Raw genomic sequence first — 57671 nt, forward strand, 5'->3', positions numbered from 1 at the left:
CGTTGCAGTAGAAGATTGCTCATTAGTAACATACAATTCAAAACTTTCGTTAGAAGCAGAGTTTAAGTCAAATGCATTATACATTGCGTCTATTCCGTACGAACTATTAATTGATAGATCCATTTTTTTAGAAAAAATCCAATCATCTTTTGTTGTTTCAGTTGCGCTTTGTGGAAAGACAACCATAAAACTATCATTCGTGCCATCTCCATTTAAATCATTTATGTCCGTGTTATATGACCATACAGGACTAATCATATCTACATCTTCAGTTTCCCAGCAATCTAATATAGTTCCATCTGTAAAACTCTCAGAATATGGAAACATTGCAGAATCCGAACAATCTCTCGCAGATCTAAAGCCAACTGGGCCAACCCAATCACTATCTCCATCAAAACCACCGCAATTAGTACGTATATAAAACTCGTAATTTGTATTAGCAGTCAATCCGGTAAACATATAATTTGGTGTTGTGATGTTTGAAGCGAGAACTCCAGTTCCTTGAGAAAAACCAACTGCTCCCCATTCTATTTCCCATGTTGGAGTACCTGTATTTGTATCAGACCAACCTAAATCAAATGTAGTAGGAGTAGAATTAGCAGTAGCTACAAAAGTCGAAGGAGCAATACATACAGCTATAGACTCCGTTAAAGTAAACTCAAAACCAAAAGAACTCCATCTATTATCCCAAACGATATAATAGGTAGTATTTGCAGTAGTATTAAAGGTAACTTCAGATAAATAATTACCGCCTGGGTAATCTACATCGTCGCTTCCTGAAATACATACCAACGCGCCACAAGTGCCTTCATAAATATGAACTCTAGTATCCCCGTTTAAGTTCGCTGGCAAAATATTGGAAGATACTGTTGCCGATCCAGAGGTTGTAGGGGTATAGGTATACCATTCAGCAGCAGGGCCAGTAGTTGAGCCTCCTGAGCAAATAACAGTTGTGCCTTCAGTTCCGTTTATATTTTGTACAGTGTATGTTCCGGCAGTAATAATTGATGCTCCGGCACAAGTGTCTTGAGCATTCACAAAAAAGGAAAAGGTTAAGAAACAAAAAAGTATTAAAGTAATTTTTTTCATAATATAAAATTTATTGATTAAGCATTACAATATAATATATTTATTTAATTTTATCCAGTAACTAGTGTAATTTAGATTTATGAAAAAAAATATAAGCCCATAAACTTTAATACTATTAAACTATAGTTTTTTACTCAAACTTAACCAACCTCCTCCATTAATTGTTTCAATACCATGCGCTTTTAAAATACTAGCAGCACTGCCAGATCGCATGCCACTCGCGCAACAAGTAATTACAGGTTTGTTTAGTTTTTCAATCTCCTTAATTTTACCCGAAATAATTTGTAAAGGAATGTTTTTTGAACCAGGAATTGCTCCTTGGCTATATTCACCTTTTGTTCTTACATCTAAAATGATGGCTCCTCTAGATTTAAAATCTTCAATTTTATCCTTATTATTCCCCAAAAAGAAACTTAATAATCCCATATTTTTTTGTTTTAGGCAAAGTACCAGCAAATTTTTCAAATTATAAGTAACAATAGTTACAGCAAATTTTCTTTATCTTCCTCCACAATATGAAAACAGAAACTAGAAAAAACGAAATAATTACAACCGCAGCTAAACTTTTTAAAGAAAAGGGTTTTAGTGCTGTTACTATGCGAGATATAGCAACAGAAATGGGCATTAAAGCGGCTAGCTTATATAATCACATAAATTCAAAACAAGAAATTCTAAAAGAAATTATTATTTCTTTAGCGGAAGAATTTACCCAAGGTATGGAACTGATTTATAATTCTAAATACAATAGTCTAGATAAATTAAGTCAAATTATAGCGCTTCACGTAACAATTACAAACAATAATACTCCAGGAATGGCATCTTTAAATAACGACTGGATGCATTTAGAAGAACATTTAAATTATTATTTAAAGTTAAGAAACAACTATGAAGCTACTTTTTTAAGCATAATAAAAGAAGGTGTTTCTTCTTCCGAAATCAAGAAAGTTAATCCCGAAATTGTTATGTTTACTATGCTTTCCACTTTGCGCTCCCTTTATCTTTGGATTCCTAAAAAAGAAGACCTCAACGCAAACGATTTAGCAAATAACCTAAGCACAATCCTAATTCAGGGAATTAACAAATAGTTTGCAATATATTTCTTAACTTTGTCAAACAAACTAACAAGTGTTAGTTTCTGTTTTATTCTTGTTGTAACAGGAATTTTTTAATGATTATTAGGATTTTAATTAAAGTAAATACGCTTAAGACGTATCACAATAATGGCACAATTTTATAAGCTTAAAATAAACGATATATATAAAGAAACAGAAGATACTTCTGTAGTTTCTTTTCATATCCCAACTACATTAGAAAAGGAATTTAAATTTCGTCAAGGACAACATTTAACTCTTAAAGCCGATATTAACGGAGAAGATATTCGTCGTTCCTATTCCCTTTGTTCTAGTCCTATAGATAACCAATGGAAAGTAGCTGTAAAACAAATTCCAGGAGGTATATTTTCAACCTACGTTAATGAAGTCTTACAAACAGGTGATACTCTAGAGGTTATGGCGCCAAGCGGAAACTTTGGAGTAGAAGTACAACCAGAAGCATCTAAAAACTATATATTCTTTGCTGCTGGAAGTGGTGTTACACCAGTTTTGTCTATGATAAAAACCCATTTATCTGCAGAACCTAATGCAACTTGTAAATTATTTTATGTCAATAAAACAGCAAAATCCATTATCTTTAAAGAAGAACTAGAACAACTTAGAAATACATACTTTGGTAGATTAGAAATATATTATTTCTTAACCAAAGAACGTAGAGATATCGAATTGTTCAACGGACGATTTGACGATGAAAAAATGCAAGTGCTAACCAAAACATTTATCGATATTCCAGATACAAACGAAGTCTTTCTTTGTGGTCCAGAAAAAATGGTAAACTACGTTAGTGAATATCTAATTCAAGCAGGATTACCAAAAGAACTCGTTCATTTCGAGCTTTTCGTAACCGGACTTTCAGATGAAGATATTAAAAGAGCAGAACGTTTAGCACAACAAAAAGTAGAAGGAACCGAAGTAATAATCGTAGATGGAGGAAAAGAATTTACTTTCACTATGACTAAAGAATATGATAATATTCTAGACGCAGCCTTAGGCGCAGGAGCAGATTTGCCATTCGCTTGCAAAGGAGGCGTTTGTAGCACCTGCAAATGTGAAGTCAAGGAAGGTACAGTCGAAATGAAAATAAATTATGCTTTAAGCGATAAAGAAGTATCTCAAAATTTGGTGCTAAGCTGTCAAGCAGTACCAACAACAGATAAAGTGATCGTTGATTTCGATGTGTAAAATTCCTGCGAAGGCAGGAATCTCAAATAAAAATGTCATTCAGAGCAATAGCGAAGAATCTCATTAAATAATAATTTGGGCGTTACCACAAGGGTCAGGCTTTCCGCTTAAATCTTTTTTGAGAAAAACAAAAAAGGATAACGCTGCAATCCTTAACGCACACACCAACTAAGAATCGTGAATATTCTTAAGTCTTGGTAAATATATAAAGTAATTAATGGCATTTCTGCATAGGCAGGAATCCACAAAAAACTAAAAAACTATTCACTAATAACTAATACAATGAGTGAAGAACAAATAAAAAACCTAGAAGCACAATTCGAAGCTCGAATCGCAAGAGACGAGAAAATCGAACCTAAAGATTGGATGCCAGAAAAATATCGCAAAACGCATATTAGACAAATGTCGCAACACGCACATTCCGAAATTGTTGGCATGCTTCCAGAAGGGAATTGGATTACAAGAGCGCCTTCCTTAAGACGAAAAGTAGCATTGTTAGCTAAAGTTCAAGACGAAGCTGGACATGGTTTGTATTTATATTCTGCTTGTGAAACCTTAGGTGTTTCTCGCGAAGAATTATACGAACAATTACATTCAGGTAAAGCAAAGTATTCTTCCATTTTTAATTATCCAACAATAACTTGGGCAGATATGGGAGCAATCGGTTGGCTAGTAGATGGCGCAGCAATTATAAATCAAGTGCCATTGTGTAATACTTCATATGGACCATATGCAAGAGCAATGGTTCGCGTGTGTAAAGAGGAAAGTTTTCACCAACGTCAAGGATATGAAATCATGATAAAACTGGCAAACGGAACTCCAGAGCAAAAAGAATTAGCGCAAGATGCTCTAAACCGTTGGTGGTGGCCAAGTTTAATGATGTTAGGTCCTACAGATGCAGAGTCCATCCATACAGAACAATCCATGAAATGGAAATTAAAACGTAAGTCTAACGACGATTTACGCCAACAATTTATAGATCAAACCGTACCGCAAGCCGAGTTAATCGGGTTAACCATTCCAGATGCCGATTTAAAATGGAATGATGAAAAAGGAGTATATGATTTTGGAGAGATTGATTGGGACGAGTTTTGGCAAGTAGTAAAAGGCCATGGACCAATGAATAAAGAACGAATGAAAGCAAGAGTTGACGCTTGGGAAGAGGGAGAATGGGTTCGTGACGCAGCAATGGCTTATGCAGAAAAGAAACATACCTCTTTGAAAAAAGAGGTCTCATAATCGATATTAATGAATTATTGGTATGTCTATATCATGACAAATAAACCTTATGGTGTAATTTATATTGGTGTAACCGATAATATTGAGGAAAGAGTTAAAGAACATAAACTAAAAGTGTATCCAAAATCATTCACAGCTAAATATAATTGTGATAAAATAGTTTATTTTGAAGAGTTCGAACAAGGTAATGAAGCAGAGAAACGAGAAAGACAATTCAAAAAATGGAAAAGAGATTGGAAAATTCAATTGATAGAGGAAATGAATCCTAATTGGACAGATATAAGTATTAATTGGAATCTGAACTATAATAAATTAAGAAAGTAAAATATAATTAACAAGATACCTGTTTTCACAGGCATTAAAATTATGTCAACAAAAAATTGGCCCTTATGGGAAGTCTTCGTAAGAAGTAAAAACGGATTAGAACATCGTCACTGTGGAAGTTTACACGCAGCAGATGAGGAAATGGCATTAGAAAACGCTAGAGATGTCTACACAAGAAGAAGCGAAGGCGTAAGTATTTGGGTGGTAGAATCTAAACACATCACAGCTTCAAATCCTGAGAATAATGGTGAAATGTTTGAACCTGCTCACGATAAAGTATATCGTCATCCAACATTTTATGATTTACCAGATGAGGTAAAGCACATGTAACAAATTCCTGCGAAGGCAGGAATCTCATTATTAATAAGAACTTCACTTCGAGTGATTTGTGAGGAACGAACAAATCGTATCGAGAAGTAATTAAAAAGATACCCACTTTCGTGGGCACTGAAGATGAAACAAAACCTATACAACTACATTCTAGGCATTGCAGACAACAGTTTAATCCTTGGTCAAAGACTAGGAGAGTTAACAGGTCATGGACCAAGTCTAGAAACAGATATTGCATGCACAAATATATCTTTAGATTTATTTGGGCAAGTACGTAGCTATTACCAATACGCTGCAAAAATTGCAGGAGATAAAAGAACCGAAGATGATATTGCAATGCTTCGTAAAGAACGTGAATATGTAAATGTTTTGTTGGTAGAACAACCCAATAGAGATTTTGCTTATACTATGGCACGTCAGTTTTTATTCGATGTGTATCATTTGCTTTTTTTACAAGAATTACAGAAAAGTAAAGACTTAACATTATCTGCTATATCTAACAAATCGATAAAAGAAGTGAGTTATCATTTGCGTTTTTCTACAGATTGGATAAAACGTTTAGGTGATGGTACAGCAGTGAGTCATCAAAAAATGCAAGATGCTATTGATGGTTTATGGACATACACAGACGAATTATTTCATCAAACCGAAGCAGATAAAGCTATGGTTTCAGAAGAGATTGGTGTAGATGTAACCAAACTAAAAGAAGCATACTACGAGAAAGTACAAGCGGTTTTAAAAGAAGCAACTTTAACTGTTCCAGAATCAAAATGGTTTCAAAAAGGAGGTAAGCAAGGCGTTCATACTGAACATTTAGGATATTTATTAAGCGATTTACAATACATGCAAAGAACGTATCCTAATATGGAATGGTAACACAAATTCCTGCGAAGGCAGGAATCTCATAATCGAAAAAGTAAAAGTTAGTCGGTTAAACATGACGTCACTTCGAGTGATTTGTTAAGAGTAAACAAATTAAAGCGATAAACAATAAAATAAGATTCCCGTTTTCACGGGAAGCGAATATGACAACAACAGAACAAAACATAGAGTCTATATTAATTCCAATACTGGAACAAGTTTCAGATCCTGAAATTCCAGTATTATCCATAATGGATATGGGAGTCGTACGTTCTGCTGTTTTCGAAAATAATGTGGTGAAAGTGCAAATTACACCAACCTATAGTGGTTGTCCTGCAATGGATGTGATTGGTGACGATATTAAAGCAGCTTTAAAAACCGCAGGGTATGATTCTGAAATAGAATTAATTTTAGCACCAGCTTGGACAACCGATTGGATAACACCAAGAGGACGTAAAGCATTAGAAGATTACGGGATAGCTGCACCTTTAAATGCCGAAGCAGATAAAGAGGTATTGTTAAACGGGAAACGATTGGTAAAATGTACTAATTGTGGTTCCACAAATACAAGATTAGTTAGTCAGTTTGGCTCCACAGCATGCAAAGCACAATTTCAGTGTGACGATTGCCAAGAGCCATTTGATTACTTCAAGTGTTTGAAATAATCAAATTCCTGCGAAAGCAGAAATCTCTTAATAGAAAGTATTAATAATACGTCAGTTCGAGTGAAATTGCTTTTTTGCAATTTTGAATCGAGAACATAAAAAAAATAGTGTTTTGTCATTCTTGCGAATGTAGGAATCCACAATAAAAGAAAAACATATGAGTAAAAGCATTCTTTTAAAAATAGAAAATAAAATAGCGTACATCACGCTAAATAGACCGGAAGTGTTTAATAGTATAAATAGAGAAATGGCATTTCTATTTCAAGATACTCTAGATGCTTGCGAAACAAATACTGGCGTCAGAGCCATTGTAATTACAGGAGCAGGAAAAGCATTTGGAGCTGGTCAAGATTTAAAAGAAGTTACAGATCCAGACTTAAATCCTGGTTTCAAAAAAATATTAGACGAGCACTACAATCCAATAATAACAAAAATCCGAGCGATTAAAAAACCAATTATCGCAGCAGTAAATGGCGTTGCAGCAGGAGCAGCAGCCAATATTGCATTGGCTTGTGATATTGTTGTTGCACATGAAAAAGTAAATTTTATTCAAGCATTTAGTTTAATAGGCTTAATTCCAGATAGTGCAGGAACGTATTTTTTACCAAGATTAATCGGATTTCAAAAAGCGCAAGCATTAGCCATGTTAGGTGATAAGATTGGAGCTGAAGAAGCAGAGAAAACGGGAATGATTTACAAAATGATTCCATTAGAAAATTTTGAAGATGAAGTAAACAAACTCGCTTTAAAATTAGCAAATATGCCAACTTTAGCACTCGGAAAAATTAAAGAAGCATTCAATGCGTCATTAACCAATACTTTAGAGCAACAACTGGCTTTAGAATCTAAATTACAAATAGAAGCAGCAAGTACTAACGATTATGCAGAAGGCGTTGCAGCGTTTATTGAAAAAAGAAAACCAAATTTTAAAGGAAATTAATTTCTCTTGCAAGGTTTTCAAAACCTTGTAGGTGTTTAATAGCGTAAAAGTTAGTTTTTTCAGTAAGGTTTTGAAAACCAAAAAGAGATTAAAATAGAATATTAATAAATAAGATTCCTGCCTTCGCAGGAAATAGATATGAACATAGGAATTATAGGTTCTGGAACCATGGGAAGTGGCATCGCACAAGTTGCAGCTACTGCTGGTTGTAAAGTGAAATTATACGATACCAATCAAGCTGCTTTAGATAAAGCTAAAGCAAGTTTAGAGAAAATACTATTGCGTCTTATTGAAAAAGGACGAATGGATTTGGATGAAAAAAACAGAATTCAATCTAATATTTCTTATGTAGATAGTCTTAAAGATTTAGCAGATGCCAACTTAACGATCGAAGCTATTATTGAAAACCTAGACATCAAGAAAAAAGTATTTTCAGAATTAGAAAGTTATGTTGCAGACGATTGTATAATCGCTTCAAACACATCCAGCTTATCTATAGCATCCATTGCAGCTTCACTACAAAAACCTGAGCGTTGTATCGGAATTCACTTTTTCAATCCAGCACCTTTAATGAAATTGGTGGAAGTTATTCCAGCTATTCAAACCTCAAAAGAAGTGCTTGAAAAAGCCATACAAACTATAAAAGATTGGAAAAAAGTAGTAGCAGTAGCTAAAGATACACCAGGTTTTATTGTAAACCGTGTGGCAAGACCTTTTTATGGAGAAGCGTTACGAATATATGAAGAAGGAATAGCCGATTTTGCAACTATAGATTATGCTTTAAAAAGCGTAGGTAATTTCAGAATGGGACCATTCGAGCTCATGGATTTCATAGGAAACGATGTTAATTATACAGTTACCGAAACGGTGTTTACAGCGTTCTATTTCGATCCAAGATACAAGCCAGCATTCACACAAAAACGTTTTGCTGAAGCAGGTTATTTAGGACGAAAATCTGGAAAAGGCTATTATGATTATTCTGAAGGAGCTGTAAAACCAGAACCAAAAGAAGATAAAGATATAGCAGAACAAATATGCAACAGAGTTTTAGTAATGTTAATCAATGAAGCAGCAGACGCACTATTTTTAAACATCGCATCTGCAGAAGATATAGACAATGCCATGACCAAGGGTGTTAATTATCCAAAAGGGTTATTGGCTTGGGCAGATGAAAAAGGTATCGATTGGTGTGTAACTAAGTTAGACGATTTATATAATGAGTACCATGAAGATAGATACCGTTGCAGTCCGTTATTACGTAAAATGAAGCAATCGGGTATGAGGTTTTATTAAAAAGGTTTGAGGTATGAGGAAATCGAAGTATCATTTTAAATTTGAAGATTTAGGAATTTACACTAAAGCCATAGAGTTTGGAGAGGTTGTAAGTAAATTAATTAAAAATTTTCCAAAAGAAGAACGATTTGAACTCACATCACAATTTAAAAGAGCTGCAGATTCTATCGCTTTAAACATAGCTGAGGGTTCGAGTGGAACAGATAAACAGTTTTATAATTATTTGGGAAATGCTTGGCATAGTGCTCATGAATGTGTTTCATGTAGTTCTAAAGCGCAAATGAGAAATAATATTTCTGCCGAAGAAGATGAAGAGAATCGAAAGTTGATTACAGAGTTATCTAAAATGATAACGTCTTTACGAACTAAAATTTCTAAAAGAATTAAATAAATTTCAATGGAATCCAAGAGTAAACCTATTGCCTCACACCTCATCCCTAAACGCATGTTATCCCAAGATGCCTACAGTACTTGGCTAGGGATAGAAATCCTAGAATGCGAAATAGGTCGCTGTAAAGTAGCAATGACTGTAAGAAAAGAAATGCTAAATAGCATGGGTAAAGCTCATGGTGGAATCAGTTATTCCTTAGCAGATACAGCATTCGGATTTGCAGCAAATACACATGGTAAATATGCCGTTTCTATCGAAACAAGTATCAACCATATAGAAGCCTTGGAAGAAGGAGATTATATTACAGCAGAATCAGTAATAGAAAACGTAAAAAATAAATTAGGCTTTAATATTATTGAAGTCAAAAGAGGAGAAGAATTAGTGGCACTTTTTAAAGGAGTTGTTTATAGAACTCAAAAAGATTGGGATTAATTCCTGCGAAGGCAGGAATCTCATAATAAAAGTAAATGAAACTTTGGTACGTCTACATAATGGCAAATAAGCCAAATGGAGTAATTTATATCGGAGTAACTAATAATTTAGGAGAAAGAGTTAAAGAGCATAAATTAAAAGTTTACCCAAAATCTTTTACAGCTAGATATAATTGTGAGAATCTAGTTTATTTTGAAGAATTCGTAAATGGTGAAAAAGCATCAATTAGAGAAATTCAATTTAAGAAATGGAAAAGAGATTGGAAGATTAAATTAATAGAAGAAATGAATCCGAGTTGGGCAGATTTAAGCCTAAACTGGAATCTAGGAAACAAGATATTTAGGAATAACAATTAATAAGATACCTGCTTTCGCAGGCATTAATTATGAAAGAAGCATACATAATAGACGGAATTAGAACACCAATAGGAAATTATAAAGGTACTTTATCTGCTGTTCGTACAGACGATTTAGGCGCTTTAGTAATAGAAGAAGTTGTAAAACGTAATCCAAGTATTCCAAAGGAAGCATACGACGATGTTATCATGGGTTGCGCAAATCAAGCAGGAGAAGACAATCGTAATGTAGCACGAATGGCTTCGCTTTTAGCAGGATTACCATATACCGTTCCTGGAGAAACCGTAAACCGACTTTGTAGTTCTGGCCTATCTGCAATTATTCACGCAAACAGAGCCATAAAAGCAGGCGATGGCGACGTGTTTATTTCTGGTGGAGTTGAAAACATGACACGCGGACCCTACGTCATGGCAAAACCATCATCCGCATTTGGAGGCGATTCTAAACTATACGATTCTACTTTCGGATGGCGATTTGTAAATCCGAAAATGCACGAAATGTATGGCACAGACGGCATGGGAATGACGGCAGAAAACTTAGTAGAAAAATATAATATCTCTCGCGAAGACCAAGATAAATTCGCACTTTGGAGTCAGCAAAAAGCAACCAAAGCACAAGAAAACGGACGACTAGCAAAAGAAATAGTTACTGTCGAAATTCCGCAACGTAAAAAAGATCCTATCCAATTTTCAAAAGATGAGTTTATAAAACCAAGCTCTTCCTTAGAAGTTTTAGGAAAGCTAAGAGCAGCATTTAAAAAAGAAGGAGGAAGCGTAACTGCAGGAAATTCTTCAGGATTAAATGATGGTGCAGCGGCAACCATTATTGCGAGTGAAGATGCAGTAAAAAAGTACAATCTTAAACCATTAGCAAAAATTGTAAGTTCTGCAGTGGTTGGCGTCGAACCTAGAATTATGGGCATTGGTCCTGTGCAAGCGTCTAATAAAGCATTAGAAAAAGCAGGTTTAACCATGGAGGATATCGATATCATAGAGCTTAACGAAGCCTTTGCGGCACAAGCTTTGGCATGCATTCGTGCTTGGGGATTGGCAGATAACGACCCAAGAATTAACCCAAATGGAGGCGCTATTGCTATCGGTCATCCGCTTGGCGTAACAGGAGCAAGAGTGGCCTATTCTGCGGCTTTAGAATTGCAGGAACAGAATAAAAAATATGCTTTAATTACGATGTGTATTGGTGTTGGTCAAGGGTATGCTTGCGTTATTGAAAACGTAAATGTCTAATATAGTTTGGGCGTTACCACAAGGGTCGCGCTTTCACTACTCGCTCTTTTTGAGAAAAACAAAAAGGAGCTCAAACAAACCGTTCAATCGCTAACGCAGCAATCCGCTAAGGTTAGTGATTTATTAAAGTTTTGTCATTCCTGCGAAGGCAGGAATCTCTTAGCAAATAGATAATAAATTTTGGCTAAGAAAGAACATAGCGATTAAGTGCGTTAGGGATAGAGGCATTTGTTGAAGCTCTTTTTTGTTTTTCACAAAAAAAGCGACTGCCGAAAGCCCGACCTTTAGGTAACGCCAAAAAAGAATAAAAGTCTAATTTAACAGATACCCACTTTCATGGGCATTAAGATGGAAAAGATAAAACATTACGTTCAAGGTTCTTGGACAACAGGAAAAGAAGAAGGAACACCAATCTTAGATGCAGTAACTGGTGAAGCATTTACTAGCGTTGCAATAGAAGGTTTAGACGTTCCCGAAATTTTAAACTACGGACGAACAAAAGGAGGAGAAGTACTTCGTAAAATGACCTTCCAAGAGCGTGGAAACATGCTTAAAAAGTTAGCATTATATCTTACCAAAAGAAAAGATGCTTTTTACGATTTAAGTTACAGAACAGGAGCAACTAAAGTAGATAGTTGGATAGATATTGAAGGTGGTTTTGGTAACCTGTTTGCAAACGCGTCGTTACGAAAATTGTTTCCTAATCAACCGTATCATGTAGAAGGCGATGCTATCGATTTGTCTCGTGGTGGTCGCTTTATGGCCCATCATATTATGGTACCTAAAAAAGGAGTTGCAGTGCATATTAATGCTTTTAACTTTCCGGTTTGGGGCATGTTAGAAAAATGTGCAGTCAACTGGATGGCTGGAGTTCCTGCTGTGGTATTACCTGCACCTTCGTCATCCTATTTAGCAGAAGCAGTTGCAAGAACCATTATAGATTCTGGAATATTGCCAGAAGGCGCATTACAAATCATAAACGGAACGGTTAAAAATATTCTAGATACTGTAGAATCTCAAGATGTAGTTACCTTTACAGGTTCTGCACAAACCGGACGATTACTAAAAGCGCATCCAAGATTAATTCAAGAATCTGTGCCTTTTACTATGGAAGCCGATTCTTTAAATGCGTCTATTTTAGGAGAAGATGCGGTTCCTGGAACACCAGAATTCGACTTGTTTATCAAAGAAGTTAGAAAGGAAATGACGGTTAAAGCTGGGCAAAAATGTACAGCGATTAGAAGAATCATTGTTCCTGAGAAATTAGTAGACGATGTGCAAATTGCATTAGCAAAACAACTAGATAAAATCACCATTGGAGACCCAAGATTAAAAGAGGTGAGAATGGGTTCTTTGGTTAGTCATCAACAAGTACAAGCGGTTCGAGATTCGGTAAACGATTTGTCAAAAGAAGCACAAATTGTTTATGGTAATTTAGATGCAATTAAGACCATTGGAGCAGATGCTAAAAAAGGCGCTTTTATTAGTCCGATTTTATTACGAGCAGATAAACCATTTCAAAATACTGTCATTCACGAGCGTGAAGCTTTCGGACCAGTAAGTACCATCATGCCGTATAAAAATTTAGAAGAAGCCATTACTTTGGCGCAAATGGGTAAAGGGTCGTTAGTGTCTTCTATTGCTACCAATGACGATAAAATTGCTAAAGAGTATGTGATACATGCAGCATCTCATCATGGTAGAATTTTAGTTTTAAATAGAGAAAGTGCGAAGCAAAGTACAGGTCATGGTTCGCCATTACCATATTTAGTACATGGAGGTCCAGGACGTGCTGGTGGAGGCGAAGAAATGGGAGGAATGCGTGGCATAAAACACTATTTACAGCGTACAGCCATTCAAGGTTCACCAACAACGATAACGGAAATTACAGGAATATATCAGCAAAATGCAAAATATAAGGAAGCAGAACTGCATCCATTTCAATACCATTGGGAAGATATTCAGCCTGGTATGTCCCTAAAAACACATAAGCGTACATTAACCGATAATGATATCCAGAATTTTGCCAATTTAACTTGGGATCACTTCTATGCTCATACAGATATTACATCTTTAGACGGAAGTATTTTCGAAAAGAGGACAGCGCATGGGTATTTCATTATTTCTGCAGCAGCAGGATTATTTGTATATCCAAATAAAGGTCCTGTAGCAGCTAATTATGGCTTAGATAGTATCCGTTTTTTACGACCATTATATCATAACGATACTATTTATGTGCGTTTAACTTGCAAAGAAAAAGTGGATAGAGATGTTGCTTCTGCAGAACACCCAAGTGGTATTGTAAAATGGCATGTGGAAGTTTTTGATGCTAATTTTGAAAACCGTCCCGAAAGTCAGAAAACAGAAAAAGATAGTCCGTTAGTAGCTGTTGCAACCATATTAACGATGGTAGAGAAAAAGCAAGAAAGCTTTGTAGAGATGACTTCGGAAAAAATAAATGTATGTCTTTCAAATTTAAAAGCAGATGCGAAACCTAAATGGGGAATTATGACACCTCAGCATATGATTGAGCATTTAGAATATACCTATAAAATTGCTTCAGGTGAAATTCAAGATTTTGAAATTGCTACACCTTCAATCATTTTAGAGAAAGTGCATCATAGTTTGTATAATTATAAAAAGTTTCCAAAAAACAGTCAGTTTCCACAGTTAGAAAAAGATACATTAGATGATTTAAAGCATGCAGATTTAGAAACAGCAATTGAAAAATTTAAAGAACAAAGAGAAAAGTATATAGAATTTTATAAAGAGAATCCAGAGGCGAAATTGAAGAATTTAGTCTTCGGAGAATTAAATAAATATGAAGCGTATCTTTTAGAACGCAAACATTTGAATCATCACTTTGAGCAATTTGGTCTCTTATAAAGTCACTGCGCACCTGTTGCGCAGTCGCATTAATGTTAACGGAAAACTTTAATGCAGTGGCATATATAACAACTAAATGTCCAAAAAATATTATACATACATTCTAACACACGAAAGAAATCACATCTTTTATGTTGGTGTAACAAATAATATGGAACGAAGAATGCATGAACATAAAGCAGCAACCTTTGGAACGCACGTTGGACATTATAATATTAAAAAATTAGTTTATTTTGAAGAGCACTCAGATATACGGATTGCTATTAGAAGAGAGAAGACTATTAAGAAATGGAAAAAAGCATGGAAGAAGAATCTAATAACAGAAAGGAATCCAGATTGGATGGATTTGAGTTTAGATTGGGATCTTTCCAAGTACAATAAGAATTAAAAAAAATACGAATGCGCAACAAGTACGCATTGACATACTAAGAATATGAACACACCATACGTAAAACTAGTAATTAAAAACGAAGTAGGATACATAGAGTTTTTCCATCCTGCACACAACTCTTTACCAGGAGATGTTCTTGCAAAACTAGCGCAAACTATTACCGGAGCTGGAACTAACGACGCTATTAAAGTTGTTGTTCTTAAAAGTGGCGGAGACAGAACCTTTTGTGCTGGTGCTAGCTTCGAAGAACTCATAAACATCAACGATGCAGCAACAGGAAAAATATTCTTTTCTGGTTTTGCAAACGTAATTAATGCGATGCGTACATGTCCGAAATTTATTATCGGTCGTATTCAAGGGAAAACCGTTGGTGGTGGTGTTGGACTTGCAGCTGCAACCGATTATTGTATGGCAACAAAATTTGCTTCTATTAAGTTAAGTGAATTAAATATTGGTATTGGACCATTTGTTGTCGGACCAGCAATAGAGCGTAAAATGGGATTAAGCGCCATGTCGCAAATAGCAATAGATGCGAATACATTCTATTCGCCAGAATTCGCAAAACAAAAAGGTTTATATACTCATGTTTTCGACACAACAGAAGCATTGGACGAGGCTGTAAAACAAACCGCAGAACACTTATGCACATACAATACAGAAGCCATGCTCGAAATGAAAAAAGTATTTTGGCAAGGAACAGAAGATTGGGATAAGTTGTTAGCCGAAAGAGCGGCAACTAGTGGAAAATTAGTGCTGTCAGAGTTTACAAAAGAAAAATTAAAAGGGTTTAAGTAAGATGATTTATTCTTTTAAAGGTTACACACCAGTGGTGCACAAATCTAGTTTCGTACATCCTTTGGCTGCAGTTACAGGAAACGTCATCATTGGTAAAAACTGTTACATTGGTCCTGGCGCAACCATTCGTGGCGATTGGGGACAAATTATTTTAGAAGATGGTGTCAACGTACAAGAAAATTGTACCGTTCATATGTTTCCTGGAAAATCTATTACGTTAAAAGAAAGTGCACATGTTGGTCATGGAGCCATTATTCATGGAGCAAATTTAGGACGTAATTGCTTAATTGGTATGAATACCGTAATTATGGATGATGCCGAAATTGGAGACGAATGCATCGTTGGAGCTATGGCATTTGTAAAAGCAGAAACCAAAATTCCAAACAGAAGTTTAGTAGTAGGTAATCCTGCTAAAGTAATTAAACAAGTTAGTGATGAAATGATTGCTTGGAAAACCAAAGGCACCCAATTATATCAACAATTACCAGCAGATTGCCATGAAACTTTAAAGGCCGTTGCACCTTTAAGAGAAGTGCCAGAAAATATGAAAATACAAGAGGATGTTTATAAAACACTTCGTGATTTTATGAAGAAATAGTTGGGCGTTACCACAAGGGTCGCGCTTTACACTATATCTTTTTTACTTGTTCTCGATACAAAATTGCTAAAAAGCAATTGCACTCGAACCGACGTAAAAAAGGATGCCGTTGCAATCGCTAACGCAAATTGCGGTAAAAATTAAAGAAAGAATAAACTAACAAACGCTAGTTAATAAAGATGTCGAAATTTGAATTAAAAATGCCTAAAATGGGTGAAAGTATTACAGAAGGAACCATTATCAATTGGTTAATAGCTGAAGGAGATACTTTTGAAGAAGGAGATATTATTCTGGAAGTTGCTACCGATAAAGTAGATAATGAAGTGCCAGCACCAGCATCTGGTTCATTGATAAAAACTTTATTTCAAGCAAAAGATGTTGTTCCTGTTGGAGCAGTAATTGCTGTTTTAGAAATTTCAGAAGAAGTAAATTCTTCAAAAAATATAAAGGACTTGTCTAAGCCAGAAGAGTCACCTACTAAAAAAACAAAAGCACCCAAAAAAACAAAATCTATTCAGCAAGCATCAATATCTGCGTCAAATTCTTTTTCTGTTACTAATTCCAACATTTTCTTTTCTCCTTTAATTATAAAAATAGCAAAAGAACACCACATTAGTTTTGAAGAACTTGCACGAATTCCTGCAACAGGTCACGAAGGTAGATTACGTAAAAGTGATGTATTTCAATATATTGAAGAAGGAAGACCATACAAATTTGCGCAACCAATAGCAGAAAAAGATCCAACTGCATATCGCATTCCGCAATTAGAATTTGATAAAGGAAAAGGTAAAATCATCGAAATGGATAGAATGCGTCAAATGATTGCAGATCATATGGTGTATTCTAAACACACTTCACCGCACGTTACTGCTTATGTGGAAGCAGATTTAACCAATATGGTAAACTGGAGAAACGCTAATAAAATAGCTTTTCAAGAAAAACATGGTGAGCGTTTAACGTTTACACCATTATTTGTAGAAGCAGTAGCGAAAGCAGTAAAAGATTTTCCAAACATTAATGCTTCGGTAGATGGAAATAATATTATTGTAAAAGAAGCTATTAATATTGGGATGGCAACCGCTTTACCAAGTGGAAACTTAATTGTTCCTGTTGTGAAAAATGCGGATACTAAAGATTTAAAAACCATTGCTAGTAATGTAAATGTTTTAGCTGGAAAAGCAAGAGAAAATAAATTAGCAGGAGATGATATTAAAGGAAGCACTTTCACTATATCAAATGTAGGAACCTTTGGTAGCGTCATGGGAACTCCAATTATCAACCAACCGGAAGTTGCCATTTTAGCACTTGGAATCATTAAAAAAAGACCAGAAGTAATTACCACAGAAAAAGGAGATGAAATTGCTATTCGTAGTATGATGTATTTATCCCTTTCTTTTGATCATCGTGTTGTTGATGGGTTTTTAGGAGGTAGTTTTGTGCGAAGAGTAGCTGATTATTTTGAGCAATTTGATGTAAATAGAGAAATATAACACAAACAGAAAACTTAAGATGAATAAAGACATACTAAAAAAAGGATTTTCAAAACTCTGTACAGCGAAAGCAATGGCAGAATTATATGAAGCTAATTTTAAACAAGTTTCAAAATATGTGCATGCCACTTCTAGAGGTCATGAAGCCATTCAGATTGCTTTAGGAATGCAATTATTGCCTCAGGATTATGCATTTCCATACTATAGAGATGATGCTATGTTATTGTCTTTTGGGCTAGAGCCTCATGATCTTATGTTACAATTGCTAGCAAAAAAAGACGATCCGTTTTCTGCAGGAAGAACGTATTATTCGCATCCAAGTTTAAAAGAGGATGATAAACCTAAAATACCACATCAATCTTCAGCTACAGGAATGCAAACCATTCCTGCTACTGGAGTTGCCATGGGAATGCAGTACAAAGAATTACAAGGTCTGGATGATAAAACACTTAAAGACTTACCGTTTGTCGTGTGTTCTTTAGGAGATGCTTCTGTAACCGAAGGGGAAATAGCAGAAGCGTTTCAAATGGCAGCTTTAAAACAAATGCCAATTTTATATTTAGTACAAGATAATGGTTGGGATATTTCTGCAAATGCAGCGGAGACGAGAGCGCAAAATGCATTTGAGTATGCAAAAGGTTTTCATGGCTTAGAAGCGATTTCCATTGATGGAGCAAACTTTATAGAAAGCTATGAAGCTGTAGAAAAAGTAATACATACCATTCGAACAGAACGTAGACCGTTTTTGGTACATGCTAAAGTCCCTTTATTAAATCACCACACATCTGGTGTTAGAATGGAGTGGTATCGTGATGATTTAGATGAAGCCCGTTCTCGAGATCCATATCCAGTTATAAAACAACAATTACTAGCTAATGGTTTTACAGATACTGAGATTGAAGTAATAGAAAATTCCGCGAAAGCGAAAGTAGAAGCAGACTTTAAAAAAGCATTACAAGCAGAGGATCCAAAGCCAGAAGATTTATTTACCAACGATTTTGTGCCTACACCAATAACCGAAGAAAAAGGGGTGAGATCACCAAAAGGGGCAGATAAAGTGGTGATGGTTGATTGTGCATTATTTGCTGTAGAAGAACTGATGCGAAAACACAAAGAATGCTTGCTTTACGGACAAGATGTTGGAGGAAGGCTTGGTGGCGTTTTTAGAGAAGCAGCTACATTAGCTCAAAAATTTGGGGATGATAGGGTTTTTAACACCCCAATTCAAGAAGCATTTATTGTAGGTTCTACAGTTGGTATGAGTGCTGTTGGGTTAAAACCAATAGTTGAGGTACAGTTTGCCGATTATATTTGGCCTGGATTAAATCAATTATTTACAGAAGTAAGTAGAAGTTGCTACTTATCTAACGGAAAATGGCCAGTAAGCATGATACTTCGTGTACCAATTGGTGCTTATGGTAGTGGTGGACCATATCATTCGTCTTCTGTAGAAAGTGTAATTACTAATATTCGAGGGATAAAAATAGCCTATCCAAGTAATGGAGCCGATTTAAAAGGATTAATGAAAGCGGCTTATTACGATCCAAATCCGGTTGTGATTTTAGAACATAAAGGGCTGTATTGGTCTAAGGTACCGGGAACTTTAACTGCGACTTCTGTAGAACCTAGTGAAGATTATGTACTTCCTTTTGGAAAAGCATGGCTGTTACAAGAAATTTGGAAACAGGAAAATGTAGAAACTTTAACGATTGTTACTTATGGCATGGGAGTGCATTGGGCATATAATGCTTCCGGAGAATTAGGAATGCGAGATCAAATTGAAATTATTGATTTACGTACCTTATTTCCATTAGATGAAGATACGATTATGAAATCTGTAAAGAAAACAGGAAAGTGTTTGGTGGTGACTGAAGAGCCTTCCAATAACAGTTTTGCTAGAGCCTTAGCAGGAAAAATTCAGGAAGAATGCTTTAGGTTTTTAGATGCTCCAGTAATGACGATTGGTAGTGAAAATATGCCAGCAATACCTTTAAATTCCACTTTAGAAGAAACGATGATTCCTTCTACGGAAAAAGTAAAAGCTAAGATAAATACACTAATTAATTATTAGTTAATTATAAAGGGATAAAATAATGTATTCTGTTTTTCAAATTATTTTGTATATTGAACTCTTAAATTAATAACTTAATAAAACATGAAAAAATACATTTCACTTTTAAGCTTAATCGCTATATTTTTTGTTGGTATGCAACAAACACAAGCACAGGATTCTAGAGTAGCAGAATCAGAGCGCCCTGAAGCAATAGCTAAAAAACAAACTTATGAGTTACATCAATTAGTTGAGTTAACTGGTGACCAACAGGTAGAAACATTTAAAGTATTAGTTGATTTAGCATATAACGAGAAAGGTTTAGAAGGGAATAATGATATTGCTACAGTTCAAAAAGCAAAGTCTACTTTATTAGAAGCTGCAAATACTAAATTAAGACAAATCTTAACTCCAAGTCAGTATGAAGCGTATCAAAAATCTTTGAAAGAATCTTACAAAGAGAAAAAATAATATAATTGTATATAAAAAAAAACCACTCTATTAATTTAGAGTGGTTTTTTTGTGCTTATTATTCGTGTAAGCCGGGCGGATATTTCTCCATTATTTTAGTAACAAATTCTTGTATTCTTTCTTCTTTTTTATTTTGTGACAAATAGCCTGTGCCTTGCCCTTGCCATACGAGTTCTTTTTTACTAGCCTCAATTAAATCTATATAAAGTATGCCTTCTGTAGATTTCGATACGGTATTATAGTTATTCCAATACCAAGGACTCCATCCCCAACCATATCCATAAGGGCCAAAATTGTTATTGTTATAGACATTTATTTTTTCTCTAGATTTTGTAAAAATACTAACTAATAGATCTGGGTTTTCAGACTTTGTAAAACCTTTGGCTAATAGTTCAGATTCTATAGCTCTTAAAATTCTACGTTTGTCTAGATCATTAATTTCGGCTTTGTCAATTCCTGTTTTAAAGAAAGCAAAGGTTTTAAAGTTATTAAAATTTACTTGTCTGTCGTAATCGGAAGCTACTCTAACCGAGTTACACGAAGTGGATATTACTAATAATAGTAATAGCGATGTGATGGATAATAGATGTTTCATAATTGCAGTTTTTTAAATTTTTCTAATTCAATAAAGCATCATCTACGTGATTTGGAAGTGTTACTTTTAAATTAGGTTCTATTTCCATGGCACGTTTAATAGCAAACTCTGCCCCCGAATTTCGTGCCCAACTTCGTCTTGAAATCCCGTTGTTTACGTCCCAGAAGAGCATGGTTTTTAATCGTTTAGATGCTTCTATAGTACCATCAAGAACCATACCAAATCCACCATTTATAACTTCTCCCCAACCAACGCCACCACCATTGTGTATACTAACCCAAGTGGCACCTCTAAAGCTGTCACCAATTACATTTTGTATCGCCATATCTGCTGTAAAGCGAGAGCCATCATAAATATTACTTGTTTCTCTATATGGAGAGTCTGTTCCTGATACATCATGATGATCTCTACCTAAAACAACATATCCTATTTCTTTTTTTGCAATAGCTTCATTAAATGCTTGTGCAATTTTCATACGTCCTTCGGCATCTGCATACAGTATTCTTGCTTGTGAGCCAACTACCAATTTGTTTTCTTGGGCTCCTTTAATCCATGTAATATTATCTTGCATTTGTTGCTGAATTTCTTCAGGAGAATTTCTCATGATCTCTTCTAAAACGTCACATGCAATAGTGTCTGTTTTCGCTAAGTCTTCTGGCTTTCCTGAGGTGCAAACCCAACGAAATGGACCGAAACCATAATCGAAGCACATTGGCCCCATAATATCTTGAACATAACTTGGGTATTTAAATTCACGTCCAATTGTTGGGTTTTGGGCCATTACATCTGCTCCAGCACGAGAAGCTTCTAATAAAAAAGCATTTCCATAATCAAAGAAATAAGTTCCTTTTGCGGTGTGTTTGTTTATCGCTAAGGCATGACGACGTAATGTTTCTTGAATTTTTTCTTTAAAAAGCTTTGGGTTATTTGCCATCATCTCATTTGCTTTTTCGAATGAGATGTCTACTGGATAATACCCTCCAGCCCAAGGATTATGAAGAGAGGTCTGATCGCTTCCTATATCTATATGAATATTTGCTTCGTCTAATTTCTCCCAAACATCTACTATGTTTCCTAGATATGCTATAGAAATAGTTTCTTTTTCTGTTTTAGCTTTATTAATTCTTACTACTAACTCGTTTAAATCTGTGATTTTTTCGTCTATCCAACCTTGATCTAAACGTACTTGTGTGATTTTCGGATTTACTTCTGCGCAAACAGTAATACAACCTGCAATGTTTCCTGCTTTTGGTTGTGCGCCAGACATACCACCTAAACCAGAGGTTACAAAAAGGTTTCCTTGTGGTTCTTTTTTTATTTTTCTAAACGCATTTAAAACGGTTATTGTAGTGCCATGTACAATTCCTTGTGGTCCAATGTACATGAAACTTCCCGCAGTCATTTGTCCGTATTGTGTTACGCCAAGTGCATTGAATTTTTCCCAGTCGTCTGGTTTTGAGTAATTAGGAATCATCATACCATTAGTAACTACAACACGTGGTGCGTTTTTATGACTAGGAAATAATCCCATTGGATGCCCAGAGTACATTACTAGTGTTTGTTCGTTATTCATTTCGGCCAAATACTTCATGGTAAGTCTGTATTGTGCCCAATTAGAAAAAACGCCACCATTACCACCATAGGTAATTAATTCGTGGGGATGTTGTGCAACTGCATAGTCCAGGTTATTTTGAATCATAAGCATGATTGCGGCTGCTTGTTTCGATTTTGCTGGATATTCGTCTATTGGTCTGGCGTACATTTTATAATCTGGACGCAGACGATACATGTAAATTCTTCCGTAGGTTTCTAATTCGTTTTTAAATTCTGGAAGTAATTCTGCATGTTGTTTTTTATTAAAATAACGTAGAGCATTACGGAGTGCTAGTTTTTTTTCTTCAGCAGTTAAAATAGCTTTTCGATTAGGTGCGTGATTTATTTCTATTTCGTATACTTTAGTTTCTGGTAAAATATCTGGTATACCTTCTAGTATTTGCTCTTTAAATGTCTTCATTATAATTTGCTTTACTTTTTTTTAATTGTTTTACCTGAAGTAGAAGAATTATACCCATAAGGACAATGTCTACATCCACTCTCGCAACAGTAACCACGTTTTAAATGGTATTGTGCAGTGAAACATTTGTAGCCTTCTGGAGTTAAGTAATAATCGCCTTCTTCTATTGGAACAAATTTCTTCATGTAACAAATATAATGTAATTTGGTTTGATTTTTGAAAGGTGTTAAGTATGATTTTTATTTCAAAATATATGGTTCCTAGAGGGTATACTGGGATTACTATTTTTCCTTTTGTGTTTTTAAAGTATACTAGTTTAATGAAGAATAAGGTTTTAATTAATCATGAAAAAATTCATTTAAGACAGCAGTTAGAATTATTAATTATTCCATTTTATATTTTGTATTTTATTGAGTTTTTAATTGGATTAGTACAGTTAAGAGATTGGCATCAAGCTTATAGAAATATATCTTTTGAAAGAGAGGCTTATATAAATGAAAACGACCTTGATTATTTAAAATCAAGGTCGTTTTGGAAGTTTTTAAAGTATTATTAATTTTTTAAAACTACTTTCTGAATTTTTTGACTTCCGTTTTCAAGAACTGCTTTTACAATATATGCACCTTCCGAAAAATTATTATTATTGAATGTAATTTCAGAAGCATTAATTTCTGTTTGATTAATTAAAGTTCTTCCTAAAAGATCATATACAATAACTGTTTCAATGTTACTGTTTCCAGATTTCACTTTAATGTATTTATTGTTAGGCGCTAAAATTTCTAATCCTGAAATTTCAAAATTATCCACACTTAATGATTCATCAGTATATCTTAATATAAATCGGTCATTGTAAGTTCCTGAATCAATATTAAAACTATAAGGGTTAATTCGTAAATTATGTATTAGGTTTGTGTAAGTGTCTTCAATATAAATAGCTTGATTCGTGTTTTGAAATAATCCGTCTAAAGTATTTATTGCAATAGAATAGTTTCCGTTTTGAGGAATTTCTATACCTAATGCTACAGTATCGTTTTCATCAAAAGGAAGTGATTTTCCTTGTATTCCTAATTCTTCCTCTTCAATTATAGAATAAAACCTGGTGCTAGTTTCGCTTAATTCATGACCATCATAAAGTCTATCCAAACTATTGGAAGCTCCTTCTACATAGCCCACAAGTATAGAGTTTGCAGTGTTGTTTGGAGTAATTAAATCTAACCAAATTCTATGTTTTTCAATACTTGAAGAACGATTATTATCTTGAGAGTTTCTATAAAACTGACTGTTGTTTAATGTTTCATTACGCATAATGTTATCAAAGGAAACAGTAGAGTTAACAGGTGCAGTATCTTCCATGAGTACAAAAAAGGATTGTCCAGCTGCTATATCTCCACCAAAACCAGAAGGATTAGATCCAGTGCTATTATAAGCGATATAATCGTTAGGATTATAATTGTAAACAAAGTCTTCATAAAAAGGATCATTAATTGCGTTACTCGGGATGGCTAGATGTCTCCATAAATAAACAGTTCCAGAAATAGCTGGACTTGTATCATCTGCAATTACTGCAGCATTTACAGATATAAAAGTATCTGCAGAAATTGCTGAAGGGTAAGGATTACCAATTAAATTCCAATTGTCATCTAAGTTAGTAGCTATAGTATTACCTCCACCAGCGTAATCTGCTCCGTTGTAGTTACCTCTTGTTATGGCTTTGGTAATTACTCCATTGTTGGGTCTACCTACAAATTCAGGTGTTGACGGTGTCGGTGTTCCTGTTACATTTCTAATGATATATCCTTTACCATTAACCATGTTTTCTGTGGTTGCTTGCCAGTTTCCATAATTTCCAGCACCATTTCCAGGTATTGTTGGTATCCATTCATAAATATATGAAGACCCAGGCGAAACATTAGAAACACTAAACCCTTCAACAGGAGATGACCAATAGATATAATCATATGAACTAGCTATAGTTGCTGTTCTTTGCATATTGATATTTCCATTTCCAGTATTGTTATTAACATTTGGTGCGCCATTGTTAATTTGAATTAAGCTACCATTGTTTCTTATGTTAATGGTTCCATCTAAATGAATCCAATCTGTAACTATTAATTTTGTGTTTGATGATACCTCAAGACTAGCAGAAGATGCAACAGTCAAGTTTAAAGCATTTGCAGGTTGTGGAGGTAAAGGAATTAGATTTACAATATCTGCTACAGGAAAGTCTACATTAGAAACTGCGATATCTGGAATTAGGACACAATCGCTTGATGTTGGTACTCCGTTAGGTTCCCAGTTACCATCTATGTACCAATTGTTATCAATATATCCCATCCATGTTTTACTGGATTGATCTACAATAACATCATCAGAAAAAGTAACTGTATTACCACAAGAAGTATAAGTAACTTCGGCAGTGTAGGTGTCGGGTGTTGTTACTGTTAAAGTTGATCCTGTTCCTATTACTGCAGCTCCTGTGCTTGCAGAATACCATGTTACAGAGTCTGGTGCAATAATAGCTCCATTTGGTACAAATCGCCAAGCTTCGTTGGTTGTTTCCCAGTTAGTGTCTAGACCGTTTCTACATGGAGCAGCAATAGCTTCTCCAGTATTTCCATCTCCTTGTATTCCTACAATGGCATTACCATCATTCCAAGGATAAACGTCACCATTTGCTATTCTTTTTTCTTCAATAAATACTTCAATAATATTTGTAGTTTCATGAAGGACTATCATCCCAGTATACAATCTACTTGCATCATCAAACATTGGAATATCAATCCAAGAAATAATAAATTGTCTACATCCGGGAGTTCCTATTACACGACTTTTAATAGGTGTTCCTAATAAGCCCCTTGGGTCTAAATCGTGATAAACACCATAAATGGTATTGTTAAATAAGGCTCCAGCCAAACTAGGAAGATTTGCGTTAAATGAATAGCCACAATAAGAACCTGGTATATACGAATTATCAAAAGTGATCATACCATTAGCACCAACTAGTGTTTCTGTATATGTATTTCCGTAAAAACAAAAATTAAAACCAAGATTCGTTCTGGCATCAGCCCAAACATCATCATCATCTATTGTTTGTACTCCAGCTCCTCCAAATGTAGGAAATTCATACTCTGGTGCTGGATTAGGGTATGCAATTTGTTCAACAATATAGCTGTCTGTTTCTCTTATTGTAGAATGAGCTTGTAACGTTAATGATGGACTGGTACAGTCTAAGCTAAAGCTTGGGTCTGGATCAAAAGGATCAGCTGTAAAAGGATCAACTCCTTGTTCTCCAACTATTAAAGGACAAACAGTAGGAGTAGTTATAATGTTTGAGCAACCAGTTGTGAATGTTGTGGTAATCCAAACGCCAAAGTCTACTGCATTACAAATTCCTCTTACGAATACATAGTATGTAGTTCCAGCTGTTAATCCAGTAAGATTAACCGTAGTTCCAGTAGTAGTTCCTGAAATATCACCACCAGGAGTTCCTGTAGTATTATCTGTAGAAACAATATATTCATACCCGTTTGCAGGAGCGGGTGCGGGATCTGTCCAACTAATCGTTCCAGTGGTAGTAGATGTAGTAATTCCTGTTAAACTAACAGGGTTGTCTGTACAATTTAAAGGAGTGACTGTTAAAGTGTAATCATGAGTTTCACTATCGTCGTCATAACCACAAGGGTCTGGATCAGAATTTAACCAATCTGATCGTATACGCATTCTATAGTTTCCTGGTGCTGCTGTTCCAAGAACGGTAAAACTACCTATTGTTGGGTCGCTATATCCAGCAGTTTCAAATACCTTTTCATTGGCATCATCAAAATCTGTATCATTATTCCAATCTACCCAAATATTAGTTTCGTAAGTACCTCCAGCAAAATTAATAGTAAAATCTACATTAGATCCTGTAAGTTGTTCAACGACCATAGAAGTAAAATCTCCATAGCCAGCTGTTGAAAAACCAGAATTTGTATGGTTAATGTTATTTATAGCTCCTGTTGTAATAAAATCATCAATGTAGTTGCTTGTGTCTGTAGATGATGGAATACAATAGGTTGCTATTAAAGTGGTTTCATTATCAGTAAGTGGGTTTATAGTATTGTAAAGTGGTCCTCCAAAGCAACCAAAATCATTAAAGGAATAAATAAAGAAATAATACGTTGTAGTTGGGTTTAATCCGGTAGCTGTAAAATTTGTATTTTCATCATTATCTACTACGGTTGCTCCAAGTGTCGTATTCCCAATTGCATACGAGGTTGTGTTTGTTGGAGGAGTAGGAGTAGTGCCTGTAGTATTCATTAATACAAGATAGTTGCTGGATGCTGGTGCAGAAGCTGTAAAGCTTCCGTCAATAGAATTATCTGTTATAGTTCCAAACGTTAAGTTTGTTGGTTGTGCTGTTGGTGGTGTACACGCAGAAACACAAGTTCTAGAAATAGTGAAATTCCCAGTGTCTGTTGCTCCACCATATGTGTAGTAATCTGCTATATAAATATAATATTCCACACCAAGAATAGGAGTGAAAGTATAGCTTTCAATACCTCCGTTTCCAGTACTATCTTCACAAGTAATATTAGTTAAAGAACCGCAATTACCACTTGCAATAGCCATTTCATGATCAAAACTAGCAGCTGCATCTGTAGTAATAGTAGTCTCTATTCCATCTCCTGTAAAGGTGTACCAAACGCCATAGTCACTAATAGAACAACCCGTGCCACTACTCGCTGCGGTTGAATTATTTGTCGTGCCTGCAATATTATCGCCACAGTTTAATGTTACTGCTGCTGAGCAGTCGTCGTTAGTAGGAGTAGTTGGTGGCGTTGAGCATGTCCTAGAAATGGTAAAGTTACCTGTTGTTGCACTTGTAGAATCCCAATGAGCTATATATATATAATAGTTGGTTCCTATAGAACTAGTAAAGGTGTAACTTTCTGTACCATTTGTAAAATCACTATCTTCACAGCTAATATTTGTTAAGGTGCCACAACTACCACTTACTATGTTCATTTCATGATCCCAACCGCCTGATGAAGTTGATGATATTGTTGTTTGTTGCCCATCTCCAATAAATGAGTACCAAACTCCATAGTTGCTTATTGTGCAACCAGTAGAGTTTGTAGTATTAGAACTACCTATGGTTGATCCAGATATATTTGTATCACCACAGTTTAATGTTGTTGCAGTTGAGCAGTCATCGTTAGCTAGAGGTGCTGAAGACGTTACGCATATACTATTTAACGTCATAGGATTATTACCACCAGAAACATTTGCTACTTTTATATAATAAATGCCATTATTTAAAGTTGCATTAATTGTTTCGGTTTGTGCTGAATTATTTGCAGTATCATTGTTTGCACAATTTATTTGTGATAATCCTGTACAAGAAGAAGTTGAGCTTATTAATTGTAAAAATAGGTTTCGATTATTTGATAATGCAGTTATATTTATGTCTAAAGGTCCAGTTGTTACTGTAAAAGTGTACCAGCCTTCCCTTTTAAAGTTCGCAAAACCATTGCAAGAAGCAATATTAGGAAGGTCTTGAGTATTGTCTGAAATATTTCCAGAATCACAAACTCCGTCAATGTTTAGTGTAGTGGCAGTTGCACAACTTGTGCCTTGCCCAAAAGTATTCGTAGAAAGTAATAGTAGTAAACAAATAATAGGTAATTTAATTATAAATTGCATTTTTTTGCAACGTAGATTTGCGGTCTTAGAGTGTAGTGTTTTCATCATAAACTTTAAATTTGGAACATAAGTTTATATCAAAAAGATATTGTAAGATAATATTTATGTAGATTTTGGGAATCCTTTAATGTGTTATATTTTATTTTTTAACGATTTTGATTAAAAAATAACAGAATATTAACACTTATAGCTAAAATAGAATAAAATTAATAATAATGTGTGATTTTTCGTTTAAAAGATGGGTTTAACTGTTAAAATTAATTTAACTGCTGATTTTCAGGTTTTTGTAAAGAATATTTACAAGAATCATGCGTTTGTTTCTGGTAATAAGTTGCATAAACTAAAGTATAATATCATAGAAGCTAAGAATCAAAAAAAAACAACTTTATTAACCTTTGGAGGTGCTTATTCTAATCACATTGCAGCAGTTGCTGCTGCAGGTAATATTTTTGGTTTTGAAACAATAGGTGTTGTTAGAGGTGAAGAGTTAAAAAATAAAATAAACGGAAACCCTACTTTAAGTTTTGCTAAACAGCAGGGAATGCAATTTCAATTTATTTCACGTGATGAATTTAGAAACAAAGGATCTAAACTATTTATTGAAAACTTAGAGCTACAGTTTGGTGATTTTTATTTAATTCCAGAAGGAGGAACTAACAAATTAGCTGTAAAAGGATGTGAGGAAATTTTAGAAGAAGGAGATGAAGTATACGATTATATCTGCTGCCCTGTAGGAACAGGAGGTACAATATCAGGAATAATTAATGCAAGTTTTCCGCATCAAAAAATTCTTGGATTTCCAGCGTTAAAAGGAGACTTTTTACAAGAAGAAATTACTAAATTTACAACCAAAACAAATTGGGAATTAATAACAGATTATCATTTTGGAGGGTATGCTAAAGCAAACGAAGTATTAATACGGTTTATAAATACTTTCAAAGAAGAACATAAGATACCATTAGATCCCGTTTATACAGGGAAAATGCTTTATGGTATACAGGATTTAATTGCAAAAGATTTTTTTCCGAAGCAATCTAAAATATTAATTATTCATACTGGAGGATTACAAGGTATAGAAGGTATGAATACCGTTTTAAAAAAGAAGAATTTACCATTGATTCAATAAAAAATGAAGAAAATAATTGTAATAAGCTGCCTAACTTTTTTTATGTTTAGTTGCGGCTCCAGTAAAAAAGTTGTTACTAAAAAAGATAAAAGGGAAGTAGTAAATAAGACTACTGAAATAGAACCAAAACAACAAGAAGTAACCACACCAGAAATTACTCCAACTACTCCTGAAGTTTATGCAAATTCTACCGAAGAGTATATTGCTATTTATAGTGATATAGCTCAAGATGAAATGCGTAAATATGGTATTCCTGCTAGTATTACCTTAGCTCAAGGTATTTTAGAATCGGCTTCAGGAAAAGGAAGACTTTCAGTTGAGGCGAATAACCACTTTGGTATTAAATGTCATGATTGGACAGGAGCTAAAATTTATCATGATGATGATGCATCTCAAGAATGTTTCCGAAAATATAATAATTCGAAATATTCCTTTAGAGACCATTCGTTATTCTTAACAGGACGAAAAAGATATAGTAATTTGTTTGATTTTGAACAAGATGATTACCAATCTTGGGCAAAAGGATTACGAGCTGCTGGTTATGCTACAGATAGAAAATACCCTGTAAAGTTAATTAGCTTAATTGAACGTTATCAGTTGTATCGATTTGATGCAGAAGTTTTAGGAAAAAATGCAGCGAATAATGATAAGTATACTGTAGCAAAAGGAGATACTTTATATTCTATTTCTAAAAAATATAAAATTACAGTTCAAGAACTTCAAGAATTAAATGGTTTAAATGATACAGGTTTGTTTGTAGGGCAAGTATTATATGTAAAACCAATACCAAAAGATTATTAAATTTTATGAATTATACACGTAGTAGTGCATTATTTACAGAAGCTGAAAAAGTAATACCTGGCGGAGTAAATTCACCTGTAAGAGCTTTTAAAGCTGTAGGAGGTACACCAATATTTATTAAAGAAGCAAAAGGAGCTTATTTAATAGATGAAGATAATAACCAATATATAGATTATATTAATTCTTGGGGACCAATGATACTTGGTCATGCTTTTAAACCAGTTGTTGATGCTGTTGTAGAAAAGACAAAAAAAGGAACATCTTTTGGGACACCTACCGAAATTGAAACGCAAATTGCAGCATTAGCAGTTGCAATGGTTCCAAATATCGAAATGATTCGTTTTGTAAATTCTGGAACAGAAGCTTGCATGAGTGCAGTTCGCCTTGCTCGAGGTTTTACAGGTAAAGACAAGATTATTAAATTTGCAGGCTGCTACCATGGTCATAGCGATTCGTTTTTAATTCAAGCTGGTAGTGGAGCGGTGACTTTTGGGTCGCCAAATAGCCCAGGAGTAACGGAAGGTACAGCAAAAGATACCTTACTTGCAGCTTATAATAATATAGAAAATGTAAAGCAAATTATTGAAGCCAATAAAAACGAAATAGCTTGTATTATTCTAGAGCCAGTTGCTGGTAATATGGGATGTATCCCTCCAAAAAATAATTTTTTAAAACAATTAAGAGAGGTATGCGATGCAAATAATATTCTTTTAATTTTTGATGAGGTTATGACCGGTTTCAGACTTGCAAAAGGAGGAGCTCAAGAACTGTACACCATTAAAGCAGATATTGTTTGTTTTGGTAAAGTAATTGGAGGAGGATTACCGGTTGGTGCTTTTGCTGCTAATAAAGAAATTATGAGTTGTTTAGCTCCTCTTGGTCCTGTATATCAAGCAGGTACTTTAAGTGGAAACCCATTAGCAATGGCTGCAGGTTTAGCTATGTTACAAGAATTAAATAAAGATGTAGAAATTTATAATCGCCTTGCTGAAAAAACCGAGTATTTACATAAAGGAATTACTAAGGTTTTAAACCAAAACAATATAATACATACTATAAATAGAATAGGGTCCATGATTTCTGTGCATTTTGCTGAAGGTGAAGTTTTAGATTTTAAAACTTCAGCCGAAGGAAATAACGACACTTTTAAAAAGTTCTTTCATGGTATGTTAGATGAAGGAATTTATATTGCGCCAAGTGCTTTTGAAACATGGTTTATTACGGATGCTTTAACTTATACCGATTTAGATAAAACAATACGTGCAGTAGATACAGTAGCAAAAACCTTATAAAAATAAAAGCACCTTAAAGGATTTCTCCTTTAAGGTGCTAAAAAAAACTAACTAACTAACTAACTATTCTTGTTTTGCTCCGCCTTTGCGCTTTCCTTTTCTACTTTTCTCATCAATTTTATGCTTTCTTTTCCCTTGTTGCTTTTCCCATTTAGCATATTGCTCTGCATTTAAAATGCTTTTCATTTTTTGTTTTGTAGCAATTTGAGCATCTAATCTGTCATTCTGCATTTTAAGCATTTCTTCTTTGCTAGGTTTTTCATCCGATTCTTTTCTACTTTTTCTAGCCTCCATTTTTGCTTTTCTAGCTTTGGCATTTTCTAAATTAAGGACACCAATTTCTTTTTGTTGTGCTTCTGTTAGATCTAAATCTAAAGTCATTTTTTTAGTTTGTAATTGAGCCATTTCTTCTGGAGCTAAATCTGCACCTCTATGTTTTCTCTCTTTTTTGTCTTGAGCACTAACTTGAATGGTTACTAAGGCTAATGCTATAATTAATAATTTTTTCATCTGTTTAAGTTTTTATTGTTATTTGCTTCTAGGACACTTAGAAAATGAAAAAGTTTAATTGCTAAAGTGTATTTAACTAGACATTAACATTTTTACTAGTTGTTAAAATGGTTATCTTTGATACTATTAATTAAAAAAAAGAAATAGAAATATGAAACGAATAATAATCCTCTTATTAATAGCTTTTTCTATGTTTTCTTGTAAAAACGAAGCTAAACAAGCCGAAGAAAATGTTGTAGTAAAACCAACAGAAATGGAACAGAATTTAAATAAATATGTGTCCGTAAAACTCACTGCAGATATAAGCGTGCTTACCGAAAACGAACAGAAAATGCTTCCTATTTTAATAGATGCAGCGAATAAAATGAACGATTTGTTTTGGTATGAAGCTTATGGAGATTGTGACGCTTTATTAAACGAAATTAAAGACGTGAACACCAAAAAATATGTGAAAATAAATTATGGCCCTTGGGATCGTTTAAACGGAAATACTCCTTTTATAGATGGAATTGGAGAAAAACCAGCTGGAGCAAATTTCTATCCAAAAGATATGACTAAAGAAGAATTTGATACAGCCCAAATGAAAGATAAGTCTAGTATTTATAATTTTGTTCGTCGTGATGAAAACGGGAAATTATTTACCATTCCATATCATGAAAAATTTAAGCATGAAGTTGCAGAGGTTTCCGAATTACTTATAGAAGCATCTAAACTTGCAGCAGATACTGGGTTGAAAAAATATTTAGAATTACGAGCGGCTGCTATATTAAATGATGAATACCAAAAAAGTGATTTAGCTTGGATGGACATGAAAACAAACACGCTAGACATTGTTATTGGCCCAATAGAAACGTACGAAGATCAACTATTTGGAAACAAAGCCGCACATGAAGGTTATGTACTTATTAAAGATCAAGCATGGAGTAAGCGTTTGGCTAAGTTTTCGGCGTACTTACCCGAATTACAAAAAAATCTTCCTGTTGATGCAGCATACAAAAAAGAAACACCAGGAACAGATAGTGATTTAAATGCATACGATGTTGTCTTTTACGCTGGAGATTGTAATTCTGGTAGTAAAACGATTGCTATAAATTTACCAAATGATGAAGAAGTGCAACTAGCAAAAGGTACTAGAAGGTTACAACTTAAAAACGCAATGCAAGCTAAATTTGATAAAATACTTTTACCGATTTCTAATGTTTTAATAGATGAGAGCCAGCGTAAACACATAACGTTTGATGCTTTTTTTGCAAATACGATGTTTCATGAAGTTGCACATGGTTTAGGAATTAAAAATACCATTAACAATACTGGAACAGTAAGAGAATCTTTAAAAGAACACGCAAGTGCTCTAGAGGAAGGGAAAGCAGATATTCTTGGTTTATATATGATTCAACAACTACAAGCTAAAGGGGAATTAAAAGAAGATATAAAAGATAATATGGTAACTTTTATGGCTGGAATATTTAGATCTGTTCGTTTTGGCGCTTCTTCTGCACATGGAAAGGCAAATATGATTCGTTTTAATTTCTTTAAAGAAAAAGGTGCTTTTACTAGAAATGATGATGGTACTTTTAAAGTGAATTTTGATAAAATGGAAGATGCGATGAAAGATTTATCTAACCTAATATTAACATTACAAGGAAATGGAGATTATGATGGTGTAGCTGCACTGGTAGCAGATAAAGGTGTTATTACTTCTAGTTTACAAGCAGATTTAGACCGATTAAGTGCTGCTAATATTCCTGTAGATGTTGTTTTTGAACAAGGAAAAAAGGTTTTAGGTTTATAGGAAGAAAACAGAATTTATTATATAAAAAAAGGCTTTCGAGTAAACGAAAGCCTTTTTTTATAATTTATGTTTTATAGAGAATTTATAAATTCTTCTATTAAATTATAGCCTTCTTCATGTAAAACTGTGGTGCCAATATATGGCATCGAGTAGCCATCTACATAACTTTGCGTTCTAGCTTGTATAGAATATCTATATAAATAAATGTCTGTAGCATCAAAAGATGTTTCTAGTCTAAAATCTAGACTGGTAGTAGGGTTGCAAGTTCCTCCTGGAGAATGGCAATGCGCACAGTTTACATCGAAATATGCTCTAGCTCTTTGTGTAACAGTATAATTTCTATCATCTTCCCAATCTGGTAATACACTAATGCTAGAAGGATCTGTAAGATTTGTTAAGTAATTATTATCAATAAAATCTTGTAATTGGTTATTAAAATTCATGGAACGTAATTTAGGTCCAATTGGTGTAATAACATCTGCATTACTATGGCAAGTAAAACAATCTGTATTCGAAGGTATTTTGTAATTTAAATTCTTTGTTTCTCCAGCACCATCAATATAACTATATGCTACCACACTTCCATCTAAATCTAGAGTAGCTTCCGTTTGTGTATCATTCCAGGTGTAATTTCCAGTTTCCCATACACCGTTTTGTTTAATTAAAATTCGGGTTTCCATGATTCGTTTTCCTAATGTTTCATCACGTTCATCATTAAAATAATAGAATGTTTTTGCAATAACCGTATTGTCTGGAAATGTAGGTAAACCATTATCTACATGTTGCATTGCTTCTCCAGAAGGTAAAGCGATTAAACGTTGTTTATGCGAATAGTCTGTAAATAAAGGAGTAATTAAATCATACTCAAAAGCATAAGGGCCAGGAGTTAATTCTGCAATATCTCCAGCGAAAATATGTAAATCAGATAGGTTGTTTAAAAATTGAGCTACCACTATTGGAGCAGTAGTTGTAAAACTTACCACTTCAGTTTGTAAACTAACATTATCGTTACAAATAGATTGAATATAAACATCATAAGTTGTATTCGCTTCCAATCCAATTAGCGTAGCCGTTTTTTCCGTAGTTTCCATGGTTGTACCTAAGCCAATTGTAAAACCAGAAATCCCATATTCTAAATTATAGGATGCAGGTGTATTACTGTCCTCCCAAGTAATAGTAGTGCTTTCGTGCGTTGTATTACTAAATTGAAGGTTTGTTGGTGTTGTACATTGTGCAATAAAGTCGTCATCAGGATCATTAAAACAAGATACTAATGTAAATGCAACTAATAAGGTTAAAATTACTTTCTTCATAAATGATAATTAAATAGCTGTCGTGAAAGTAATAAAATAGATATAATAATGAATAAAAAATGCCTATAAATTTTATTTATAGGCATTTAAAAGTAATTAATATGATACTAATTAAGTATTAGTTTTTTAGTTGTGGATTCTTTATCTGTTTTAACAACTGCTATATAAATGCCTTTTCTTAATTTCTTTAAATTTAAAGCTTGTAGATGCTGTAAGTTTGACTTTTTATATACCTCTTTTCCTAAAACATCATAAATAATTAATGAATTATTTGTGGTTGTTTCTGTTAAAAAATTAATATTTACAATTCCATTATTACTAGGGTTTGGATATATTTTAAAGAGTTCTAATTTGTTTTCAGTAATGCTTAAAGGATTTGTACTAACAGCATATTCTAATAAAGCACCTAAAGATCCTTTGGTAACTTGAGTTAAAAATGTAGGATCCATATTTGCTAAAACATCTGTAGTTGTATGCGCATGTGTTGTTTCGTTTGTTTCATATAAGCCAGTAATAATTTCTCCATTATTTTCAAAAGGAATATAATCGGAAGCATAGGCGTAAGAAATTACTGTGTTTAAGTTAGAATATAATTCAACACAGTTTGCTAGAATAGTAGTCATTGCTGAAGAAGCACTATTGTTTGCAGGTGGATTACTTCGGTCTTCCTCACATGTTATGGTGTCATTTGTTTCTCCATTTACTCCGCCTACTTGGTCTAAATTAAATACTAAACGTATATCTAAGTTTTCTGGATTTACTGTATTATTTACATAATATTGACTACCTATTAACCCTTCTTCTTCGCCACTAAAATGTATAAACTTAATGGAGTATTCTGTATCTATATCTTTTAATAATCTTGCTACTTCTAATATTAATGTGGTACCACTTCCATTGTCGTTTGTTCCAGGACCATTAATAGTATCATAATGGCCATCAATAATTATGAAGGTGTCAGGGTAAACGGTTCCTGTTTTAGTAACTATAATATTATTACTTGTTCCAGAAGAGTATGTAAAAGGTTGTAAAGTAATATCTGTGTAGCCTAAAGCTGTGTATCTAGAAGTTATCCAATTTTGAGCGTTCGTTAAAGCTGTTGTTCCAACTTCTTTTACCCCAAAGTTTTCAAAAGTAGTTAAATCTGCAAGTATATTAGAAGCAGAAACATTATCTACAACACTTTGATAATAGGTGTTGTAGGTTTGTGCATAGGTAGAAAGGCTAAAAATAAATAATGCAGTTATTTTGAGTAAAGTTAGTTTCATATATTAAAATTTAGGCTAAAATAGAGTATTTTTAATAATCTATTAGTTAATTGATTTTACAAGTAATATGTACTGTGGCTTCGGTACCTACTCTCATGGTTCCAAATTCTTCTCCTAGATTATAATCAAATCTATTTATAATTAAATTACCATCGAAGGTGTTTTTAGAAAAAGTAAAGGGGATTTCAACTTCTTTTGTAACACCATGAATAGTTAGGTTTCCTATGGTATTATAACCGTTTTTTGTTTTTGTTACAGCGGAAGAAATAAAACAAATTTCAGGATATTTTTCTACATCAAAAAAATCAGAATTACGTAAATGCGCATCTCTTTTTTTATTTTTAGTATTTATTGTTGTTGCATCTACACAAATATTAAAACTGGAGTTTTCTAAAGCCGAAGTGTTTAAAATAAAATCTCCTTGAATTCCAGTAAAAGTTCCTTTTACTTTAAAGATTCCTCCTCCTGTAATATGAAAATTAATTTCAGATTTTTCTTGATTTATAGTCTGTTGTGCTTGAATTGTAGCGTAATTAGTTAAAAAAAATACAGCTAATAGAAATGTAATGTTTTTCATGTTCTTCTGTTTTAGTAGTAAAATAGTCGAATTAAAGCTACAATAATTTCAAAACAATAAAGAATAATTAACTTTAATTAACGATACATTTTATTTCAATTTTCACCATTTCTCCAATTGCAAATGGATTTTCGTTTTCGCCAAGATGATAATCGGTTCTGTTTATTTTAAAGGCTCCAATAAAAGTATTGTTTTTATAGGTGAAAGGGATATTTACATCACGAGAAACACCTAACATCGTTAGTTTTCCTAAAGCTGTATAGCCTGTTTTTGATTTCTGGATATTAGACGAAGTATAACAAATCGTAGGATTGTTTTCTACATAAAAAAAATCTTCAGAACGTAAATGTGTATCTCTTTCTTCGTTTTCTGTATTTATTGTTTTAGCTGAAATACAAACATCTATTTCTGATTTGCTTAAGTCATCGACATCTAACTTAAAAGTTCCTGTCATTTCTTTAAATGTACCTTTAACATTACTAACAATTAAATTGTTGATTTTAAAATTAACAATAGATTTTTCGGTGTTAATTTCTTGTGCCAGAAAAGTAAATGGAAACAAAAATAAAAGCACTAGTGCAATGGATAACTTTTTCATTTATTAAAAGTTTTAAATCTAGTTGTTGCTTTAGGGAGAATTTGTAATTAAATATAATAAAAAAAAAGGAACTCCATTTTAGGAGTTCCTTTTATATAATTTTAATTTGTAAATAATATTAACAACCCATTGTGCCAAAAGAGACAACAAGTTCTTGGTCTGTTTTTTCTCCTTTTGCATTTTCAGCAGGTTTCCATGAACCTTGTGTTTCTAAAATAAGGGATTTCATTGTTTCATCTACAAGTGGGTAACTGCTAGATCTGTCTAAGCTTATATTTTTAATTCCTCCTTCTTTAGTTACTGTAAATTTTAATTTAGCAGCTTGTAATGTATTAGGATCTACTTTCGCTTTTAATCTAGCATCTAAACTATTTTCTCTTAAAAACTTTTTTAAAGCATCTTTTCCATGTTTGTAAGTTGCTTGTTTTTCTGGTACAATGGTTAAATGTGGAGAATCGTTGCTGTACTCTAATAAACCTGTTACTTTATTCTTTTTTTGAAAAACAATATTTATTAAAAAATTACTACCATAATTGGCATTTTGTAAAAGATTTAATTGTGCTTCTGTTAGTTCTTTGTTTGTTGTAATTTCACGCGTATCTGTTTGAATATCGTTTTCAACGATAATAATTTCAGCATATTTTAATATTTCAATAGCATGGATGGTTTCTTCATCATAAAAAGAATGAATAGAAGTTGCATTATCAATCACACTTTTTTTAATAGGAGCAAATCTAGAGCCAACATCGTAAATAAATTCATCTTCGGTTAAAACGTTAAATGCAATTGGGCCATAGTTTTCCGCTTCATTTATATTGATGCTTTCCTTTTTAATTTTATTAGAAACAGTATTTAAAGCAATTTTATTAGCGTCTTTGGTACTCGCTTTTTCTGTTTTAAAATCTTGCCAGTTTATACCAAAAGCGGTTAAGCTTAATGTAACAATAACAGCTGCAAAAATTAATATAGTCTTTTTCATGTCTTTAAATTTAGTGATTAATAAATAGATTGTATTTCTGTTCGTTTTGATGTTACAAATTTAAGAGGGTTTCTAGTTAAAATATGTCAAAAGAATGTAAAAGAAGTGTCAACTATTGTAAAAAGTCGAGAAATTGTATGTTATTTACAGTACCATATGAATACTAATACTGCATATTTATTTAGAAGCTTCGGGTTATTATTATTTTTTATTAGCGTTATATCTTGTAATACTAAGAAGAAAGATAACTTCTCAGAAACGGTAAAAGTGTCTTTACGCGAAGTTGGGCATCATTTATTATTAGCCAATCAGGATTCGACTACTTTGGTGAAACCAGTTATTGCTTTAAGTGAAAATAAGTTTCAAGTAACTTTTGAGAATACCATCGCTATTCAACCAGACAGTTTGGTTGCGATTATTAAAAATAGTTTTGAAAGAGCAAAATTACCACAACATTATATCACCGAAGTTACTTTATGTAATAATCAAGAAGTAGCCTACAGTTATATCATGAATTATAATGCTGAAAATAATATTATACCATGTAAAGGAAGAGAGCTACATAAAGAATGCTATCAAGTTACAGTGCAATTTGAAGATGTTAATAATTCAAGTAAAAGCAAAACCAAAATTTTATACGTGCTTTTTTTAGTGTTTTTAGTATTACTTGTACTATTTGCGTATAGAAGAAAACCAAAGCATATTTCTGAAGAAAAGGATTTAAATTTTACCTCTTTAGGAAAGTTTCAATTTTTCCCAAAAGAAAACAAGCTTATTAAAGAAAGTGTAGAAATTAGCCTTTCTAAAAAAGAGTGTGAAATACTGGCTATTTTTGTAGGACAACCAAACCAAATTATTAAAAGAGAAGAACTCATAAAAAAAGTTTGGGAAGATAATGGGGTTGTGGTTGGCAGAAGTCTAGATACCTATATTTCTAAGCTTCGAAAAAAACTGCAAGAAGATGAGACTATAAAATTAACCAATGTTCATGGTGTTGGTTATAAGTTGGAAGTGGTTTCCTTATAAATCAAAAAAAAAGGAACTACATTTCTGTAATTCCTTTTGTTATAATAAGGTTTCTATCTTCGAAGAGATTAAACAATCTCTACAAACAAACCTTCTTCTGTTTTTGCAACTTTTGCAAGATTGTTTTTAGTTAGCTCTTTAATGGTTTTATCCCATTTTTTATTCGATAAACCAGACTTTCCTTTTAAATCGTTTAATTCTAATTTCTCAGCAGCTTTTAACGTTTTTAAAACTTCTTTTGCTTCATCACTAATTGCTAAAGCTTTTTTCTCAGGTCGCATTTGCGGAAAGAATAAAACTTCCTGTATACTTTGGTTATTGGTTAAAAACATGATTAATCTGTCCATACCAATTCCCATTCCAGAAGTTGGAGGCATACCATATTCTAAAGCACGTAAAAAGTCATGATCTATAAACTCGGTAGCTTCATCATCTCCTTTAGCTGCCAATTTTAATTGGTGTTCAAAACGTTCCCGTTGATCAATAGGATCATTCAATTCCGAATAGGCATTTGCTATTTCTTTTCCACAAACCATTAACTCGAAACGCTCGGTAAGTTCTGGGTTGTCTCTATGTTCTTTACATAACGGGCTCATCTCTTTTGGGTAGTCTGTAATAAAGGTTGGTTGAATGTAGTTTCCTTCACATTTTTCACCAAATATTTCATCAATAAGCTTTCCTTTACCCATGGTTGCATCTACAGCAATTCCCATGCCTTTTGCAGCCTCTCTAATTTCATCTTCTGTTTTTCCAGTAATATCAAAACCAGTAAAATGCTTAATAGAATCTGCCATAGTTACTCTAGCATAAGGCGCTTTAAAGTCTATTTCGTGTTCTCCAAAAGTAGCCTTAGAAGTTCCGTTAACAGCAACAGCACAGTGTTCTAATAATTGTTCACAAAAATCCATCATCCAATTGTAATCTTTATAAGACACATAAATTTCCATGGCTGTAAATTCTGGATTGTGCGTTCTGTCCATTCCTTCGTTTCTAAAGTTTTTAGAAAACTCATAGACACCGTCAAAACCACCTACAATAAGACGCTTTAAGTATAACTCGTTAGCAATTCGCATGTATAATGGAATATCTAAAGAATTGTGGTGTGTAGTAAAAGGTCTTGCTGCTGCTCCACCAGGAATTGGTTGTAAAATTGGCGTTTCTACTTCAAAATATCCAGCGTCATTAAAAAAACCACGCATGGCATTAAAAAGTTTGGTTCTTTTAACAAAAACTTCTTTTACTTTTGGGTTTACTACTAAATCGGCATAACGCTGTCTGTAACGTAATTCCGGATCATTAAATGCATCGTGTAAATTTCCTTCAGCATCTTCTTTTGGTAGTGGTAAGGGTTTTAAAGCTTTACTTAAAAGCGTAAAGTCTGTAACACGAACACTTTTCTGTCCCACTTTTGTGGTAAATAATTCGCCTTCAATACCAATAAAATCACCAATATCTAGAAGTTTTTTATATACATCATTGTACTTGCTTTTGTCTTCGCTAGTACAAATTTCGTCTCTATTAAAATACACTTGTATTCTACCTTCGCTATCTTGTAGTTCAGCAAAACTAGCATTACCTTGAATACGTCTAGACATTAAACGTCCTGCAATATTTACTTTTTCTCCTTCTTTAAATTCCTGTTTTATTTTACTAGTTAAGTGTGTTAAAGGATATAAATCTGCTGGATATGGGTTAATGCCTAAATCTCTTAATTTGGCTAACTTATCTCTTCGTACTAATTCTTGTTCAGATAACTGCGACATGTAATTTTTATATTTTTTAAGAAGCTACAAAGATACACTAAAGCTAGTAATTAGAAAACGCTTTTTTGGGCATTCTTTTTTCGAAATAAAAAAGCCGTGCTTTCACTAGTCGCTCTTTTCAAGGAGCTCCAACATGCGTTCAATCACTAATGCAAAGTGTAACAAAATATAAACCTTTGCGTCCAATAAATACATCAATCAATTAAATCAAAATCAATGAGTTTTTGGAGAGTCTTATTAGCTATTTTATGCCCACCATTATCTGTTATAGGTAAAGGTTGCGGATCTATATTAATTGTTTTTCTATTGTGGCTTTGTGGATGGGTTCCTGGAGTTATAGCTGCACTAGTTATTTTAAACAATCCGGAAAGATAAAATACGTATCTTTGTTTTGTAGAACTAAAATTTATACTATGAAACAATTTATACTAGCAATTGCCAGCGTTTTTTTATTAACCAGTTGTAATTTCACCGAAGAGATTAGCTTTAATCCAGATGGTTCTGGAGAATTTATTATGAGCTATGATATGAGTGAAGTCATGAAAACCATGGAAGAAATGGGAGGCGGTAAAAAAGACAATGGGAAAGAAAAAATGAAACTAGATAGTGTCATGTATTTTAAAGATATGCTAGTAGAAAAAGCAGATAGTATTGCTACTTTATCCCAAGAAGAACAAGATAAATTAAAATCTTTAGAGAGTATTGTTATTAAAATGAAAATGGATGAAGAAGAAGGGCTTTTTGATATGGGATTTGGTTCTACATTTACTAGTTTAAAAGAACTACCTGAGGCTTTAAAGAAAATTGAAGAAGCCAAAAAAATGAATTCTGAAAACAATGCACAAATGGGGAAAATGGGAGAAAGTGCTGTAGCAAAAGCATCTGAAGATATTTTTGAATATGTAGATTTTGCATATGACGGAAAAACGTTTTCTAGATCTATTAAAGAAGGTTTTCAACAATCGGAAGCAGATATAGAAGAGTTGAATGAAGAAATTGGCCAAATGGGAGATTCTAAAGAAATGTTTGAAGCCATGAGTTATACTTTGGTGTATAATTTTCCGAAGAAAATAAAATCGGTAACCAATAAAAATGCAGTGATAAGTAGCGATAAAAAATCGGTTTCTTTAAAAATGAATTTTATTGACATGATAAAGTCACCAGAAGCAATGACTTTAGATGTAGAATTAGAAGAGTAAAGCATTGAATAAAAATATAGAATTACAAGATTTAGGATTACAAGATTATAAAGATACTTGGGACTATCAAGAGTCTTTATTTAAATCGATAGTGGATGCTAAAATTAAAAATAGGAGAGAAGAATTAACTTTACCAACAAACAACTATTTTTTATTGGTAGAGCATCCTCATGTGTATACCTTAGGTAAAAGTGGCGACATGTCTAACCTGTTAGTAAACGAAAAACAACTTGCAGAAAAAGGAGCAAGTTTTTACAAAGTAAATAGAGGTGGCGATATTACTTATCATGGTCCAGGACAAATTGTAGGTTATCCTATTTTAGATTTAGATAACTTTTTTACAGACATTCATAAATACCTTCGTTTTTTAGAAGAAATGATTATTCTCACTTTAGCAGAATATGGTTTAAAAGCAGAACGAAGTCCAGGTGAAACCGGAGTTTGGCTAGATGTAGGAACTCCTTTTGCTAGAAAAATTTGTGCTATGGGAGTTCGTGCTTCTCGTTGGGTAACCATGCACGGATTTGCTTTAAATGTAAATGCAGATCTTGGTTATTTTGATAATATGATACCTTGTGGTATACGAGGAAAAGCCGTTACATCGTTACATGTAGAGCTTGGAGTAAAAGAAGTGAATGTTGCAGAAGTAAAAGAAAAATTACTGAAACATTTTACGGTACTTTTTGAAGCTGAGTTTATAAAACAAAAAACCGAAGTTTAAACTTCGGTTTTTGTTAAATATATTGGGGTTTTTAATTAACCTTCAGCATTAAAGAACACTTTGTAATAGTACATTTTTTTATCTTCGTCGTAACCACGTTCTAGATATTCTTCGGCAGCATCCGGAGCATCAATATCTAGTTTTATTTGAATATTTGTATCTAATTTTATATCTGTTTTAATTTTCTTTTTATCCTTTTTTACAACCGCTTCTGCTAAATCAAATTGGTTTCGTAGTAATACGTTTTGTTCGCCTTCATATTCCTTTTTAAAATCTTCAAAAAGCTGTATGTGGTTTTCGTCTTTAAAAACTTCTTCTTTAAAATTTTCAACGTTAATAATTTCGTTTTCTTTAAAATAGTCAATGGTTTTTGCAAGAAAGATGTTTCGTTCTTGTTCGCCAAAACTGGTTTTTAAAATTTCGGTAGAAAATTCACTACACATGTCTAAATAGTTATGTGTATGATTATTCATGTCATCTGCATATTTAATATTTAAGAACTTATCTAACCAATATTGCGCATCATAACTATTATTATCTACACTTAAAATAATATTGCCTTCCATGTCTGATTGGTTTAAAATAAGACAACCTTTATCTACTTTTTTAGAAGAAATTCCTTGTTGTACCAAAACATCATAACTATTGTTTTCTAAATAGGTTTGAAAGAAATTAGTTTTGTTTTCAATTTTAAAAATACCAATAGCATTGGTAACCATTTCTTTGTATTCTATACCTTCAAAAAGAGCAACCAAAACATCTCCAGTTTTTATTTGTGCAGAATCGCTTTGTTCGTATAAATGCTTTACAATATTTTTTGAAGTTTCAATAAAAGCATCATCATCGCTAAAAATATTTTTAGCATAGTTATTAATTTCATTTAGTGCTACATTAGAATGGTGGTTAAAACGATAACTCTGTACCACAGACCCAAAAGGTCTTAGTAAAAACGGAAGCATAAGCTCATAACTTTGTTCGTCAAAATGTACTTCTTTTTCTGAAAAAGCATTTTTTGTATCGTTATGTTTATTACCTACTTTATGAATAATAAACTTGGAAATAGTTGCAGTTTTACGTGTAATCATCTTGCTAATTTTAAGACTACAATACTAATCATTTTGTTATAAAAAAGGCATAAAAAAACCGAAGCATTTTACTTCGGTTTTTAATATATTGGTAATAAATATTAATATACAATTCCGTAATAATCGCAAACGGCATAGTAATCGTTTATGTCTACTCCTGCTTGGTTAAGCTCGTTGTATACTTGTTGTTTATTATTTCCTACTCTACCAGTTGTAGTACTTGTGGATTCAATGATAATAATTTTCACACTATCTATATCTCCTGCAGTTATAGTATAGTTGTTACCATCCCAATTCTCAAAGTCAATATAATAGGTGCCAACTGTTATAAATGGTCTAGTTACATAATCTGCAGCAACTCCACCTCCTGGCATTGGATAATCATATCCACTTGCCGTATGATAGCCTAAGATAACATCATCATTAAGTACATCTTGTGTAATTGCAGGTACAGTTAAAATAAATCTAGTCCCATCTAATGTAGATGTATCATAAGTAATAGTCTGTACATTGGCATTACCATCTGCACCATTTAAGCCATCTGTACCTGCAGGACCAGTTAATCCCACTGCACCATCCTCGCCATCTTCTGTAGAGCAAGAAAAACTAAAAGCTACTAAAAGGGCTAAAAGAAAATACTTTGTTTTTGAAATTGTTGTTTTTGAAAGTTTCATAATTTTTAAATTTATTGGATTAATATATGTTTGCTGTTTAATGTGATATTCTGTTTGAGGTTAACACCATTCTTAAAAAAAAAGCCGAAGAAACTTTCTCCGACCTTTAATCAAGCAGTTTCCTGCTTTGCTATAGTAACCCAAAAAAAACACTATAGTTCCATTTGTTTTTTAGCATGTATACTTTTTTATGTTTTATAAAGTGAAAGGTTAACAGAAAATAAAAAAGCTTCAGAAGTTTTTCTGAAGCTTTTTTGTTTGAAGACTACTTCAAATAAAATAAATAGATAATAGCAGGTCGTTTTTAGGGTAGATAAATTCGGTTGTATTTTGTTTAAAGATTTAATAATACACCAGCATTTATAACTACTTGGCTATAATTACTAGCAACAAATTTAGGCTCTAAATAGACTTTTAGCTTGTCTGTAAATTGGTAGGTTGCTCCAGCACCAATATTGCCTCCAATTGCACTGTCTGTAACTTGTTCTGTTTCATAGTCAAAAAAGGCATCATAATATGAGTTACCAGTTTTATAGCTGGAAAAGTTTACTCCAACTACTGGATATACTTTTAATTTGCTTTCAATAATATTAAAATAGTAATGCGCATTTACGTCACCAGCAAATAGACTTCTTTTGTAACCATAAACTTGATTTCCAAAAAAGTAAGAAGCACTTGGTGTAATAGCAATATTATCTGTGATATTAAATACACCTTTAAGTGTAACTCCTGGTCCAGAAATTTTTTCGTTATATCCTAATCCTCCACCAATAGCAATTTGTGCTTGCATTTGTGTGGCAAATAAAAAGATTAGTACGCATACGAATAGACTGTTTTTTGTTTTCATAATTGGGTTGTTTGTTAATTGTACATTTTTACTAATCTTCATTGTATTGAAGACGTTGTTTTTGTGAATTGTTTTTGTGAATTTCATTTAATACATGTTTTTTTGGGTTATAAGTATTAATGTGTATCGCTATAAGAGGTTAACATTTTTACATCATTTTTTTATAATCACTACCATTAATAGTTAGATTGCTTTTTTCTAGCGCAATACATTTCATAACCATATTTTGATCTTTTCTTTTGCTAGTATCTGTTATATTCATTTCCATGGTTAATCCATTAATCATAGACATCCAAGATTGATTTAACCCTTTTTTTACTTTTGCTTGATAAAATGCTTTCGAAAAAGTAACGCCAGCATCTTGTGTAACCCAAACGTTTCCATTGTAATCTTTACCTTCTACTTTATATTCATGGCAAGTAAAATTTAAGATGTTTTTTGTTTTACCTGTAGGTGTAATTTTTACATCTTGCTCTTGCATTGCATCTTCTGTCATACTATCTAAATCTATTGGTATAGACATTTGTGTTTTTTGGTTATTTATTTCCATAAACATCGTTGCTTTTTTAGTAGAGATGTCCATGACAGTAATCATTTTAGTAATATTATTTCCTAAATCCATACTAGTGCCAATATAATTAGCATCATTATTTAAAAAATAGTTGATATTCGTATTGTGTTTATTACTTTGAATTTGCATTACAAACTTGTGTGTAAACGTATACGTTTTTTGAATGGCTGAAGTACTATTAACTTGTCGTTGTTCTCTTGTAGTTTTGCCTGCTTTTTTTTCTAAAGTATGCGCCTCAGCTCGTTCTGCTACGTTACCTAATTCTTTTAAAAGTTGCGTTTGTGTGTTTGTGGTGACACAAAACGATAGCATTATTAGTGATAATTTAAAAAATTTCATGATTATATGTTTTTAGATTTCGCTCTTTTAATAGCAAAGTTTATCAGAGGTTAACATGGGATATAAAAAATAAAGGAGAAGAGATATCTGTTAGAAAACTAAAGAGTTATGTCAAAAAAAGTTAATTTAGCAGTAGTGTGTTAACCTTTAATACTTAGTTACATTAAATGCATAGAGTACAAGAGAATATTACTATTGAAGATTTAAAACAGGGCTCCGATATATTGTTTAGAAAAATATATGAAGACAACAGAGATAAGTTTTTAAATTTTGCTAGAAAGTATAACTTATCTCAAGAAGATAATATAGACATCTACCAAGATGCATACATTGTCTTTTATAATAATGTTATGCAAGGTAAAGTACAAGAGTTTACAAGCAGTATTTCTACCTATTTATTTAGCATTGGGAAGTATTTAATTTATGATAAAATGAAGAAAAACAATAAGACAATTAATCCCGATTTTGATTTGTCTATTGTTAGAGAAAAGGAAGAACTTATAGATTCCGAATTAGAAATGGACTCGCAAGAACTTACTACAGAACAAGTTTTATTAAAAAAGTATTTTGTTACTCTTGGAAAGAAATGTCAAGAATTATTAACCTTATTTTATTATAGAGGTTTTACTATTAAAGACATTATTGAAGCTGGAGATTACACTAGTGAAAACGTAGTGAAAAGTGCAAAGTCCAGATGTATGAAAACCCTAAAAGATAGAATTAACGCAAAAGATTATTAGCAATGAAAAATCAAGACCTTCTATATCATTATTTTTCTAACAGTTTAACTGCAGAGCAGGAAAAGACGTTTGAAAATTTATTAGAAAATGATACCGAATTTAAAACACAATTTTTATTTGAACAAAACTTAAAAGAAGTAATTAAAAGTAATGAAATAGATACTTTAAAAACAAAACTTCAAGGGTTTGAAAATGATTTATCTACAACCGAAACCACAAGAATTGAATTTTTTGATAGCGAAACATCGAAAAGAATAAAACCAATTTTTAATTATAAAAATTTTGCCATTGCTGCGTCAATAGCCTTGTTAATGGGATGGTTTGGTTATCATTCGTTTTTTGGTACAGACTATACAACTATGTATAATACTAATTTTAGTGCGTATCCAAATACAGTATATACTATTACTAGAGGAGATACCGAAAATACTTTAGAGCGTGAAGCTTTTGTTGCTTATGAAAGTAAAGATTATAAAAGTGCTATTGAAAAATTAGATGCAATTCCTGCTGATGCTAAAAAGGATTATTTTAACTTCTATAAAGGACAGGCGTATTTAAATTTAGAAGATCTAGTAAATGCAAAAACATTTTTTACGCTTGTTGTACAAGATAACAAAAGCTTCGTTGGTGAATCTACATGGTATTTGGCATTAATTTCTTTAAAAGAAGAAAATAAAGCAGAAGCTGTTAAGTACTTAGAAAATCTTATTACTAATTTTAACTATAATAAAGAAAAGGCACAAGCACTTTTAAAAGACCTTAAATAATAGTATCACTTCGAGTGATTGCAATTTTTTATTGCAATTGTATCGAGAAGTTGTAACAAAAAAGGATTTTGGTTATGGTTTGTAAACTTTATCATTCCACACTGTATACGGTATACATAACTTTATATTTTTGATTTTGTACGTTTTCTAAATATTCCACCTGCTATAATAAAAACAATTCCACCTAAAATATACCATATCAAATTACTACTAGAAGCTAAAGCGGTTGTGTTTCCAGAAATTACAAATCCAGACCAATAATATGGATGTATTAAAGCATTCTGTTTATTAGTGTTTAAAAAAGCGATTTGTGCTTTTTGTAAAGCGCTATTTTTAGGTTCTTTTTTAGATAGGTTTTTATAAAAAGAATCCATAATCTTTAGTGCAGAAGCATCGTTAATTTTCCATAAAGTACTAGAGATGCTTGATGCTCCACTAAAATAAAATCCGCGAGCAAGACTCATAAAACCTTCACCACGTTTCAAGTTTCCAATACCACTTTCGCAAGCACTTAAAGTTACTAAATTGGTGTTCAGGTTTAAATTATACAAATCGCTTACATATAATAAGTTATTATTGGTTGCATTTGGTTGAAATGCTAAATAAGAATATTCTGGAGTTTCATCATCTAAAATAGCATGTGTTGCAAAATGAAGAATGCCGTATTTGCTGCTTTCGGTATTAAAATTTTCGAGTGTAGCTTGGTTGCTAGTTAATGTTTTTCCTTTAAAATAATTTAAAATATCTGTTGCTTCTGCAGTATTGTTGGGTAATGGTAATAAGGTAGAAGAAGCATTACTAAAACTAGGAGCAAAGGCAAGGACTTCATTGTTTACCACTTCTTTTTCGATAAGCTGTTTTAGTAAAGTAGCAGAATTAGCATAACTAATGGCATGGTCTTCTACTAAATATTTGTTCTTTGTTGTATCTGTATTTAGACTGGAAAACGGAATGTAATTCAATAAACCGTCTGCTACAATGATTATGTTTTTAGGATTTATATTTGCCAAACTCGGAGCAACTAATTTTTCATATAAAGTATATGTTTTGCTATTTAAGGTTTTTAAATTTGACTTCGGATTGTTAAGCATTTGGTAGATGCCAATAATCTCGTCTTCTAAATTGGTGTATATTTTATGACGCTGAATGGTTTTTGAGCTCTTGGTAATCGCAATGGTATAAATAACATGGTTTCCATAAAAATAGGAAAGCAATACATCATCTGGTTTTAATAGATCTTGCACTTGATCTGCAGAAATAACTTCCGAATTATACTTTAAATTAAAATAACTTTTGTAGTTGGTTTCAATGGTAGTTATTAAATCTCTGTATTCGTTTTTTAATTGAAATAATTGCTCTTGTAATAAATCATTAGCAGATCTATTGATCTGTTTTTCGGTATGATTTATTTTAGATTTTAATACTTGCTCTTGCTCAATAATTTCTTTTGGAATATTTGCAAAAGTTGTTGCTTTAGTGCTTAAAAGTGCTTCTAGTAAAAGTGCGGATTTACTTTTTTCAGAATAAAAGAAAGCCTTATCTATTAGCGAATCTTGCTTCGTTTTTTGATATAGGTTATAGGTTGCTTCTAACCCAGACTCGAAAATAGGAAAAGCTTCCTCCATTAAAAACAGTTTGTCTGTGTTGTTTTTAAAACTTGGTTTTAATAGGTCTAAGGTTTGTATGGCTTCATTTACAGTTTCTAAACTTCCGGAAGGATTGACTAGTGCATTTAAAATTTCAGCTTTATTCTTTAATATTTTTAAAAGAGTAGTTTGATTAATAGTGGAAGGATTTTCGTTGATTGAAAATTGCTGCAATGCAAGATTATAATTTTCTAAAGCTTTTTCTGGCTGATTAAATTTTGCATGTAGCAAACCTAAGTTGTTATACGCTTCTGCAATAGTATTATGAGGTTGGTTTAGCCATTTTTGCTTTATAAGTTCTAAAGCTCTTTGGAGTTCTTTTTCTGCTTCTAGATAGTTGTTTTCTGCTTGTAGAATTTTGGCCTTTGCTTCGTGAAAAACATTCCATCTTGGGTGATTTTCAGAAAGATTATCTTGCATGATTTTTAGGTAGTAAGTAGAACTATCTATTTTTTTTGTAGTCAAATAATTTTCTAGTAAGTGGTTTGCTTCGGTAATGATACTGCTAGAGTTTCCGTTATTGTTCAAGTTGAACGCTAGCGATTTTTTAAAGTAGGAATTAGATAAGGTATATTGTTTTTGACTTTTTAAAACTTCGGCTAGTAAACTATAGTTTCTATTAATTTTATAAAGATCATTTGCTTTTTTTGTTTCTAATATATGAATATTCTTTGTATAGTATTCTTTTGCTAAATCATACTTGCCATCATTAAAATACATTTTGGCTATAAAACTATAGGCGCTGGTTAATAGGTTAAGATCATTAGTGTTTACTTTGTTTGCTTCTAGTCGTTCTATTGTATTAATAATTGTTTCAAATAGTTTTATGGATTTTTCATAATCATTTAGAGTATAGTAGTATATGGCTTTGTCAAAATTTATAGAATTTATATAGAATAAATCGTTGCCTGTTTCTATTAGTTTGTCTTTGTTTTTTAAAACAATAGAATCTAGTTGTTTAAAATTAACTTTCATTTTCTCTAAATCGTGAAAATGGGCAGCGCTTTTATTGTAAGCATTAATGCTGTTAATTAATGTTTCAAAGTCGTTTTGTTTAAAAGCTTCTGCGTTAATTTTATTAAAATAGTAGTATGCAGAATCTTTATTAGAGTAAACATATGTGTACGCTTTTGTGTATAGTGAATATATATTACTTGAGTATATGGAGTCGTTAGTGTTTTGACTAAAAGAAGTATTAATAGAAATAAAAATAACTAACAGAAACAGTTTGATTTTCATAAAAAAAGTCTTCAAATTTAATTGAAGACTAATTTACAAATATTTAAAGTATTAATAGACTGATATTTATTAATCTGGGTTACCAAAATAACCTAGAAAAGAATAGCTGCCGTTTTCTGTTTGAACGTTTATCATTGCCTCTCCAATAAAACCATCTTGTCCTAGTTGGAAAGGTTGATACATTCCTGTATTGTTTGTATCTGGTATGGTGCTTATTAACGAATTTGGGGTTGTGTTTACCAAAGTCTCTTCATCTTCTGTAGAAGTTATATTTAAACTCATTTGATTGGTTCCTGGCTGTAAAGCAATCGCACCAATGGTATTATTTATAATTAAACATAGACAAGGTGAAGGTGGTGGGAGTGGAGGAATAGGATTAATAATTAAAAATGCCTCTGTAGGGCTTACAATGGTGTCCGATTCCATGTCATTGGTTTCAATAGTAGCATATGCTTCCGCTATATGGTTTTGGGTAATGTCATAAGCGGGATCCGAATCTGGAATTTGTTGCCAAACAGCAATACTGTCATTTAGTCTGGTGTTTTCACTTTCTAAATAGTATTTACGTAAGTCGCCTTCGTAAATATAGTTGGTAGAAGTAAATAACGGATCTTCTTCGTTTTGTGGAAAGATGTCATCTTCGTCACAACTAATGTTGGAGAACATAATAAAGGATAATAGTACTAGTACTACATAACGTGTTTTCATAATTTTAAATGTTTTTTGGGTTACACTGTAGCTAGTTAATAGTAAGGAGATGCTAAAGTTAACATTTTCTCAAAAGAAACATAAAAAAAAACGGGTTATTTTGTTTAACTGTTTGACGTTTAGTTTATTTGGTAAATAAGGATAGCGTCGTTTTCTCCTTTGGTAACAAACTCTAGATTTCGGTCTTTATCTAAATTATCTAAAGCAATTGCAGAGTTTCCATATACTGGGAAATTGTTTTGTAGTTTACCATTGCTATCATATAAGTACACTTTTTGCGTTTGCAGGTCTGTTGCAGAAACATAAATCTTATCGTTTATATGAAAAAGTTTTGGGGTGTCATAATTACCAAAATCTAAATCTAAAGTTTTACTTTTTATAGTTAACTTGTTTTCAGATTGTGCGACTAATGTTTTTGTAGTAGTTGCTAAATGGTGTTTACTACCAAGATTTAGGTCTTGCTCATTGCTAGTACCATTGGTATTAAAACTCACCAATTTTCCATCTTTGGTTGTGGTTGTAAATTTGTTATAATAAAGGTATAACGCTTGATTAGAAAAAGAGTACTTGCTTTTTGGAGTTACTCTTGTTTTTCCTATTCTGTCTAAAATATATAACCTATTGTCTGTTTTAAAGGTTAAGTAGTCTTTACGTCCTATTCTAAAATGTTGTGGTTGGTGATTAATGGTGCTTTCTGCAGATTTAAATGTAAACCCTTTTACTGTTTTTCCTTTGGCATCATACATTAATATATTTTTTCCTTGGGTTACTACTAGTCTGTATTTTTTATTGTTATCATAATCGAAAACCGAAAGTGGTTGTGTAATTACATCATTAAACTTTAAAGGAAAAGGAGCGACGTTTTTTCCTGTTCTATCTAAAACATAAACGCGATTTGGAGTTGCAAATACTAATTGCAACCTTCCGTTTTTGTACATGTCTATTTGTTGTACTTTACCTAAAATAGGACCTTGAAGTTGCTTTTTCCAAAGCACTTTTCCTCGATTAGAAATTAAATATAGAGTGTTATTTATGTCTTGAACTACAATATCTTTTTGTTTGTTAATATGATTGTCTACTAGTTGTGGATTATTTAATAAGTCGGCATCTAATTTTATATTGTATAATTCAGTAACCGAATTTTCTCTAACCGTTATTTTGTTCTTTTTAATAATAGCATTAACATGTGCAAAATTGGTGTCGTATACAAATTGTAAAGCAGAAGTTTTATAATCACCTAATTTTAGATTTAGATCTTTTTCAAGATTGTTTTCTAAAATATTTTTTAAAGCAGAAGGATTAGCAACCATAAGTAAAGATGAAGCATTAGTAAGCTGTTCTTTAGTGTTTTTGTAATATGCTTTTTCGTTGTATGTTGTCTTGTTTTGATGGTTGACAATTATATTTTCTAAAGCTTCTTTGGTACTTGTAAAAAGAAAGTAGTCGTTTATATTGGCATAAAAATTCGCGTTTTTAAAAGTAATTAATGGCGAAAAGGTATTGCTAAATAAGGCTGTTTTGCTAAAATCGTAAATGTTTGTTTGTCTAAACGTTTCTACTAAATTTTGATCGTTAAGTAAAGCGTCTTTGGTAGCTATAACATCTAATGAGTTTAAAAATACAGCTTGGTTTTTTCCTTCGTAAATAACACCAACTTCAATAATATTATCAAAAAGGGATGTTTCTGTTGCTAGTGTATCTACTTTGTTGTATTGTTTTAAATTTTTATTTAGAATAGAAAAATCGTTAAATGTAAAGCTCATAAAACCATCTGCATTACTTGGAGTAAGGTTTGCAGTTTTATTTTCTTTAGCAATGGTGTTTTTAAAAATGTTAATTAGGTGCTTTGTGGAGTCTGTTGCTTTGGTAATGCCGTTTAAAATAATTGCATCTTGATTTATATCTGCATCAACAAGCGTGTAGTTTGTAAAGTTTTTAAAAAGAATTTTGTCGTTAATAAAAACAGATTGTATTGGTGGTTTGTGGCTATTGTTTACTAGAATAGAAAAAGGTTTTTTAGTATCACCTATTTTTAAAATCGTTTTTAATTCATCGTCTTTATTTGTCGTCATTAACGAAGCTTCTAGAATATCTTTGCTAGAGGAAGCTACAAAAACACTATCAATAACAGTGTTGTAGGTAACACTTTTGTCTATTTGTGTTTTGTGAATGGATAGGTTTTCAAAAAGATATGCTTCAATACTAATATTTGGAAGGGAATCTATTGCAAATAAATCTGGTGTTTGTTTCGTGATAACGGTGTATTGCAAACTGTCTTTTTCATCATAATTAAAACAAATTAAAAGCGGATTTACGGTATTTAAATATTTTAGATTTTGAATTTTTTTTGTTAGGTCAGTATAGGATTTACTTTTATTTAACCCTTCTAAAAAATCATTATTATTGAAATTGCTTTTTAAACTTTCTAAATTGTTTACTTGAATAATTACCGAAGCGTTTTCTGGAATATAATCTGTAGTGTTTATGTGCTTATTTTTTGTATTACAACTAATAAGTAAAAGGCTAAGAAGGAAAAAACTCCAAATTTTGTTCATATAATAAAGGGATTTTTACAAATATAAGAAGTGTGATTAAGTATTTAATGTTATAAGTGTACTAAAGTATGTAAAGTTGTATGCTTCAAAAATTTTACATGTTAAAAGTATATAGGTTAAAGGTAATAAGATCCAAATATGGGGTTTTATTTACTAAATGTAACGAGCAATTCATATTTCTAAACGTAATTGTTCTGGTAATAGTCTAAAGGATTTTCTATGGTATTTGGTTATTCCATACTTTCTTATGGCTTCTCTGTGCTCTTTTGTAGGGTATCCTTTGTTTTGTTTCCAATTGTACATCGGAAATTCTTCATGAATTTTATGCATATACGCATCTCTATATGTTTTTGCTAATACCGAAGCGGCAGCAATACTTAAAAATTTACCGTCTCCTTTAATAATAGTTTCATGCGGTATATCATTAAAAGGCTTAAACTTATTCCCATCTACAATGATAAAATTGGGCTTTTGTTTTAAACTAGCAATAGATTTATGCATAGCTAATATAGAAGCATTTAGAATGTTTATTTCGTCAATCTCATCTTCAAAAACATGTGCAAAACCAAAACAAATGGACTCTGTCTCTATGATTGGTTGTAATAAATCTCGTTTTTTTTCGCTTAGTTGTTTCGAATCGTTAAGCAGTTTGTTTTTAAAATTATCAGGTAAAATTACTGCAGCAGCAGTTACTGGACCAGCTAAACACCCTCTTCCAGCTTCGTCTGTACCGCATTCAAATTTAACATTCGAGTAGTTTAATTTTAGCATTTAAGTAATTGTTAAGAATAACACGTTGTTATAAATTGTATAATTGTAATTAATACCTATTAGATATTTGCTATTTTTGGCAAAAAAAAGACAAGTCGGCTTTAGGTTGTTGCAAGGTCTAAAAAATAATTATGAAGCAAAAAATTCTGATATTCTTTTTATTAAGTGTTTTTCATTTTGGGCATGCGCAAGTATTACCTAAAAAAAAATTAGATAAAACCGAAATTAATGAAACTAATCAAATTAATACGATTAGTGATTCTTCTTCAACCAGAGCGAATAGAGAATCTAGTACAGATAACACTAAAGACCCAATAGCAAAAATACAAGACTACTTAATAATCTCTCACAAAAGAGATACAGTGCACGTAGATACAACTCTAACTATAAAAAAGGAATATAAATTTAATTACTTACGAAAAGATAATTTTGAGTTACTGCCATTCTCTAACGTTGGTCAAACCTATAATAAACTTGCATATAATTTTAATAGTGATAAACTCATGCCCTTGTTTGGTGCCAGAGCAAGACACTTTAATTATATGGAAATTGAAGATATAAACTACTATCGTGTTCCAACACCATTAACAGAGCTGTATTACAAAACCGCTTTTTCACAAGGACAGCAAGTAGATGCTTTTTTTACCGTCAATACATCGCCTCAATTAAATTTTTCTATAGCATATAAAGGTTTACGGTCCTTAGGGAAATACCAGCATATTTTAACTAGTACCGGAAATTTTAGATTTACAACAAGCTACAATACTAAAAATAAACGGTATACAGCTAATGCACACTTTGTAGCTCAAGATTTGCTAAATGAAGAAAACGGAGGATTAAAAGATGATAATATTATTTTCTTCGAGTCTGGAGATCCCGAATTTAAAGATCGAGGTGTTTTAGAAGTTAATTTTGAAGATGCCGAAAGCATTTTAAAAGGCAAACGTTTTCATTTAGATCATCAATACAATTTAATACAACCAAAAGATTCTATAACATCAAATACTGTGTCTATTGGTCATATTATTTCTTTTGAAGATAAATTTTTTCAGTTTGAACAGGATGATGAAACCGATTATTTTGGTGAATCCTTCCGATCCAGTGATTTAAAAAAACAAGTGAAACTAGAAAATTTTTATAACCAACTACACGTAAATTATACCAATAAAACGCTTGGAGCCTTACAATTTAACATTAGTCATAACGATTATAATTATGGATATGATAATTTGGTGGTTCTTAACGGAAACACCATAACGAATCGATTAAAAGGACAAGTGCTAGCCATAGGTGGATCCTATAATAAAAAGTTTGAAAAATTTCAATTAGAAGGAGAAATAGGAGCAAACATAGCAGGAGATTTTAATGGTAACTTTTTAACAGCAAAAGCAACATACCCAATAAACCAAGATGCTGTGGTAAGTGCTAAAATTAATACAAACTCTAAAGCGCCTAATTTTAACTTTCAATTATTTCAAAACGATTATATTAACTACAATTGGGAAAACAATTTTAATAACACTAAAACGCAAGAAATAGAATTGCAATTACAGTCTAATAAAATTGCAGATGTTACTTTGAGTTTTTCAAATATAGACGACTACACTTATTTTAAAAGTAATCCAACCGATAGCCTAATAAAACCTTACCAAAATAATGCAACAATAAACTACTTTAAACTAAAAGTAGAAAAAGATATTAAGTATAAAAACCTAGGTTTATACAATACCATATTATATCAAAACGTAAAAGACGAAAATAATACTTTAAACGTGCCAGAATTCGTAATGCGTAATACATTATACTATTCTAATACATTCTTTAATAACGAGCTTTTTTTACAAACCGGAATCACATTTAGCTATTTTACTAAATACTATATGAATGGATATGATCCCGTTTTAGCAGAACTCTATGTGCAAGACCAAAAAGAATATGGAGCATTTCCAAGATTAGACTTCTTTATCAATGCCAAAATCCGTCAAGCAAGAATCTATTTAAAAGCAGAACACTTTAATTCCGCATGGACAGGCTACGACTATTACTCCGCGCCAAACTATCCTTATAGAGATTTTGCTGTGCGTTTCGGTGTTGTTTGGAACTTCTTTTTATAACTATTATAGCGTTCCGCTACTTATCCTATGGGCTAAGTATCGTCAGGCTCTCCGCTATATCTTTTTGTTGCTTGTTAGTATTTCAATAATCCATCCTACTATTTTCTAGTTATTTTTTAAAATAATTGGTATTGTATTAGTATAGCAAAAAGGATGTCGCTTCTATCCTTAACGCGATATTGGAGTTCGGTTAGAATATTAGACAAAAAAAGTTTAT

At 32.6% G+C, this 57671-nt stretch carries 53 protein-coding genes (1 of these 53 only partly in view); 32 read left to right on the top strand and 21 right to left on the bottom strand.

Going from position 1 to position 57671, the window contains the following annotated elements; all coding sequences use genetic code 11:
- Together ACVC3Y_RS09890 and ACVC3Y_RS09895 are read right to left on the bottom strand one after the other, a co-directional pair.
- A protein-coding gene (locus ACVC3Y_RS09890) for a T9SS type A sorting domain-containing protein (RefSeq protein ID WP_452226769.1) crosses the window boundary here: on the bottom strand, window positions 1-1089 show its 5' portion. It extends 459 nt beyond the left edge of the window; the window shows 1089 of its 1548 coding nt (coding positions 1-1089); it begins with the start codon at window positions 1087-1089; its stop codon lies beyond the left edge, outside the window.
- A gap of 120 nt (window positions 1090-1209) precedes the next feature.
- Window positions 1210-1515, bottom strand: coding sequence for a rhodanese-like domain-containing protein (locus ACVC3Y_RS09895; RefSeq protein WP_303421912.1), 306 nt, complete (start codon window positions 1513-1515; stop codon window positions 1210-1212).
- 89 nt (window positions 1516-1604) lie between these two features.
- On the opposite strand from ACVC3Y_RS09895, the gene ACVC3Y_RS09900 reads away from it, so the two are divergent.
- The 20 genes from ACVC3Y_RS09900 to ACVC3Y_RS09995 all read left to right on the top strand — a co-directional run bounded on the left by ACVC3Y_RS09900 (window position 1605) and on the right by ACVC3Y_RS09995 (window position 20139).
- The gene (locus ACVC3Y_RS09900) at window positions 1605-2174 is read left to right on the top strand and encodes a TetR/AcrR family transcriptional regulator (RefSeq protein ID WP_303421910.1); all 570 of its coding nucleotides are present in this window, start codon (window positions 1605-1607) and stop codon (window positions 2172-2174) included.
- A gap of 135 nt (window positions 2175-2309) precedes the next feature.
- Entirely contained in the window at window positions 2310-3383 is a 1074-nt protein-coding gene (locus ACVC3Y_RS09905; protein WP_452226770.1) for a 2Fe-2S iron-sulfur cluster-binding protein, read from the top strand.
- 282 nt (window positions 3384-3665) lie between these two features.
- The gene (paaA, locus tag ACVC3Y_RS09910; RefSeq protein WP_452226771.1) at window positions 3666-4622 is read left to right on the top strand and encodes a 1,2-phenylacetyl-CoA epoxidase subunit PaaA; all 957 of its coding nucleotides are present in this window, start codon (window positions 3666-3668) and stop codon (window positions 4620-4622) included.
- Between the two features lie 9 nt (window positions 4623-4631).
- Window positions 4632-4946 (top strand): GIY-YIG nuclease family protein, encoded by a 315-nt coding sequence (locus ACVC3Y_RS09915; protein WP_452226772.1) that lies wholly within the window; start codon window positions 4632-4634, stop codon window positions 4944-4946.
- A 42-nt stretch (window positions 4947-4988) separates the two neighbouring features.
- Window positions 4989-5276, top strand: coding sequence for a 1,2-phenylacetyl-CoA epoxidase subunit PaaB (gene paaB, locus ACVC3Y_RS09920; protein ID WP_303421903.1), 288 nt, complete (start codon window positions 4989-4991; stop codon window positions 5274-5276).
- A gap of 123 nt (window positions 5277-5399) precedes the next feature.
- Window positions 5400-6152, top strand: a complete 753-nt coding sequence (gene paaC / locus ACVC3Y_RS09925) for a 1,2-phenylacetyl-CoA epoxidase subunit PaaC (RefSeq protein WP_452226773.1) — start codon at window positions 5400-5402, stop codon at window positions 6150-6152.
- Window positions 6153-6301: 149 nt separating this feature from the next.
- Complete coding sequence (gene paaD / locus ACVC3Y_RS09930) at window positions 6302-6802, top strand: 1,2-phenylacetyl-CoA epoxidase subunit PaaD (protein WP_452226774.1); 501 nt, start codon at window positions 6302-6304, stop codon at window positions 6800-6802.
- A 157-nt stretch (window positions 6803-6959) separates the two neighbouring features.
- Window positions 6960-7742 carry an enoyl-CoA hydratase-related protein gene (locus tag ACVC3Y_RS09935; protein ID WP_452226775.1) on the top strand — a complete coding sequence of 261 codons (783 nt, stop codon included), beginning with the start codon at window positions 6960-6962 and terminating at the stop codon, window positions 7740-7742.
- A gap of 138 nt (window positions 7743-7880) precedes the next feature.
- Entirely contained in the window at window positions 7881-9035 is a 1155-nt protein-coding gene (locus tag ACVC3Y_RS09940) for a 3-hydroxyacyl-CoA dehydrogenase NAD-binding domain-containing protein (RefSeq protein ID WP_452226776.1), read from the top strand.
- 13 nt (window positions 9036-9048) lie between these two features.
- Window positions 9049-9426: a four helix bundle protein gene (locus ACVC3Y_RS09945; protein ID WP_452226777.1), complete on the top strand. Its 378-nt coding sequence runs from the start codon at window positions 9049-9051 to the stop codon at window positions 9424-9426.
- A 6-nt stretch (window positions 9427-9432) separates the two neighbouring features.
- Entirely contained in the window at window positions 9433-9858 is a 426-nt protein-coding gene (locus ACVC3Y_RS09950; RefSeq protein ID WP_452226778.1) for a PaaI family thioesterase, read from the top strand.
- Between the two features lie 35 nt (window positions 9859-9893).
- Window positions 9894-10214 carry a GIY-YIG nuclease family protein gene (locus ACVC3Y_RS09955; RefSeq protein ID WP_303421888.1) on the top strand — a complete coding sequence of 107 codons (321 nt, stop codon included), beginning with the start codon at window positions 9894-9896 and terminating at the stop codon, window positions 10212-10214.
- A gap of 29 nt (window positions 10215-10243) precedes the next feature.
- Window positions 10244-11458: a 3-oxoadipyl-CoA thiolase gene (gene pcaF / locus ACVC3Y_RS09960; protein ID WP_452226779.1), complete on the top strand. Its 1215-nt coding sequence runs from the start codon at window positions 10244-10246 to the stop codon at window positions 11456-11458.
- Window positions 11459-11806: 348 nt separating this feature from the next.
- Window positions 11807-14344: a phenylacetic acid degradation bifunctional protein PaaZ gene (gene paaZ / locus ACVC3Y_RS09965; protein WP_452226780.1), complete on the top strand. Its 2538-nt coding sequence runs from the start codon at window positions 11807-11809 to the stop codon at window positions 14342-14344.
- A 76-nt stretch (window positions 14345-14420) separates the two neighbouring features.
- The gene (locus tag ACVC3Y_RS09970; RefSeq protein WP_303421880.1) at window positions 14421-14732 is read left to right on the top strand and encodes a GIY-YIG nuclease family protein; all 312 of its coding nucleotides are present in this window, start codon (window positions 14421-14423) and stop codon (window positions 14730-14732) included.
- A gap of 45 nt (window positions 14733-14777) precedes the next feature.
- The gene (locus ACVC3Y_RS09975; protein ID WP_452226781.1) at window positions 14778-15530 is read left to right on the top strand and encodes an enoyl-CoA hydratase/isomerase family protein; all 753 of its coding nucleotides are present in this window, start codon (window positions 14778-14780) and stop codon (window positions 15528-15530) included.
- A gap of 1 nt (window position 15531) precedes the next feature.
- Window positions 15532-16128, top strand: coding sequence for an acyltransferase (locus tag ACVC3Y_RS09980; RefSeq protein WP_452226782.1), 597 nt, complete (start codon window positions 15532-15534; stop codon window positions 16126-16128).
- 179 nt (window positions 16129-16307) lie between these two features.
- Window positions 16308-17618, top strand: a complete 1311-nt coding sequence (locus ACVC3Y_RS09985; RefSeq protein WP_452226783.1) for a dihydrolipoamide acetyltransferase family protein — start codon at window positions 16308-16310, stop codon at window positions 17616-17618.
- Between the two features lie 19 nt (window positions 17619-17637).
- The gene (locus ACVC3Y_RS09990; RefSeq protein WP_452226784.1) at window positions 17638-19689 is read left to right on the top strand and encodes an alpha-ketoacid dehydrogenase subunit alpha/beta; all 2052 of its coding nucleotides are present in this window, start codon (window positions 17638-17640) and stop codon (window positions 19687-19689) included.
- An 84-nt stretch (window positions 19690-19773) separates the two neighbouring features.
- Complete coding sequence (locus ACVC3Y_RS09995; protein ID WP_303421870.1) at window positions 19774-20139, top strand: hypothetical protein; 366 nt, start codon at window positions 19774-19776, stop codon at window positions 20137-20139.
- Window positions 20140-20197: 58 nt separating this feature from the next.
- Here the strand turns inward: ACVC3Y_RS09995 and ACVC3Y_RS10000 are convergent, their stop codons facing one another.
- Genes ACVC3Y_RS10000 through ACVC3Y_RS10010 form a run of 3 tightly spaced genes read right to left on the bottom strand, consistent with a single transcriptional unit; the run spans window position 20198 to window position 22933 of the window.
- Window positions 20198-20734, bottom strand: coding sequence for a DUF4136 domain-containing protein (locus ACVC3Y_RS10000; protein WP_303421869.1), 537 nt, complete (start codon window positions 20732-20734; stop codon window positions 20198-20200).
- A gap of 22 nt (window positions 20735-20756) precedes the next feature.
- A complete protein-coding gene (locus ACVC3Y_RS10005; protein WP_452226785.1) occupies window positions 20757-22748 on the bottom strand; it encodes a urocanate hydratase in 1992 nt (663 codons plus the stop codon).
- Window positions 22749-22759: 11 nt separating this feature from the next.
- Window positions 22760-22933, bottom strand: coding sequence for a DUF5522 domain-containing protein (locus ACVC3Y_RS10010; RefSeq protein ID WP_303421865.1), 174 nt, complete (start codon window positions 22931-22933; stop codon window positions 22760-22762).
- A gap of 47 nt (window positions 22934-22980) precedes the next feature.
- On the opposite strand from ACVC3Y_RS10010, the gene ACVC3Y_RS10015 reads away from it, so the two are divergent.
- The gene (locus ACVC3Y_RS10015; RefSeq protein ID WP_303421863.1) at window positions 22981-23304 is read left to right on the top strand and encodes a hypothetical protein; all 324 of its coding nucleotides are present in this window, start codon (window positions 22981-22983) and stop codon (window positions 23302-23304) included.
- Here the strand turns inward: ACVC3Y_RS10015 and ACVC3Y_RS10020 are convergent.
- On the bottom strand, window positions 23301-28433 hold the full coding sequence (locus ACVC3Y_RS10020; protein ID WP_452226786.1) for a GEVED domain-containing protein: 5133 nt from the start codon (window positions 28431-28433) through the stop codon (window positions 23301-23303). The genes ACVC3Y_RS10015 and ACVC3Y_RS10020 overlap by 4 nt on opposite strands.
- Before the next feature lie 238 nt (window positions 28434-28671).
- Between ACVC3Y_RS10020 and ACVC3Y_RS10025 the strand changes: the two genes are divergently transcribed.
- Genes ACVC3Y_RS10025 through hemL form a run of 3 tightly spaced genes read left to right on the top strand, consistent with a single transcriptional unit; the run spans window position 28672 to window position 31652 of the window.
- Window positions 28672-29559 (top strand): 1-aminocyclopropane-1-carboxylate deaminase/D-cysteine desulfhydrase, encoded by an 888-nt coding sequence (locus tag ACVC3Y_RS10025; RefSeq protein WP_452226787.1) that lies wholly within the window; start codon window positions 28672-28674, stop codon window positions 29557-29559.
- Window positions 29560-29562: 3 nt separating this feature from the next.
- A complete protein-coding gene (locus ACVC3Y_RS10030) occupies window positions 29563-30360 on the top strand; it encodes a glucosaminidase domain-containing protein (RefSeq protein ID WP_303421859.1) in 798 nt (265 codons plus the stop codon).
- A gap of 5 nt (window positions 30361-30365) precedes the next feature.
- A complete protein-coding gene (gene hemL, locus ACVC3Y_RS10035; protein WP_452226788.1) occupies window positions 30366-31652 on the top strand; it encodes a glutamate-1-semialdehyde 2,1-aminomutase in 1287 nt (428 codons plus the stop codon).
- 63 nt (window positions 31653-31715) lie between these two features.
- Here hemL and ACVC3Y_RS10040 read toward each other — a convergent pair whose 3' ends face one another.
- Window positions 31716-32162: a hypothetical protein gene (locus ACVC3Y_RS10040; RefSeq protein ID WP_452226789.1), complete on the bottom strand. Its 447-nt coding sequence runs from the start codon at window positions 32160-32162 to the stop codon at window positions 31716-31718.
- Between the two features lie 151 nt (window positions 32163-32313).
- Between ACVC3Y_RS10040 and ACVC3Y_RS10045 the strand changes: the two genes are divergently transcribed.
- A complete protein-coding gene (locus ACVC3Y_RS10045; RefSeq protein WP_452226790.1) occupies window positions 32314-33954 on the top strand; it encodes a dipeptidyl-peptidase 3 family protein in 1641 nt (546 codons plus the stop codon).
- A 71-nt stretch (window positions 33955-34025) separates the two neighbouring features.
- Here ACVC3Y_RS10045 and ACVC3Y_RS10050 read toward each other — a convergent pair whose 3' ends face one another.
- The 5 genes from ACVC3Y_RS10050 to ACVC3Y_RS10070 form a co-directional block, all read right to left on the bottom strand.
- Complete coding sequence (locus tag ACVC3Y_RS10050) at window positions 34026-35267, bottom strand: fibronectin type III domain-containing protein (RefSeq protein WP_452226791.1); 1242 nt, start codon at window positions 35265-35267, stop codon at window positions 34026-34028.
- Between the two features lie 107 nt (window positions 35268-35374).
- Window positions 35375-36535, bottom strand: a complete 1161-nt coding sequence (locus ACVC3Y_RS10055; RefSeq protein ID WP_303421854.1) for a M20/M25/M40 family metallo-hydrolase — start codon at window positions 36533-36535, stop codon at window positions 35375-35377.
- 46 nt (window positions 36536-36581) lie between these two features.
- On the bottom strand, window positions 36582-37112 hold the full coding sequence (locus ACVC3Y_RS10060) for a YceI family protein (protein ID WP_452226792.1): 531 nt from the start codon (window positions 37110-37112) through the stop codon (window positions 36582-36584).
- 73 nt (window positions 37113-37185) lie between these two features.
- Window positions 37186-37710, bottom strand: a complete 525-nt coding sequence (locus ACVC3Y_RS10065; RefSeq protein WP_452226793.1) for a YceI family protein — start codon at window positions 37708-37710, stop codon at window positions 37186-37188.
- 118 nt (window positions 37711-37828) lie between these two features.
- A complete protein-coding gene (locus tag ACVC3Y_RS10070) occupies window positions 37829-38689 on the bottom strand; it encodes an energy transducer TonB (RefSeq protein WP_452226794.1) in 861 nt (286 codons plus the stop codon).
- Window positions 38690-38845: 156 nt separating this feature from the next.
- Between ACVC3Y_RS10070 and ACVC3Y_RS10075 the strand changes: the two genes are divergently transcribed.
- Window positions 38846-39715 (top strand): winged helix-turn-helix domain-containing protein, encoded by an 870-nt coding sequence (locus ACVC3Y_RS10075; RefSeq protein WP_452226795.1) that lies wholly within the window; start codon window positions 38846-38848, stop codon window positions 39713-39715.
- A 68-nt stretch (window positions 39716-39783) separates the two neighbouring features.
- On the opposite strand, the gene lysS is transcribed toward ACVC3Y_RS10075, so the two are convergent.
- Entirely contained in the window at window positions 39784-41478 is a 1695-nt protein-coding gene (gene lysS, locus ACVC3Y_RS10080; RefSeq protein ID WP_452226796.1) for a lysine--tRNA ligase, read from the bottom strand.
- 216 nt (window positions 41479-41694) lie between these two features.
- Between lysS and ACVC3Y_RS10085 the strand changes: the two genes are divergently transcribed.
- Genes ACVC3Y_RS10085 through lipB form a run of 3 tightly spaced genes read left to right on the top strand, consistent with a single transcriptional unit; the run spans window position 41695 to window position 43398 of the window.
- Window positions 41695-41853 carry a YqaE/Pmp3 family membrane protein gene (locus ACVC3Y_RS10085; protein ID WP_303421848.1) on the top strand — a complete coding sequence of 53 codons (159 nt, stop codon included), beginning with the start codon at window positions 41695-41697 and terminating at the stop codon, window positions 41851-41853.
- Window positions 41854-41891: 38 nt separating this feature from the next.
- Window positions 41892-42677: a hypothetical protein gene (locus ACVC3Y_RS10090; protein ID WP_303421847.1), complete on the top strand. Its 786-nt coding sequence runs from the start codon at window positions 41892-41894 to the stop codon at window positions 42675-42677.
- A 4-nt stretch (window positions 42678-42681) separates the two neighbouring features.
- Window positions 42682-43398, top strand: coding sequence for a lipoyl(octanoyl) transferase LipB (lipB, locus tag ACVC3Y_RS10095; protein WP_303421846.1), 717 nt, complete (start codon window positions 42682-42684; stop codon window positions 43396-43398).
- A 35-nt stretch (window positions 43399-43433) separates the two neighbouring features.
- On the opposite strand, the gene ACVC3Y_RS10100 is transcribed toward lipB, so the two are convergent.
- From ACVC3Y_RS10100 to ACVC3Y_RS10115, 4 genes are all read right to left on the bottom strand, one after another.
- Window positions 43434-44483, bottom strand: coding sequence for a nucleoid-associated protein (locus ACVC3Y_RS10100; RefSeq protein WP_303421845.1), 1050 nt, complete (start codon window positions 44481-44483; stop codon window positions 43434-43436).
- Between the two features lie 101 nt (window positions 44484-44584).
- A complete protein-coding gene (locus ACVC3Y_RS10105; protein WP_452226797.1) occupies window positions 44585-45157 on the bottom strand; it encodes a hypothetical protein in 573 nt (190 codons plus the stop codon).
- Between the two features lie 334 nt (window positions 45158-45491).
- Window positions 45492-46091, bottom strand: a complete 600-nt coding sequence (locus tag ACVC3Y_RS10110; protein ID WP_303421843.1) for an outer membrane beta-barrel protein — start codon at window positions 46089-46091, stop codon at window positions 45492-45494.
- A 61-nt stretch (window positions 46092-46152) separates the two neighbouring features.
- Entirely contained in the window at window positions 46153-46914 is a 762-nt protein-coding gene (locus tag ACVC3Y_RS10115; protein ID WP_303421842.1) for a DUF4412 domain-containing protein, read from the bottom strand.
- 167 nt (window positions 46915-47081) lie between these two features.
- On the opposite strand from ACVC3Y_RS10115, the gene ACVC3Y_RS10120 reads away from it, so the two are divergent.
- Entirely contained in the window at window positions 47082-47654 is a 573-nt protein-coding gene (locus ACVC3Y_RS10120) for a sigma-70 family RNA polymerase sigma factor (protein WP_303421841.1), read from the top strand.
- Between the two features lie 2 nt (window positions 47655-47656).
- Window positions 47657-48421, top strand: coding sequence for a tetratricopeptide repeat protein (locus tag ACVC3Y_RS10125; RefSeq protein ID WP_452226798.1), 765 nt, complete (start codon window positions 47657-47659; stop codon window positions 48419-48421).
- A 122-nt stretch (window positions 48422-48543) separates the two neighbouring features.
- Here ACVC3Y_RS10125 and ACVC3Y_RS10130 read toward each other — a convergent pair whose 3' ends face one another.
- From ACVC3Y_RS10130 to ACVC3Y_RS10145, 4 genes are all read right to left on the bottom strand, one after another.
- On the bottom strand, window positions 48544-51306 hold the full coding sequence (locus ACVC3Y_RS10130) for a CHAT domain-containing protein (RefSeq protein WP_452226799.1): 2763 nt from the start codon (window positions 51304-51306) through the stop codon (window positions 48544-48546).
- A 69-nt stretch (window positions 51307-51375) separates the two neighbouring features.
- Window positions 51376-52014, bottom strand: a complete 639-nt coding sequence (locus ACVC3Y_RS10135) for a hypothetical protein (RefSeq protein WP_452226800.1) — start codon at window positions 52012-52014, stop codon at window positions 51376-51378.
- Window positions 52015-52133: 119 nt separating this feature from the next.
- A complete protein-coding gene (locus ACVC3Y_RS10140; protein WP_452226801.1) occupies window positions 52134-54569 on the bottom strand; it encodes a ribonuclease HII in 2436 nt (811 codons plus the stop codon).
- A gap of 171 nt (window positions 54570-54740) precedes the next feature.
- A complete protein-coding gene (locus tag ACVC3Y_RS10145; RefSeq protein ID WP_303421836.1) occupies window positions 54741-55340 on the bottom strand; it encodes a ribonuclease HII in 600 nt (199 codons plus the stop codon).
- 131 nt (window positions 55341-55471) lie between these two features.
- On the opposite strand from ACVC3Y_RS10145, the gene ACVC3Y_RS10150 reads away from it, so the two are divergent.
- Window positions 55472-57454, top strand: coding sequence for a putative porin (locus tag ACVC3Y_RS10150; RefSeq protein ID WP_452226802.1), 1983 nt, complete (start codon window positions 55472-55474; stop codon window positions 57452-57454).
- Window positions 57455-57671: the final 217 nt, after the last annotated feature.

The sequence above is a fragment of the Lacinutrix cladophorae genome, assembly GCF_053604645.1.

Coding starts and splice junctions, on each gene's coding strand:
- ACVC3Y_RS09895 (WP_303421912.1), bottom strand. CDS start 1,515: ATGGGATTATTAAGTTTCTTTTTGGGGAATAATAAGGATAAAATTGAA.
- ACVC3Y_RS09900 (WP_303421910.1), top strand. CDS start 1,605: ATGAAAACAGAAACTAGAAAAAACGAAATAATTACAACCGCAGCTAAA.
- ACVC3Y_RS09905 (WP_452226770.1), top strand. CDS start 2,310: ATGGCACAATTTTATAAGCTTAAAATAAACGATATATATAAAGAAACA.
- paaA (WP_452226771.1), top strand. CDS start 3,666: ATGAGTGAAGAACAAATAAAAAACCTAGAAGCACAATTCGAAGCTCGA.
- ACVC3Y_RS09915 (WP_452226772.1), top strand. CDS start 4,632: ATGAATTATTGGTATGTCTATATCATGACAAATAAACCTTATGGTGTA.
- paaB (WP_303421903.1), top strand. CDS start 4,989: ATGTCAACAAAAAATTGGCCCTTATGGGAAGTCTTCGTAAGAAGTAAA.
- paaC (WP_452226773.1), top strand. CDS start 5,400: ATGAAACAAAACCTATACAACTACATTCTAGGCATTGCAGACAACAGT.
- paaD (WP_452226774.1), top strand. CDS start 6,302: ATGACAACAACAGAACAAAACATAGAGTCTATATTAATTCCAATACTG.
- ACVC3Y_RS09935 (WP_452226775.1), top strand. CDS start 6,960: ATGAGTAAAAGCATTCTTTTAAAAATAGAAAATAAAATAGCGTACATC.
- ACVC3Y_RS09940 (WP_452226776.1), top strand. CDS start 7,881: ATGAACATAGGAATTATAGGTTCTGGAACCATGGGAAGTGGCATCGCA.
- ACVC3Y_RS09945 (WP_452226777.1), top strand. CDS start 9,049: ATGAGGAAATCGAAGTATCATTTTAAATTTGAAGATTTAGGAATTTAC.
- ACVC3Y_RS09950 (WP_452226778.1), top strand. CDS start 9,433: ATGGAATCCAAGAGTAAACCTATTGCCTCACACCTCATCCCTAAACGC.
- ACVC3Y_RS09955 (WP_303421888.1), top strand. CDS start 9,894: ATGAAACTTTGGTACGTCTACATAATGGCAAATAAGCCAAATGGAGTA.
- pcaF (WP_452226779.1), top strand. CDS start 10,244: ATGAAAGAAGCATACATAATAGACGGAATTAGAACACCAATAGGAAAT.
- paaZ (WP_452226780.1), top strand. CDS start 11,807: ATGGAAAAGATAAAACATTACGTTCAAGGTTCTTGGACAACAGGAAAA.
- ACVC3Y_RS09970 (WP_303421880.1), top strand. CDS start 14,421: ATGTCCAAAAAATATTATACATACATTCTAACACACGAAAGAAATCAC.
- ACVC3Y_RS09975 (WP_452226781.1), top strand. CDS start 14,778: ATGAACACACCATACGTAAAACTAGTAATTAAAAACGAAGTAGGATAC.
- ACVC3Y_RS09980 (WP_452226782.1), top strand. CDS start 15,532: ATGATTTATTCTTTTAAAGGTTACACACCAGTGGTGCACAAATCTAGT.
- ACVC3Y_RS09985 (WP_452226783.1), top strand. CDS start 16,308: ATGTCGAAATTTGAATTAAAAATGCCTAAAATGGGTGAAAGTATTACA.
- ACVC3Y_RS09990 (WP_452226784.1), top strand. CDS start 17,638: ATGAATAAAGACATACTAAAAAAAGGATTTTCAAAACTCTGTACAGCG.
- ACVC3Y_RS09995 (WP_303421870.1), top strand. CDS start 19,774: ATGAAAAAATACATTTCACTTTTAAGCTTAATCGCTATATTTTTTGTT.
- ACVC3Y_RS10000 (WP_303421869.1), bottom strand. CDS start 20,734: ATGAAACATCTATTATCCATCACATCGCTATTACTATTATTAGTAATA.
- ACVC3Y_RS10005 (WP_452226785.1), bottom strand. CDS start 22,748: ATGAAGACATTTAAAGAGCAAATACTAGAAGGTATACCAGATATTTTA.
- ACVC3Y_RS10010 (WP_303421865.1), bottom strand. CDS start 22,933: ATGAAGAAATTTGTTCCAATAGAAGAAGGCGATTATTACTTAACTCCA.
- ACVC3Y_RS10015 (WP_303421863.1), top strand. CDS start 22,981: ATGATTTTTATTTCAAAATATATGGTTCCTAGAGGGTATACTGGGATT.
- ACVC3Y_RS10020 (WP_452226786.1), bottom strand. CDS start 28,433: ATGCAATTTATAATTAAATTACCTATTATTTGTTTACTACTATTACTT.
- ACVC3Y_RS10025 (WP_452226787.1), top strand. CDS start 28,672: ATGGGTTTAACTGTTAAAATTAATTTAACTGCTGATTTTCAGGTTTTT.
- ACVC3Y_RS10030 (WP_303421859.1), top strand. CDS start 29,563: ATGAAGAAAATAATTGTAATAAGCTGCCTAACTTTTTTTATGTTTAGT.
- hemL (WP_452226788.1), top strand. CDS start 30,366: ATGAATTATACACGTAGTAGTGCATTATTTACAGAAGCTGAAAAAGTA.
- ACVC3Y_RS10040 (WP_452226789.1), bottom strand. CDS start 32,162: ATGAAAAAATTATTAATTATAGCATTAGCCTTAGTAACCATTCAAGTT.
- ACVC3Y_RS10045 (WP_452226790.1), top strand. CDS start 32,314: ATGAAACGAATAATAATCCTCTTATTAATAGCTTTTTCTATGTTTTCT.
- ACVC3Y_RS10050 (WP_452226791.1), bottom strand. CDS start 35,267: ATGAAGAAAGTAATTTTAACCTTATTAGTTGCATTTACATTAGTATCT.
- ACVC3Y_RS10055 (WP_303421854.1), bottom strand. CDS start 36,535: ATGAAACTAACTTTACTCAAAATAACTGCATTATTTATTTTTAGCCTT.
- ACVC3Y_RS10060 (WP_452226792.1), bottom strand. CDS start 37,112: ATGAAAAACATTACATTTCTATTAGCTGTATTTTTTTTAACTAATTAC.
- ACVC3Y_RS10065 (WP_452226793.1), bottom strand. CDS start 37,710: ATGAAAAAGTTATCCATTGCACTAGTGCTTTTATTTTTGTTTCCATTT.
- ACVC3Y_RS10070 (WP_452226794.1), bottom strand. CDS start 38,689: ATGAAAAAGACTATATTAATTTTTGCAGCTGTTATTGTTACATTAAGC.
- ACVC3Y_RS10075 (WP_452226795.1), top strand. CDS start 38,846: ATGAATACTAATACTGCATATTTATTTAGAAGCTTCGGGTTATTATTA.
- lysS (WP_452226796.1), bottom strand. CDS start 41,478: ATGTCGCAGTTATCTGAACAAGAATTAGTACGAAGAGATAAGTTAGCC.
- ACVC3Y_RS10085 (WP_303421848.1), top strand. CDS start 41,695: ATGAGTTTTTGGAGAGTCTTATTAGCTATTTTATGCCCACCATTATCT.
- ACVC3Y_RS10090 (WP_303421847.1), top strand. CDS start 41,892: ATGAAACAATTTATACTAGCAATTGCCAGCGTTTTTTTATTAACCAGT.
- ACVC3Y_RS10100 (WP_303421845.1), bottom strand. CDS start 44,483: ATGATTACACGTAAAACTGCAACTATTTCCAAGTTTATTATTCATAAA.
- ACVC3Y_RS10105 (WP_452226797.1), bottom strand. CDS start 45,157: ATGAAACTTTCAAAAACAACAATTTCAAAAACAAAGTATTTTCTTTTA.
- ACVC3Y_RS10110 (WP_303421843.1), bottom strand. CDS start 46,091: ATGAAATTCACAAAAACAATTCACAAAAACAACGTCTTCAATACAATG.
- ACVC3Y_RS10115 (WP_303421842.1), bottom strand. CDS start 46,914: ATGAAATTTTTTAAATTATCACTAATAATGCTATCGTTTTGTGTCACC.
- ACVC3Y_RS10120 (WP_303421841.1), top strand. CDS start 47,082: ATGCATAGAGTACAAGAGAATATTACTATTGAAGATTTAAAACAGGGC.
- ACVC3Y_RS10125 (WP_452226798.1), top strand. CDS start 47,657: ATGAAAAATCAAGACCTTCTATATCATTATTTTTCTAACAGTTTAACT.
- ACVC3Y_RS10130 (WP_452226799.1), bottom strand. CDS start 51,306: ATGAAAATCAAACTGTTTCTGTTAGTTATTTTTATTTCTATTAATACT.
- ACVC3Y_RS10135 (WP_452226800.1), bottom strand. CDS start 52,014: ATGAAAACACGTTATGTAGTACTAGTACTATTATCCTTTATTATGTTC.
- ACVC3Y_RS10140 (WP_452226801.1), bottom strand. CDS start 54,569: ATGAACAAAATTTGGAGTTTTTTCCTTCTTAGCCTTTTACTTATTAGT.
- ACVC3Y_RS10145 (WP_303421836.1), bottom strand. CDS start 55,340: ATGCTAAAATTAAACTACTCGAATGTTAAATTTGAATGCGGTACAGAC.
- ACVC3Y_RS10150 (WP_452226802.1), top strand. CDS start 55,472: ATGAAGCAAAAAATTCTGATATTCTTTTTATTAAGTGTTTTTCATTTT.